The following is a 57,671-nucleotide window of genomic DNA, read 5'->3' on the forward strand; positions in this document are numbered from 1 at the left end:
AAGTGGAGAGGAGAAGTAAGGGACGTTGGCAGGGGAATGTGGACACGACTTAATTTGACAGCAAGGGCCGGAGCGCGCAGGTTCACAGTGTCGCCTATTGTGCCGTCATCGAGATGTCATACATGTAGGAGAGACCCCGATGAATGCCTTGCCCAATACCAGTACCGACCCCCGATATGACGCTGTCGTTCGTCGCGATGCCGCGTTCGATGGGCAGTTCTGGTTTTCCGTCGCCACCACCGGCGTCTATTGCCGGCCTTCGTGTGGCGCCCGTACGCCCAAGCCGCAGAATGTCGGGTTTCATTTGAGTTGTGATGACGCCGAGGACGCGGGTTTCCGGGCGTGCAAGCGTTGCCATCCGCGCGGTGAGTCGCCCAAGGCGAAAATGGCCGCCGTTATTGCTGAGGTGTGCCGGTTTATTGAGACGGCTGAGGTTGAGCCGCGGTTAGAAGAGTTGGCTGAGCGGGCGGGGTTGAGCGCCTATCACTTTCATCGCCAGTTCAAGGCGGCGACCGGCGTGACGCCTAAGGCGTATGCGGCGGCGCATCGGGCTCGGAAGGTGCGCGAGGGTTTAAGCGGCGGCGAGACGGTGACCAACGCGCTGTATGATGCCGGATTCGGCTCGAACGGGCGGTTTTACGAAACGTCAAACGCCATATTGGGCATGACGCCGAAACAGTTCAAGGCCGGCGGCAAGGATGCCGATATCCGCTTCGCCATCGGTCAAAGCCGATTGGGCGCCGTGTTGGTGGCCGAGAGCGGCAAGGGGATTGTCGCCATATCGTTGGGCGATGATCCGGATGCCTTGGTGCGCGAGTTGCAGGACCGGTTTCCGCAGGCGCGGTTGACGGGGGATGATCCGAAGTTTGATGCGCGGGTGGCCCAGGTCATCGGCCTGGTGGAGGCACCGGGGACGGGGCTGGATTTGCCGCTGGATATTCGCGGGACGGCGTTTCAGCAGAGGGTGTGGCAGGCTTTGCGGGCGATTCCGGCCGGAAAAACCTTGAGTTACGCGCAGTTGGCGGAGGCGATTGGGTCGCCGGCGGCGGTGCGGGCTGTGGCGGGGGCTTGCGCGGCCAATACGCTGGCCATCGCGGTGCCGTGTCATCGCATCGTGCGGACGGATGGCAGTCTGTCGGGCTATCGTTGGGGCGTCGAGCGCAAGCGCGATCTATTGCAGAGGGAGCGGGTGGCATGAGCGAGTATCCCGCCTATGGATTGATCGATGAGGCTGTGGAGGCGGGGGATCCACCTCAGCCGGCGCGTGAGCGTAAGGCTCTGATCGACTGGACGTATCTGGCCGGGGAGCTGGACCGGTTCGGCTGTGCCGTGCTGCCGGGATTGGTCAGCCACGAGACGTGTCGGGACCTGGTGGGCTTGTATGAGGGCGGGCGGTTCCGCAGTCATATCCATATGGCGCGGCATGGCTTCGGGCAGGGCGAGTACAAGTATTTCGCCTATCCGCTGCCCGATGTGGTGAGCCGGTTGCGGGAGGCGCTGTATCCGCCTTTGGCGGTGATTGCTAACCGTTGGAACGAGCGTATGGACGTGGCTGCGCGTTATCCGGAAAGGCATGCCGAGTATCTGGCGCAGTGTCATGCGGCGGGTCAGGCGCGGCCGACGCCGTTGTTGTTGAAGTATGAGGTCGGCGATTACAATTGCCTACATCAGGACCTGTATGGTGAGATGGTCTTTCCGCTGCAGGTAGCCGTGTTGCTGTCCCAGCCGGAGGAGGAGTTTACCGGCGGGGAGTTTGTGTTGACCGAGCAGCGGCCGCGGATGCAGTCACGGCCGCAGGTGGTGCCTTTGCAGAAGGGCGATGCGGTGGTGTTCGCCGTGCATAACCGGCCGGTTCAGGGCGCGCGCGGGGATTATCGCGTCAATATGCGCCATGGGGTCAGCCGTTTGCGCAGCGGGCGGCGGTTCGCCATGGGTGTGATCTTCCACGATGCAGGCTGATCTGTTCGGCGTCGCGTATCCGCCGGGATTGGCGGCGTTGCGTGGGTTTGCCTTAGCGGAGGCAGAGGCCTTGTTGGCGGTGATCGGGCAGGTGTCGGCTGTGGCGCCGTTCCGGAATATGGTCACGCCCGGCGGGCACGCCATGTCGGCTGCCATGACCAATGCCGGCTTGGGGTGGGTGACCGATCGCAAGGGATATCGCTATACGGCGGAGGATCCGGAAAGCGGGGCGCGGTGGCCGGATTTGCCGGAGGTGTTGGTGGGGTTGGGAGCGCGGGCAGGGGCTGCGGCCGGGTTTGCCGGGTTCACGCCGGACGGGTGTTTGATCAACCGGTATGATGTCGGGGCGAAGATGGGGCTGCACCAGGATATCAATGAAGGCGATATGTCGGCGCCGATCGTGTCGGTGTCGCTGGGGGCGCCGGCGGTGTTTCTGTTCGGTGGCTTGAAGCGCAGCGATCCGGTGATGAAGATCGTTGTCGAGCACGGCGATGTGGTGGTGTGGGGCGGGCCGGCGCGGTTGGCCTATCATGGCGTCATGCCGGTGAAGGCCGGCGTGAGGTATAATCTGACGCTGAGGAAGGCGCTTTAGGCGAACTGCTTCGGTTCGCTTTCCGGGGGGAGTTGCATCAGCGCGAACCAGTAGTCCTCGATCTTGGCGACGATGTCGTCATAGGTGTCCGTCGTCACCGGCTTGGTGATATAACCATTGGCATAACGGTCATAGGCGCTGGCGATATCGCCTTCGGCAGCCGAGGAGCTCAGCACAATCACCGGTATGCGTTTAAACGCCGGATCGTCCTTGACCTTGCTGAGGAAGTCGTGGCCGTGCATGTGCGGCAGGTTCAGGTCCAGCAGGATCAGGTCCGGCCGCGGCGCGTCGGCATAAGGACCTTCGCGGCGCAGGATCGACAGGCCGGCTTCGCCCGTTTCCGCAACAGTAATCTCGCTGGGCATGCGCGCCCGGCGAAAGGCGCGGCGCGTCAGGACGGCGTCGCCGTGATTGTCTTCGATCAGCAGAACCTGGGCGCTGCGCGCCTGCTCCGAAAGCCTGGTCATTGTATGCCTGTTACCTGTCCCCGAAGCGAAACTGTGACACCAATTTGCGCGGGTTCGCAAGGCTAATTCAGATAACGAATGTTTGCTGAGACCGGATCACATTTTGGGGCGTTTTCCCGCCGGACGCGAAATCACAATCATGCTATAGGGCGGGAATCTGTTGTTCGCGAGGCGCCCCGATGAACCACGACATGGCCACCTTCATGCCGCATGGCTACTGTTTCCTGTGGAAACCGGGCATCCTGTGGCTGCACGTCCTGTCGGACTTAGGGATAGCCGTCGCCTATTTCGGCATCCCCCTGGTGTTGTGGTATTTCGTCCGCAAACGGAAGGATCTGCCGTTCCAGTTGGTGTTCCTGCTGTTCGCGGCGTTCATTCTGCTGTGCGGGACGACCCACCTGTTCAATATCTGGGTGTTGTGGAACCCGGACTACTATGCCGAAGGCGCCATCAAGGCTGCCACCGCGATCGTGTCATTAGCCACGCTGGGGGTTACGATGCGTTTGATCCCACAGGCCCTGGGGCTGCCCAGTCCGGCGCAGCTGAAAGAAGCCAACGCTAAGCTGGAGGAGGCCAATCTGAAGCTGGAAGCCCTGTATCGCCAGGTCGAGGAAGAGGGCCGGGTGGTGCTCGGCTCGGTCGTCAACAATGTCGGTGAGGGCATTATCACGCTGGATGAGACCGGGCGGATCGAAAGCTTCAACGCGGCCTGTGAGGCGATTTTCGGCTATGAGCCCGACGATATTTCGGGCCAGCCCTTGTCAGTATTGGTGCCCGATGCCGAGGACCGCCACCGGGTGTGGCTGGCGGTCGGCGCTTCGGGCCAGGAGGTCCAGGCGCGGCGCAAGGACGGTACGGTCTTCCCGGCCGACCTGTCGATCACGCCGTTCGAGGTCGCCGGCAAGCGCCACCACACCGGCATTATTCGCGATATCACCCGCATCCGCCAGGCCGAGGAAAGCCGCCATCGTCTGCTGACGCGGTTGACGGAGTCCAATACGGAACTGGAGCGGTTCGCCTATGTCGCCTCGCACGACATGCAGGAACCGCTGCGGATGGTGATGAATTTCAGCCAGATCATCGCCAAGGATTATCACGACAAGCTGGACGACGAGGGCCGGGAGTATCTCAAGATCGTCGCCGACAGCGCCCATCGGATGCGCGACATGGTCCAGGACCTGCTCGACTATGCCCGGCTGGGGCGCGAGGGCGTGCGATCGGGCGAGGTCGACCTGATGGTCGAGTTGCAGCATGTTCAGGACAATCTGGCCACCTTGCTGAGCGAAAGCCAGGCCGAGATTTCGTGCGTGTCGCTGCCGAAGATCCGCGGCAATGCCGTCCAGATCATGCGGTTGATGCAGAACCTGATCGCCAACAGCGTCAAATATCAGCCCAAGGGGCAAACGCCACGCATCCACATCTATGCGTCGGATGAGGGCGACAACTGGTTGATTGCGTTTAAAGACAATGGCTTGGGGATCGAGCCGGGCTTTGTTGAACAGGTGTTTGAACCCTTCCGAAGGTTGCACACGTGGGATGCTATTCGCGGTACGGGATTAGGGCTGGCAGTTTGTCGCAAGATCGTCGAAAATCACGGTGGCAGGATCTGGGCCGAATCGGAGCCCGGCAAGGGCAGCACCTTCCTGTTCACCCTGCCCAAGACGAAAGCGTAAGACGATGAGTAACCTGTTGATCCGTGAAGGCCGCGCCGCCGAAATCCTGCTGGTCGAGGATAACCGCGGCGACGTCCTGCTAGCGTCGCGCGCGTTTAAAGAGGCGCAGATCGAGAACAACCTGACCGTCGCCGGGACGGCCGAGGAGGCTTTGGCGATTTTGCGGGCGTCGCTGGAGGAGGGGGTGCGGTTGCCCGACATCATCCTGCTGGATCTCAATCTGCCGCGGATGAGCGGGACCGACCTGCTGGGGATCGTCAAGGGTGACGAGGCGTTGCGGCATATCCCGGTGATCATCATGTCGTCCTCGACTGCCGATGTCGATGTGGCAAAGAGTTATGACCGCCATGCCAATGCCTATATCGCCAAGCCGGTCGACCTGGAAAAGTTCCGCCAGGTGATCAACAGCATCGAGCAGTTCTTTTTCATACTCGCCATCCTGCCGGCCGATCGTTCCTAAGGTCTTGTCAGGGGCGGAAGCTATGTTAGGGTTGCTTTTTCCGGGGTTTGGCCGGGGTTTGGGAGTCGTCGCGTATGGCCATCGTCTTCGAACACAGTATCGACGTGCCGCAGTCGCCGAACCAGGTTTTCAGCCTGATCGACGACTATAAGAAGGTGCCGCTGTGGGCGATACGGTGCGAAGGCGTGGCCAAGCAGGGCACCGGGCCGAACAAGGTCGGAGACAAGCTGCGCTATGCCTATTGCGAAAGCGGCAAGCATGGTTTGATGGACGGCGTCATCGTTACCCAGGACCAGGACAGCCGGCTGAGCTACAAATACTACGACAAGATGATGCAGGTGTTCGTCGATTTTCGGCTGGAGCCGGATGGGGCTGGGACGCGGTTGACGCATCGTATCGAGATTACGCCGCATTCGTTTATGGCCAAGTTGATGAGCCCGATGTACCGGATGAAGCTGCCCAAGCAGACGGTGGCGGCTATGGAGGCTTTGCGGGGGCTGTTGGCGAAGGAATACGCGCCGGCTTAAGGGACCTGTGGCGACGGAAAGATCGGCGGGCCAAATCCCCCACCGTCTCATTTGCTTCCAGCAAATGATCCACCTCCCCGTATAACGGGGAGGGATTTAATTTAATATACCAACGGCATTGGGAAGTGACTGCTAAGAAGACCCCTCCGTCTCGACGCGCTTCGGCCCATAAGGGGCCTCGCTTGCTCGCCACCTCCCCATCTTCGATAGGGAGGAGAAGAAAGTAGGTGTCCCTATACCTTCGGGGCGGGGGCGGAGGTTTGGCGTTCGATGATCTCGAAATCGCGAACCTCGCGGCGGGGTTCGAAGGTGGCGCCTGTGCGCTTGGCGCGAATCTGAAGCAGCAATAAATCCACCGCCTGGGACGCCATCTGGATCGTTGGTTGCCGCACCGTGGTCAGTTCCGGCCACACCGTTGTCGCCGTCGTGGTGTCGTCAAAGCCGACCACCGTCAGTTCGGCCGGGACATGGACGCCGAAGCTGTGGGCATTGGCCAGGACGCCGGCGGCCATATCATCGTTCGATGCGAAAATCGCGGTCGGCCGGTCGGGGCGGCCCAGCAGTACCGCAGCGGCGTCGAAACCGGAATGGTAGTCGAAATATCCCTGCACGACCAGGTCGACATCGACATCGAGCCCGGCCGCGTTCATGGCGGCGTAGAAGCCTTCTGTGCGGAAGTCGCTGGCGCGGTTGTTCGGGTGGCCCTTTATGAAGCCGATCCGGGTGTGGCCCAACTCGACCAAGCGGGTGGTCATGGCAAACGCCGCGGCGTGGTCGTCGACGGCGATGGTGGTGCGGCCGGGGGGCTGTTGGGCGGCGGCAATGCCGACGGAGGGCAGGTTGACGCGGTCGAGCGCCAGGGCGACGCGGTTGGAGTTGGAAATCGGCGCCGGCAGGAGGAAGCCGTCGATGCCGGCGGCGGCCAGGTCTTCGACGGTTTCGACGGCTTCGTCCAGGCCTTCGCATTTGGCGATGGTCAGCCGGCAGCCGTAGTGGCCGGTCTGGGTCAGGGCGCCGATCAGGATCTCGTTCAGGTAGGAGGTCGACGGGTTAGTGTACAGCACGGCGATCTGGGTGTCTTCGCGGGCGGCCAGGGCGCGCGCCGAGGTGCTGGGGGCGTAGTTCAGCGCGGCGACCGAGGCCAGCACCTTCTGGCGCGTTTCTTCGCGGACATTGGTTTCGCCGTTGATGACCCGGGACACCGTCATGGGCGAGACGCCGCTGTGTTTGGCTACGTCATGGATGGTGGCGGCGTTGCGCGATCGGCGGCCGGGTTTTGCGGGCTCATTGTCCATGGCGTAGTCGGGGCACCATCTGTCGGTCTGTGTCCAGTGCTAATCTGTGCGGGCGTCAAAATCAACGCGGATCGAAGGGAGGCAGGGGATAGGGGAGGGATATGGCTGAAATGGTACGTATATCATTTTTCAGGTCGGACAATATCGCACAGAGGTGCGGATTAGCCGCATATGTCCTCCACCGCTTGCGGGGGAGGTGGCAGCGCGCAGCCCGTAGACGAAGTCGAAGGGCAAGTCGCTGACGGAGGGGGAGCCGGGAACTCGGAGCTTGTAACGCCCCCTCCGTCTCGACGCGCTTCGGCCCGTAGGGGGCCTCACTTGCTCGACACCTCCCCCGTAAACGGGGGAGGATAAGATTAGGCGGCGCGGGTATTGGCGGGGATGGGCTCCAGGGTCGAGCGGATAAGGGTTTCCGTCACCCAACGCGCCTGGGCGTCGTCCTCACGCAACACGGCATCCAGGATCATCCGGTGTTCCTCCAGCGAAGCGCGGACGGGGATGTTGCGGCGCGACTTGTAGGAATTCGTCCAGAACACCGCCGCCTCGATGGAAGCCGCCAGGGGCAGGAGAACCGGGTTGTTCGCCGCTTCGATGATCGTGCGGTGGAACTGAATCTCGGCGCGGCGCGCCGTTTCCTCGGTCCGCTTGTCATCGGACATGATGTCAAAGGCCTTTTGCAGCCGGATCAGGTCGCGGTCCGTCCGGCGCCGGGCGGCCAGGCCGGCAGCCTGGGGCTCGATGGTCAGCCGCAGCTCGAAGAGCGAGCGGATAAAACGTTCGTCCGGGTCGGACAGGCGCATCCAGAACAGCACAAGGGGATCGAGCAGGTGCCAGCGGCCGCGCTCGGTGACGATGGTTCCGGCTTTTTTGCGCGGTTCGATCAGGCCCTTGGAGATGAGAATGGCGAGCCCTTCGCGAATGGCCGTGCGGGACACATTCCAGTGCGCGGCCAGGGTCACTTCGGTGGGCAGGGCCTCGCCGACGGCATAAAGTCCGCACACAATGTCCATGCCCAGCTGCTGGGCGATGGAATCGGACAGCCGGGAACTGGGGGCGGCCGTGCCGTTTGTGGGAGCGATACCATGTTGGATCGGAAGAAATCCGCCTTGATTTTCAAGGCGTAAGTCCATTTCCGGAGGGTCGATCGGAAGGAAATTCACCTAAGTCGCCTCCTGAATGGTAAGTTATCATTATATATGCGGGCAAGTTGCCGTTTCGTCAATCAAATTGACGGACAAAAGCCCGCTTCGCCGACGTTCGTCGGCGAAGCGGGTCGCCCGAAGCCTTGGCGAAGGGGGAAGGGGCAGGTGAAACGACACGTTCCATCCGTCTTCCTGCCGGTGGGAAGTTGCGCTATCCTGTCGTTCGCCGGCTCACCGGGGGATACACGGGGGATATTTCAATGAAACGTTGGGTGGTGGCCAGTCTTGCTGGCGTCGGCGTATTCGCGGCTACGTTTGTCGTCTTCGGCGTGCCAACCTGGCTTACCTGGCGGGCCGAAAAGGCACTTGAGCGATCTGCCGTGCAGACAGAGGCAATCATTACCCATTTGCGGCCTCACGACCACGGCACCTGCAGTTACACTTTCGAGGTCGGCGACAAGCGCTTTACTGGCCTGGGGCGCGGTTGCAGCACCGAGCAGGTGGGGCAGAGGATTGGCATCTACTACGCAGGCGACGATCCCGAAAATTCTTCCAATGAAACACCCGGCAGCTGGCGGTTTCCCTATGTCTGGCTGTTCTGGATGCTGGTCGTCATGCCGGGCTTCGCGGCGTTCGGGGTGTTGCAGGCGCGAAAGACGCCGGACCTGGGCGAGTGATGCCATACGTAATAGCGTATTTCGTCGGCAAGACGTCATGTTCAAGTGTCGACATGGGTGCGTTAGGAGGACGATCATTCCATGTCTTTGGGCAGCCTTGCGGCAATGTTCATCCGTTGTGCATACAAGGCTTCAAGCGTTATGGCGGCATCGTCGGCCAGCCGGAAGAATACGGACACAGGAAAGTCTTTTAGCCCCCATTTTCGAAATTCTTTGCCTTCCAGCCAGATATAGACTGGGCAGGCAGTGGGGCGCTTTGCGATGAAATTTACTGCGTCATCAAGTTGACCGACGAACTTCAGAGCGACAGGCGATCCCGCCCGCTGACGATAATCCGCGGTCAGTTCCAAGACCTGCCGTTTGAAGAGCTGGCTTCGGAGAATTCTGACCATTTACGTTATTCGATCGCGGCGCGGCGCGCATCATCCAGGTCTTTCGAGGTCCATTCCTCGTAGCTATTTTCCCGCAAGGACTGGGAGAGCAGTGCCTGTACGTCGGCGCGTTCGCGGTTCTGGTTGCGCTCCATGTGACGGCGCACCAGATCACGAATGAACTCGCCCGGTGACTCGTAAAGTGCGCCCTTGCCGGTAATTTCGCCGACGTAAGCTGCCAGTGGATCAGGTAGGGTGGTGTTGAGGCGTTTTACCATCTTCGTATCGTGGGCTTGTGCCATGAGTGGGAACCTCCAGACATGAGGAATAGTCACACAGATGCGCGCTACGTGTCAATTTTATGCGCGTTGAATGCGCACTCGGTTTGTCCTTGCACAATTTACTCATTCCATAACCTGTCCCCGAAATTATCCATGTCCCCGAAATTATTCTCCAATAGCGCAATTGATGCCTCTCACCGAGATCTGCGACTATCGCATGGGTATCGGAAACTGCGCCTCGTCACTGGACGCAAGGAGATCCTCCATCGACGACAAAGGCTCCATCTCGCTATCGGACATGATATTCAAATCCTCTCTGATCAGGTCCGTTGGCAACTACTCTGGGCGATCGCCAGTTTGAAGACGTGGTCTATTTTCGTTGGCTGTTGATATTCAGATATTTGGCATAGCTGTGAATGAACAAACGGCTCATTATATTTAGATCAGGTACGTAAATTCGAATCCAGACCAATTCGATGGGAGACGTTGTAGCATGGCGCAAAAGCCTGCGAAGACAAGAAAAACAGTCGCTACGTCGCGTTCAACAGGTGGTATTGGTTTCGATTTCGAAGACCAGGTAGCCGCTTGGTTTTTGACGACTATTCTCTCTGGACGACCTGTTTTGGGTATACGCGATCGAACATTTCGTGCAAGCATTCTTTCACACCCCCATCCCTCCTGTCTCAACTTCGAATTTCTTTGCAATATGGCGGGGAATGGTAGAGGAAGTGACGGCCTTGCCTTGGTACAAGGGCAGGAGATGGTTCCGTAGTGAGAGGATTCTTAGGGGGCTGATGGGGTTTGGCTTTGAAAGCACCTTGTCTCGCCTAACTGGATACGAAGCAGAGGTCTTGGCTGCTCGAGATCTGTACCGAAATTGGGCTGATAGCCACCTTCCAAACAACGAGGACAACGTTTCGGCGTTTGCCCATTTTCTTACTTCAGATTTTGGGAAACCGGTTCGCAATGAGGGTACAATCTGGCTTGCTGACCTTATCGACGGCAACCTTCGTCTCACGAATTTGTACCGGGATGGAACTGGGGATAACCTCGTAGCTTTGGTGGAAGCCGTTATAGCCAAAGCCGGGGCAGATTTGGCGCGAAGCAGTGATTTGAAGGGGGCGCTTGTCAAGCTATCGGCAATGCTGGTGTCTGCTAACGTTCCGTCAGCTCTGGCACTCCAAGACAGGGTCGGTCGTATAGGGGTAAATTGAACGGATTCTCAAAATAAACGGCCGGCATCAAAGGGACTGCCCCCCATTAATTCTTCGTCATAACGCGGTTCGGTTCTCGACATCCGTGGTAAAGGGGTTAAAACCGAACGCAACTTCGTAACAGTTGAGACGGTTGCCCATGTTCTTTTCCCGCTCCCTGAAAGCCTTGTGCCTGACGGCATCCGTGTCGGTTGCTGCCCTTGCCGGCGCGGCGAATGCGGCCGAGCCCTTCACCTATAAAGACATGCTGATGCTGGACCGGCTCAGCGCGCTCCAGGTCGACGGTTCGGGGAAATATGCCGCCTTCCAGGTGCGCGCCACCGACATGGACAAGAACAAGGGCGTCACCTCGATCTGGATCAAGGACCTGAGCGCGCCCGCCGCGGCCGAGCGCAAGCTGGCCATCTCCGAAGGCGGGGCCAGCAATCCGCAGTGGTCGGCCGACGGCAAGACGCTCTATTTCATCTCATCGCGGTCGGGATCGGACCAGGTGTGGAAGACCGACGCCACGGGGGCTACCGCGACCCAGGTGACCAGCCTGGCCTTGGATGTCCAGGCCTATCAGCCGACGCCGGACGGCGCCGGGGTGGTGGTCGCTTTGGCCGTGTTCCCGGAATGCCCAGCGGGCGTCGAGATCGAATGCACCACGTCCAAGCAAACCGTACGCAAGCACCAGCCATGGAGCGGCGTGGTCTACACCAAGCTATTCGTGCGGCATTGGGATACGTGGGCCGACGGCACACGCAACCATTTGTTCTATGTGCCGTTCGGCGGGGCGGCGGTGTCTTTGACCGACGGCGTCGATGGTGATGTGCCGTCCAAGCCCTTTGGCGATGAGGCCGAGTTCACCATTTCTCCTGACAGCAAGACCGTCTATTATTCGGTGCGGATCGCCGGCAAGACCGAGCCGTGGAGCACCAATTTCGACCTGTATTCGGTGCCTTTGACAGGCGGCGAGGCGACCAACCTTACCGCTGCCAACCTGGCCTGGGATACGTCGCCGCGGCTGTCGCCCGACGGCAAGACGTTAGCCTACAAGGCGATGAAGCGCCCGGGCTTCGAGGCCGACCGTTTCGACATCTTCCTGCGCGACCTGAAGACCGGCGCGGTGACCGCGGTCGCCGGCGATTGGGACCGCAGCGTCGATGATTTGAAATGGTCGAAGGACGGCAAGTCGTTGTTGGTCACCGCCGGCGATGTCGGGCTGGAGCGGTTGTTCCGCGTCGATGTCAAGACCGGCAAGGTCATGGCTTTGTCGCAGGACGGCCATATCGACGCCTTTGCGGAGACAGGCGGCAGCTTTGTGTATCTGAAGAGCGCGATGAATTCGCCGTCGCAACTGTATGCCGCCAATTCGAAGGCGATGTTCGTCGATATGGGGGCGCGCAACCTGACCGGGCTCAATCCGGTGCTGAAGGAGCGCGCCTTTGGTGACTATGAGCAGTTCAATTTCAAGGGCTGGAACGGCGAGACGGTGCACGGCTATGTCGTCAAGCCGGCCAATTACGAAGAGGGCAAGACCTATCCGGTGGCCTTCCTGATCCATGGCGGGCCGCAGGGTTCGTTCGGCGATTCCTGGTCCTACCGCTGGAACCCGCAGACCTATGCCGGTGAGGGCTTTGCGGTGGTGATGATCGATTTCCACGGCTCGACCGGCTATGGCCAGGCGTTCACGGATGCGATCTCGCAGCATTGGGGCGACCGGCCGCTGGAGGACCTGCAGAAGGGCTGGGGGTTTGCCCTGTCGAACTACAAGTTCCTGGACGGCGACCGTGCCTGTGCCCTGGGGGCGTCCTATGGTGGCTATATGATCAACTGGATCGCCGGCCAGTGGAAGGAACCGTGGAAGTGCCTGGTCGAGCATGACGGTATTTTCGACTCGCGGACCATGGCCGAAGAGACCGAGGAGCTGTGGTTCTCGGAGTGGGAAAACGGCGGCGTGCCCTATGGCAATATGGCCAAGATGGATGAGTTCAATCCGGCTTTGCATGCGCATAAGTGGTCGGTGCCGCAGTTGGTCATCCATTCCGACAAGGATTACCGCGTCGTGCCGGGGCAGGGGATTGCGACCTTTACGGCCTTGCAGCGCCAGGGCATCGAGTCGGCGTTTCTGCGCTTCCCGGATGAGAACCATTGGGTGTTGAAGCCGCAGAATTCGATGAAGTGGCATCAGACGGTGTTCGACTGGCTCAAGGCGCATACGGCGGAAGAGGCCAAGTGATGCTGCGGCGGGCGTTCCTGGCTGGATTGACCGTTTTTCCGTTGGCGGGGTGCGACCCGAAAACGGCGGACAAGGTCGCGGCCGGGGTCGATTTTGCCGCGGCGATGTTGGACATCACCAAGCGGCATGGCGGGCGGATCGGGGTGTCGGCGATCGATGCCGGCAGCGGCGGGCGGTTGTCGGTGTCGTCGCAGGAACGCTTCGGCATGATGTCGGTGTTCAAGTGGATACTGGCGGCGGCGGTTCTGGCGCGGGTCGACAAGGGCGAGCTGAAGCTGGACCAGGTGGTGCGGTTTGGGCGTAAGGACCTGGTCGGATGGTCGCCGGTGACCGAGAAGAAGGTCAAGGACGGCAAGATCACGGTCGGGGAGCTGTGCGCGGCGACCGTGTCGAAGAGCGATAATGCGGCGGCGAATCTGTTGCTGCCGCTGGTTGGCGGGCCGGAGGGCTTGACGAAGTGGATCCGGTCTTTGGGGGACGGGGTGACGCGCGTCGACCGCAAAGAGCCGGAGATGAATAATGTCGCCGAGGGCGATCCGCGTGACACGACGACGCCGGAAGCCATGACGCAACTGCTGCAGATCGTGTTTACCGGCGCGGCTTTGGAAGCGGCGAGTATCAAGCAGTTGCGTGAGTGGATGGTGGCGACCTCGACCGGAGACAAGCGGATACGGGCGGGGGTGCCGTCGGGCTGGACCGTGGCCGACAAGACCGGCACCGCCAATGGCGCGGTCAATGATGTCGCTGTGATCTGGCCCAAGAGCGAGATGACCGAGGGGCCGATCTTCCTGTCCATCTTTACCGTTGGTGGGACATTGGAGCCGGAAGCCAAGGAGCAGGTCGTGGCCGATATCGCGCGGCTGGTCTGCGACGTGTTTGCCTGATGGGGTGGAGTTGGCGGAAGGCGGTGGTATACCCCTCCGCCGGCTTCGCCGGCACCTCCCCACTTCGTGGAGAGGAGGGAGTTTGCGTAGTCCACTTGCGAGAGACCTGATTGCAGGAGATTGATGCCGGCCATGGCAAAGGTCAGATCTGGAAAATTCGGGGCGATTGTGGGGTCGGCCCTGTTCTTTGTGGTGGCGCCCTGTGTCATGGGCGGCGTGATCCCGTGGTGGATCACCGATTGGTGGATGAAGCGCGGCCATGAGGGGCTGCGGTATCTGGGGGCGGCGCTGATCGTGCTGGCCGTGCCGGGGTTGGTGGATTCATTTGTGCGGTTTGCGGTGCAGGGGTTGGGGACGCCGGCGCCGGCGGCGCCGACCCGGAACCTGGTGGTGACCGGGCTGTATCGCTATACCCGCAACCCGATGTATGTCGCGGTGGCGGCGATGATCTTCGGCCAGGCGTTGCTGTATTCCAGTCCGTGGTGCGGGGTGTATGGCGCGGCCTTCTGGCTGGTCACGCATATATTTGTCGTGATGTATGAAGAACCCGCGTTGAGCCGCCAGTTTCCGGAGGATTATCCGGCGTACAAGAAGGCCGTGCCGCGCTGGCTGCCGCGTTTGACGCCGTGGCGAAAGCCTTGACAGACTCAAGGTGGGCGGGTTTGTCGGGGCTATGAAACAGTCCATCTCCCTGGCCGATGTGCTCGGCGAAATCAGCGTCCTGGTCCGGCCGCATTTCGGCAAGGGCCGCACCGCGCAGTATATTCCGCAACTGGCGGCGGTCGATCCGTCGAAGTTCGGGATGGCGGTCGTGACCGTGCGCGGCGAGGAGTATGTCACGGGCGATGCCGATGAGCCGTTTTCGGCCCAGAGCATCACCAAGCTGTTCTCGCTGGGGCTGGCGCTGAACCGGATCGGCGACGAGGTGTGGACCCGCGTGGGCAAGGAACCGTCGGGGACGCCGTTCAACTATCTGTCGCAGCTGGAGCACGAGCAGGGCGTGCCGCGCAATCCGTTCATCAATCCGGGCGCTTTGGCGGTGACGGATATTCTGCTGGATGTGGTGGCGGAGCCGGCCAAGCTGGTGCGCGATTTCATGGGCATGCTGGCGACGGAGCCGTTGGTGATTGATGGGGAGGTCGCCGAGGGCGAGATCGTCACGGCGCACAAGAACCGGGCGATCGCCAATCTGATGCGCGAATTCGGCACGATCCAGCATGATCCCGAGGCGGTAATTGCCGCCTACTGCCGCCAGTGCGCGATTACGCTGACCTGCCGGCAGCTGGCGCGGGCGGCGTTACCTTTGGCGGCCGGAGGGTTCTCGCCGGTGGTCGAGGAGACGGTGTTTCCGCAGCGGCTGGCACGGCGGTTGAACGCGTTGTTGCTGACGTGCGGGATTTATGACTCGGTGGGGTCGTTCGCCTACCGGGTGGGTTTGCCGGCCAAGAGCGGGGTCGGCGGGGGGATTGTCGCCATCGTGCCGGGCCAGGCGGCGGTGGCGGTGTGGTCGCCGGAGCTGGACCGGTTCGGGACGTCGGTGGTGGGCGCCTATGCGCTGGAGCATTTCAGCCAGTTGACGAACTGTTCGGTGTTGTGAGCTACGGCGCTTTCGAAAGAAAGTCGCCCCACCACCATTTCGCTCCACTTCGCTTTGCTCGTTCCCGCTCATGGTCCCCCTCCCCACGCGAAGAGCGCGGGGAGGTATCAGAATTTAGGTTTTGCACCAGGGGCTGTTGCCGGCGTTGGCGCGCAGAAGGCCGGCGTAGTAGTCTGCCATGCCTTCGACCCGGTCATCAGGGGCGCCGTGCAGGTCGGCTGTGGCGACCGTCCAGTCGGTCGCGCATTCAGCCGTGGGGCGGATGGAGGTCGCGCAGGAGATGAAGCCTTCGAAGGCCGTCTTGTAAGTGGCGAATTGCGCGCGGTTCATCGGCGCGCCGTGGCCGGGGACGGCAATGACGAAGTCGGTCGCCCAGATCTCGTCCAGCGCCGTTTGCCAGCCCAGCGAGCAGGCTGTGTCCAGGAACGGCACCGGCAGGGTGACCAGGTCGCCGGCCGCCACCACTTTCGATTTGGCGTCGTAGACCCAGATATCGCCTTCGGTGGCGGCGTTCGGGGCAAGGTGGAGGGCGAGCCCTTCGAGTTGGGTGGCGGCGGTGACCACGACGTCGGGTTTCATGGTGTCGATGCGGTCGAGCGTCGCCATGTCGCCGGCAATCTCTGCCTTGATCTCGGGTGAGGCCTGGCCGCTGTCGATATAGGCCTGGGCCTGTTTGACGCTGTTCGGGATGAAGCCATCCAGGGCGCCGTCCAGGGCGCCGGTGGCGTAGACCTTGGCGCCCCATTTGGCCTTCAGGTCGGCATTGCCGCTGATATGGTCGAGGTGCCAGTGTGAATTGATGATGGCGCTGACCGGTTGGTCGCCGACGAAGTCGAGGATCGCCTGGCGATGCTCGAGGTGGCGGCCGGTGTCCATGACGACCAGGCCGCTGTCACCGCGGAAGATGACGGTGTTGCCGTCGGGCTGGCGGTTGGGCTCGAAGCTACCCGGGATCAGCCAGACTCCGTTGGTGACGGGTTGCGATGCCAGCGCCGCGGCGAAGATCAGGGCTGTTGTCATGAGCGTATCCTCCGCGGGAGGAGACTAAACCGCAAAGCGCGGATCGGCTAATTACAAGGCGTTAATCCCTGTGTGGTAGGGTTTGCGCGATCGAAAATCGGAGAAGCCGACCATGACCACCAGCCTTGCCGCCCTTGCCGCCGACCTGACCCAGCGCGCCGAAATCGGCGCCGAAGATGTGTTGGCCCTGCGCCGGCTGGTCTGGCAGGACGGTGGCGTCAATGTCGAGGAAGCCGATGTCCTGATGGCGCTGAACAGCGCCTGCCCGGCGCGGGCCACGGAATGGGTCGACTATTTCGTCGAAGTCATGTGCGACCATGTCGTTCATCAGCAAAAGCCGGCCGGCTATGTCGACGACGCCAAGGCGCAGTGGCTGATGAAATGGATCGACCGCGACGGCAAGGTCGATACCGTGGCCGAGCTGGAACTGCTGGTGAGGGTGCTGGAAATGGCAAATGCCGTGCCGCAGGCGCTGAAGACCTATGCCTTGAAGCAGATCGAAGCCGCCATCCTGACCGGCGAAGGCGTGACGCGGAAAACCGGATTGCTGGTTGGCAATGGCGTGCTGGACAAGGGCGCCATCAACGATACCGAGGTCGAGTTGCTGCGCCGGGTGATCTATGCCCAGGCCGGCGACGGCAATTACATCGTTTCGCGCGATGAGGCCGAGCTGCTGTTCCGCCTCAAGGACGCCAACCTCAATGCCGGCCATAGCGCGCAATGGCCCGACCTGTTCGTCAAGGCCATCGCCAACCACCTGATGGCCCATGCCGCCTATCAGCCTTTGACGCGCGATGAGCAGTCGAACCTGGATGCCTATACCGCCGATACCAGTGTCAGCGTATTGCGCTTCGTCAGCCGCATCTTCACCGGCAAGGTGGATGCCCGGGTGTCGTACCGCAACAGCTGGGACGATGAGGCCGCGGCGAAGGTCGATGCCGAGGTCACGGCGGGCGAAACCGACTGGCTCACCGGGCGGATCAATGTCGATGGCGCTCAGGATGTGCTGGAAACCCAGCTGCTGAACTTTATCCGGCGCGAACAGCTGCGGGCTTAGAGGTTGAGCGCGCGGCGCCAGGTTTCTATCGCGTCCAGCTTGGCATAAAAGGCCGACCAGTCGTCGCGCTCGGCGATGTCGGCCCAGATGGTTTCGATTTCATCGATCAACAGGGTTTCCGGGTTGGGTTTCTTGAAGCGCGGGTGATCGAGTTTCGCCGGATCGGCGGTCTCGTAGGCTTCGAGCGCTGTGCGGAAGGTTGTGAACGCTTCGCCGGTGTAGTGTTCGGCGCGCGGACTGGCCATGGCGCGGTTGTGGCTGAGCTTGCCACCGAACCAGTCATAGAACAGGCCCTCAAAGCTCCCATCATAGGCCAGGCTGCTGAGCAGCGGAAACAGGCTTGTCAGCAAGGGCTGGTTGTCGGTCAGGGGTAAGATGTTCAGTCGGGCGCAGACAGCCAGGGCGAATTCGGCGTCGTAGCGTTCCGGGCAGGTGTTGAAGGCGGCGACCAGGGGTTCGCTGTCGGTAATGAGCGTCAGGCTGCGGCCAAGCTGGCCCAGGTTCCACAGCACCGTGTCGGGCTGGCGGGCATAGGCATAGAGGCCGGCGTGGTCGAAATAGGCGGCCGTAAAGCCCGGCTGGTACCACGGCAGGAAGCGATAGGGGCCATAGTCGAAGCTTTCGCCGGTCATGCTCATATTGTCGGTATTGAGCACGCCATGGATGAAGCCGGCCGCCATCCAGCGCGCTGCCAGTTTGGCGTTGGCGGAAACGACGGCGTCGAACAGGCCGGGGATGTCCTGGGCCGTCGGGTGGTAGTTGGCGATGATGAAGTCGCACAGGCCGCGCATGGTGTCGGCGTCGTTCAGCCAGGCCAGGCGTTCGAACGTGCCGAAGCGAAGGTGCGAGTGCGACAGGCGGGTGAGCACCGCCGAGCGGGTGGGGGAGGGCTCGTCGCCACGATGCAGGGCTTCGCCGGTTTCGATCAGCGAGAAGGATTTCGAGGTCGGGACGCCCAGGGCTTCGAGCATGGCGGTGGCCAGGACTTCGCGGACGCCGCCTTTCAGGGTCAGGCGGCCGTCACCGCCGCGCGACCATGGGGTTTGACCCGAGCCCTTGGTGCCGAGGTCGAGCAGCCGGCCCTGGTCGTCGCGAAGTTGGGCGAAGAGGAAGCCGCGGCCGTCGCCCAGGTCCGGGTTGTAGTGACGGAACTGATGGCCGTGATAGCGCAGGGCCAGGGGTTCGGGTTGGTTGTCGGGCAGGGGCCGGAAGCGGCCGAAATGGCTGGTCCAGGCTTCGTCGGTGAGTGTGTCGAGGCCGGCGGAGGCGGCCGCGCGGTCGTTGCGGTAGCGCAGTATCGTCTGCGGGAAGTCGGCGGCCTTGACCGGGTCGTAGAGCGGCAGGGTGGACTGCGCCAGGCGCGGATCGGGGAGGTATTCGGACATGGTGGGGAAATAGGGGTTTTAGGCGGTAAATGCCAGAGTCTGTTGAAGGGCCGGTGGGATTACCCCACCACCGCACCTCATTCGCTCCGGTCATCGGCCCGAGGCCTCTGACCTACACTCACTCGAGCGGTCCCCCTCCCCAACAAGTGGGGAGGAGCAAGAAAGAGTGGTCCGACCTTCAACTAAGCTTAGCTTACGGGCAGGTTTTGACCTCTTCCCAGGCCATCAGGGTCAGGTTGCCGTCAAGGTCTTCGAAGACCTCCGCCCGCGCCTTGCGGGTGCGCCAGCCCGACGTCTCGCGGAAAGCCCGGCGGACCTCCAGGCACAGCTCGTAGTTCGTGCCGGCCACCACCTGGGAATTGACATACTCGATGTCCTTCAACAGGTAGCCGATCGGCGCCGCGTCGGCGGCAAAAGCCGCTACCGCCCGGGCCTTGTTCTTGTCGCGCAACGGTTGGAAGCCGCCAACAACAGGCGGTTCGGGGGCGCGTTTCGGCGCGGCTTCCGGGCGGGGAGACAGGGCGACCGGCGGGGCTGCCGCAGGCGTCGGGGCCGGTTTTGCCGCCGGAGGTGCTGCGGAAGGCTGAGGGGCAGGCGCGGGCTGAGGCGCAGGCCTGGCCACAGGTGCCGCCGGCGCTGCCGCGACGGCCGTTACCGGCTTTTCGGGCGCCTTTTCCTTCTTGGCCTTCGGCTTGGCTTGTGGTTCCGGTTGCGCCACGGCGGGCGCGTCATTCTCATGACCGAAGGGCAGTTCGCCCTTGACCATGAAGTCGGGCACCTGCGGATTGGCGCAGGCGGTCAACATGGCAAGCAGGGCCAGGACGGAAACGGTTTGGACGCGCATGGCCACCCTCTAGGTCAATTCGGCTGTGATCCTGCCGGTTTTGCTTGGCCACGGCAAGGGCGGTGTCTACAAATTCCCCATGACACAGTTCGGACGATTCACCCTCGAATTCCTTAAGACCGAAGCCGGTTCGGGATTTATCCTGGCCGCAGCGGCTTTGGTGGCGTTGGTCTGGGCCAATTCGCCGTGGGCATCGGCCTATTTCGGCTTTGTTCATTACCATTTCGCGATCGAGGCCGGCGTCTGGCGTTTCAATGAAAGCGTGCTGGAATGGACCAAGGAAGGCCTGATGGCCGTCTTCTTCTTTCTGGTCGGGCTGGAGATCAAATACGAGATTCTGCGCGGCGAGCTGTCCAGCCCGCAAAAGCTGGCCCTGCCCGTGGTGGCGGCGCTGGGCGGGATGGTCGTGCCGGCGCTGGTCTATGTTGCGGTCAATCTGGGCGGCGACCTGCGCGGCTGGTCCGTACCGGTGGCGACCGATATCGCCTTTGCTTTGGCGGTGCTGGCCATGGTCGGTAAGGGCCTGCCGACCAGCCTGCGGGTGTTTCTGCTGACCTTGGCGATTGTCGACGACCTGGGGGCGGTGCTGATCATCGGTCTCTTTTACAGCGGCCATTTCGATGCCCTGTGGATTGCCCTGCTGGCCGGAGTGATCGCGGTGATGGCGGCGGTGAAGGTTCTGAAGTTGGGCCGCGCGGGATCAGGCCTGACTTATGGGCTGCTAGCGGTCGTGGCCTGGTTCGTCACCATGAAGGCGGGGATCAGCCCGTCCCTGACGGCGGTGGCCTGTGCGTTTTGTGTCACCCTGCACGGAGCGAAGGGTAGCGAGGACGAGGGCGTGTTGAAGACCCTGGCGCACGATCTGCACCCCTATGTGGCGTATCTGATCCTGCCTTTTTTCGCCTTTGTGGCTTCGGGATTTTCGCTGAGCGGCATGGGGTTCGATTCGCTCCGCGATCCGCGCTTTCTGGGGATCGCCGCCGGGCTGTTTATCGGCAAGCCGGTCGGGATTTTCGCCGCCTGTTATCTCGCAGTTGCGACGAAAGTGGCGCAAAAGCCGGATAACGCAACGGAAGGCCAACTGTTCGGGGTGTGTCTTTTATGCGGCATAGGCTTCACAATGAGTCTCTTTATCGGCGCCCTGGCCTTCCCGGGCGGCGACGCGGCGGCTCAAAACGCCGTGAAATCGGGGGTTGTCGTCGGGTCAATCCTGTCGGCCTGCGCGGGTGCAATATGGCTGAGGGCGCGCAAACCTGCCGTAGCGGCATGAAATTTAAGATATTGATTTTCAACGGGAAGAGAATCGTGGGAACAGGTTGTTAAGGGCGATGTCCCATTTTGGGTCAAGAAATCTTGTGCGTCGCAGTATTCAAATTCCGGACATTTGTTTCCGTGCACGTCATGTGTTACACAAAAAAGTAATCATGGCGCCGCTGTTCAAGGCCGCGGCGGGATGCCAAGACAAAGAAAAAAACCTCAAGCAGAGACGAAATTACCTAAGGGAAAGACATGCAAAACGCCCCGCAATTACTTAAAGTTCGCCACATCGCCTTGCTGATGGCCGGAGCCGCCGGCGTGGCCCTGATGGCCGCTCCCGCCCTGGCCCAGGATGCCCCGACCGAGGACGGCACCGTCATCGTTACCGCCCAGAAGCGCGCCCAGCGCCTGCAGGATGTGCCGATCGCCGTGACCACCCTGTCGGCCAAGACGCTGCAGGAAGCCGGCGTCCGCGACATCAAGGACATGCAAATCCTGACGCCGGGCCTGACCGTCACCTCGACGCAGAACGAGACACTGACGACCGCCCGTATCCGGGGCGTCGGCACGGTGGGTGACAACCCCGGCCTGGAATCTTCGGTTGGCGTGGTCATCGACGGCGTCTATCGTCCGCGTAACGGCGTCGGCTTCGAAGACCTGGGCGAAATGGACCGGATCGAAGTCCTGAAGGGCCCGCAAGGCACGCTGTTCGGCAAGAACACCTCGGCCGGCGTCATCAACGTCATTACCAAGAAACCACAGTTCACCTTCGGCGCCGACGGCGAGGCCACGGTCGGCAATTACGGCACGACGGGCTTTGCCGGTTCGGTGACCGGCCCGATTACGGACGAAGTTGCCGGCCGCCTGTACATCGCGTCGCGCAAGCGTGACGGCTTCAACAACGTCAATACCGGCGTCGGTCCGCGCACCATGGACAATGACGGCGACCAGAACTTCCACACGGTTCGTGGCCAGCTGCTGTTCGTGCCGAATGAGAATATCGATATCCGCGTCATCGGCGACTACAGCCACCGCGATGAGCATTGCTGCGTCTCGGTGCAACTGCGCACCGGCCCGACCGGCGCCGCGATCAACGCCCTGAGCGGGGGTAATGGCGTGGCGACCACGCCGAATATCGACGACCGTCTGGCCTATGCCAACCGCGACACCCATCAGGTAGTGCGCGACGGCGGCGTGTCGGTCGAAAGCAACATCAAGCTGCCGGATCTGTTCGATTCGACCCTGACCCTGGTGACCGGCATCCGCGACTGGAAGTCGACCAACGGCCAGGACATCGACTATACTGGCGCCGACATCCTGTACCGCAAGGACAATGGCGACTTCAACGCGCGCTTCAAGACCTTCAGCCAGGAAGTCCGCCTGGCCGGCGCGACGGAGAACCTGAACTGGCTGGTTGGCGGCTTCTACGTCAAGGAAGAGCTGACCCGTAATGACTCGTATGTCTACGGCGCGCAGTATGAGCCCTATGTGGCTCTGTTGCTGGCCGGGGCACTGCTGCCGGCGGCGACGCCGACGGCCACCAAGCTGCAGACGGTAAGCTTGCTGACGGGACGTCCGTACGGCACCAGCTATGCCGCCGGTGCGCAGGCACGCGACCAGTATACCCAGGATGTCGAGAGCTGGGCCTTGTTCACCAACAATTCCTGGCAGGTGACCGAGCAACTGGAACTGACCCTGGGCCTGCGCTACACCAGCGAATCCAAGAAGATGACGGCGCTGTACACCAATTCCGGCAACCAGCTTGGCTGCCAGGCGGGGCTGGGGCAGTACCAGAACGCTGCGGCCAAGTACGCGGCGGCGGCGGCCGCCAATCCGGGCAATCCGTCGGCGGCGCGTCTGGCGGCAATCGGCGCCGGTGCCAATCCGTACTGGGTCGGCGCCATCCAGGCCGGTGCGGCCCCGACGGTTGTCGGCGCCCTTTGTCCGTTCTGGGCCAACCCAGCGTTCAGCAACCGCCGTGTCGAGGACGACAACAGCGAGGGCAATCTGTCGGGCACGCTTAAGGCGGCGTGGCGCTTCAACGACGACGTCATGCTGTATGCTTCGTATGCCCGCGGCTACAAGGCCGGCGGCTTCAACCTGGATCGCGCCCAGACGGGCATTACACCGGACGCCGACCTGTGGTTCCCGGCGGAAACGGTCGACTCTTACGAACTGGGGATCAAGACGACCCTGCTCGACAACAAGCTGAGCGTGAATGTCACGGCGTTCGACCAGAAGTATGAGAACTTCCAGCTCAACACCTTCCTGGGCACCGCTTTCGTGGTCGAGTCGATCCCGGAAGTGTCGTCGAAGGGCTTCGACGCCGACTTCTCGTGGCGGACGCCTCTGACGGGCCTGACCCTGGCCGGTGGCGTCACCTATACCGATACGGTGTATGGCGACTTTACGGCGGCCGACCTGGTCAATCCGTCGCACTTCCCGGGCCTGTCGCTGCTGCCGGGTTCGCAGATGTCGTTCGCGCCGAAGTGGAGCAGCTCGGGCGTGATCAGCTGGAGCGGCAATGTCGGCGACCTGCGGGCGTTTGCCAACCTGACGGCCAAGTACCAATCGGAATACAATACCGGTTCGGATCTGATCCCGTTCAAGGAACAGCCGGCCTATACGCTGTACAATGGTCGCCTGGGCATCGGTTCTGCCGACCGCCGCTGGACGGTGGAAGTGTGGGGCCAGAACCTGACGAACGAGACCTACCGCCAGGTGGTGATCAATGCGCCGCTGCAGGGCACGGGCTTCCAGTCGACGGTTCAGTCGGGTGGTTCAAATCCGGGCACCTATTATGACGCGGCGAAGGATACCAATACGTATGATGCGTTCCTGGGTGCGCCGAAGACGTATGGTGTGACGTTGCGGGTGCGTTACTAAAAGTTATGGGGTGTGGGGCCTGCGGCCCCACGTCTTCCTTCCCTTCAAGAAAAAACCCTGCCCTTTTGGGGGCAGGGTTTTTTCTTGAAATGAGGAGGCGAGGGTTGTGGGCTTCACGACCCCATTCGCTATTATTTATCCAAGCTAGAAGGGGCTGAGTTTGTAACGCCCCCTCCGTCTCGACGCGCGTCGCCAATGGCCTTCGGCCTGGCTTGCTTGCTCGACACCTCCCCCGCGAGCGGGGGAGGATAGGTCGAACCTTACTCCGGGAAGCCGCTGACGCCCAGGGTGCTGGCGCCCTTGGCTTCGTAATTTGCCTTGAAGCCGGCGGTCTTCTTGTTGGCCGCGCTCTCGCTGGCTTCCCAGTTGCAGATGCCTTCGACCGGGGAGGGCTCTGATGAATACATGCTGGTCGTGTAGCTGTTGTCGGCCAGGAACTTGACGAACTTGTCGTACAGCGCGTCGGCGTCGGCTTTGTCCGCCGCGAAGGCCTGGGTGTACAGGACCTTGTTTTTGTCCGGGCTGTAGGCCTGGCAGGTGACGTAGCCGTCGGCGGCCTGAGCCAGGGCGGGGAGGGCGAGAAGGGCGGCTGTGGTGAGGGCCGTGATGATGAGTTTCATGGTTGGTGCCTTCTGAAAAATTGGAATTGTGTTGAGGGTTCGAGCTTCCGGCGCCCCCTCCGTCTCGACGCGCTACAGCCTTCGGCTTTCGCTTGCTCGACACCTCCCCCGCGCAGGCGGGGGAGGATAAGAAATCAGAGCTGCTTGGCGGCCTCGATCATTTCGGGTTCTTTCATAATTTCGATCGACTGGGTGTGGCCGTGGTTCGCAGCTCGCTGGTACCAGCGGGCGGATTCGACCACGTTCTTCTCCGTGCCCAGGCCGAAATAGAGACAGTCGCCGTACAGGTACTCGGCTTCGACATTGCCGCCTTCCGCCGCCATCTTCATGTAGCGCTGGCCGGTCGCCTCGTCCTTGGCGACCAGTTGGCCCTGCAGCAGCATCAGGCCGTAGAGATATTGCGCCCGGTGGTTGCCCCCGTCGGCCGAGGCCTTGATCAGGCGCAGGCCTTCGGTCGTGTCCTTTTCCACGCCGCCCAGGCCGGCCATGTAGTATTCGCCGAGGTCGCCCATGGCGCTGGTATCGCCTTGATCGACCGCCAGGCGCAGGTACTTCGCCGCCTTGACCTGGTCTACGGTTGCGCCGACGCCGAGATAATAGATGATCCGCCCCAGGGTCAGTTGCGCGATCAGTTCGCCCTGGTCCGCCGCCGTTTCCAGCATGGCGATGGCGTCGTCGATCTGCGGATTTTCGTCGGCTTTGTGGTCGTCGAACTCGAAGAAACCCCACAGGGCCTGGGCATAGCTGTCGCCCTTGTCGGCGGCCTGTTTCAGGTAGGTCATACCGCCGGCGCGGTCAGCCGGGCCGCCCTGGGCGTTGACCAGCATCATGCCGTACTGCGCCATGGAGGGAATGTGGCCCTGTTTGGCGGCGGCGCCGAACCATTTGCGCGCCTGAGCGTCGTCGCGCGTGACGCCGTAGCCGGTGTAGTAGATGCGGCCAAGATTGAACTGCGACAGCATTTCGCCGGCCTCGGCCTCCTTGCGGATGCGGGCGATGGTCTGGGCTTCGGTTTCCTGTTTGTAGATGACGAAGGTCCGGGTCGCAACCACACTTTGGGGGCCGTTGTCGACTGGTACGGAGGTGCCTGGTGCACTGCCAGTGTAGGGAGAGGCAGACGAACCGGAAGAACTGGAAGTCGAAGAAGACGTGGAACTGCCGGTGTAACGGTTCGCCTGCATCGAGCGCTCGAAGCTGGCGCGGTCGTTGTAGGCGTCCTGCTGACGCATGGAGCTCATGATGCGCTGGCGGTTGGCCTCGTCATTGGCCGCCGACCATTCGGCATGGGCCGGTACGGCCACAAGCATGGCCAGCAGGCTAGCCGCCAGGAACAGTTTCTTCATAACCTCGTTCTCCCTTGGAACGAGGCTTAGCCGGAGGCGGGTGCGCGGACAATTTACAAATCCTGTAAGCCGATACCTAACGCGCTTCGAGCAGCAGCTCGTTCAGCTGACCCGACGGCGCCAGGGCCTTGAGGATGATGACATTGGTGCCGGCGTTCAGCTTGATCCGGTTGAGGTTCTGCGTCTCAGGGTCGCCGTTTACCTGGATGCTGAAGCCGGTTTGAGCCGGGAAGAAGGTGAGGCTGTAGACGCCGGCCCGTTCGACCTCGATGGTGTAGCGCAGCCACTCGCCCGGCTCGATGTCGGAGACATAGGGGAAGATGTCCATCGACAGGCCGATATCGACGCCGTCGTTGCGGTAGCGCCCGCCCGTATTGCCGGCCGTCCGTTCGCCGCCGGTGGAAACATAGTAGTTGCCCGTCACCGTGTCGGAATAGGCGACGCCGTTTCGGCCCATGTCGTAGTTGACCGCGAAGATGCGGCCGCCCTTGAGGCCGATCCTGTCCTGGCCGGGATAGGGGGTAGCTTCCTCGCTGTGGGCGGCGCGGAAGAGGGCGTCGACGAAATCCGGGTTCTTGATCGTGTTCTCAAACCGGACGGCCTTTGTCGCCAGGGCCATCAAGGTCTCCTCCGCCATGGCGCGGACGGCGTCGTTGGGTTCGCGCTCCGGGGGCTTGAAATAGGTTTCGACGCCGTGGGTTTCCAGCGACCAGATGTGCACCGGATTGTTCTCGCGGAACTTCTTCCATGGCCACCACGCCCAACCTATGCCCTCGGCCTCGACGGTTTCAATGGTGCGCGCCATCCAGTCATTCGAGTTCTCACCGGACTCCCCCAGCCACAACGGCAGGCCAAATTCATCGCGCAGTTTCAGGTAGGGTTCGATGGTCTCGCGGCCGGTATAGTTCCAGTATTTGTGAAAGCTCAGGCCCAGGTTCGCATCGGCGATCGGCAGCAAACCCTGGTAATTGTTGCCCCAGCAATTGCCTTCGATGAAGATCAGGTGGTTGGTGTCGATGTCGCGGACGGCTTTGATGGTGCGTTCGTACAGCGCCTTGAGCAGGGCATTTCCGGGTTCCTTGCAGCCGTTCTTGTCGGCCGGGTCAGCAAAGCCCCAGTTGGGTTCGTTGAGCAGGTCATAGGCGCCGACGGTGGGTTCGTCCTTGTAGCGCCGGGCCAGTTCGGCCCACAGAGCGACCATCCGGTCCTGATTGGCGGGATCTTCCCATAGCGAGGGATTGGTGACGTCGCGGTCGGAAATGGGGACGTCGTTGCCCTGGCCGCCGGGCGCGGCGTGCAGGTCGAGGATGACGTACATGCCGCGTGCCTTCGCCCAGCCGATCAGCCGGTCGGTCATGGCGAAACCTTCCTCGCGCCAGACCGTTCCGGGCTGGGTTTCGTCGATGTACAGGTTCCAGTGCATCGGCAGGCGGACGGAATTGAAGCCGTAGGACGCCATGGCATCGATATCGGCCTGGGTGATGAAGTTGTCGCGCCAGGCTTGGTAAAACGCTTCCGTCTTTTCCGGACCGATGTGGGCGGAGATGTTGGCCCTGACCTGGTGCTGGGGCAGGCCGCCGGCGTTCAGCATGTAGCCTTCCTGCAGCATCCAGCCGCCCAGGCCCATGCCCCGCAGCAGAACCGGTTTGCCGGTGGCGTCGACGATCTGTTTGTTGTCGGCGCGCAGGAAGCCTTCGGCATGGGCCGGGGTCGTGGCGAGCAGGCACAGGGCCGCAAGCGCAGCAGCCAAAGATGCTTTCATGGTTTCTCTCCCTCTTAACCGCTTCCCCGGCAGCTTTACCTCACCATCCCGCCAAACGGCCGCCTCCGCAACTGACAAAAGCTGTCTTGCCGTCGTTAACTAACCCTGCGATATTTCCGGAATTGTTTTGCCGGCGAAGGCCGGATGCGTTGCCTTCAGAAATTTTTGTCCCGCGCCTGAGCCGAAATCCGCCCGGGCCACGCTTTTGTTCATGAGATTACAGGAGAGACGACCATGGTAGATACCTACACGCCCGGCGCCGAGGTGATCGTCAACACCACCACGACGAACGACCAGTACAGTTCCTACAAGGGCGAGAATATCGCCGCCACCGAAGACGGCGGCTATGTCATCGTCTGGTTCAGTGACGACGACAACAATGCCAACGATTTCGACGGCGGCAAGATCTACCTGCAGCGCTTCGACGCCAACGGTGCCAAGGTCGGGACCGAACAGCTGGTCAGCACCCAGGCCGGCCACAATACGCTTCCCGGCGTGACGGCGCTTTCCGGTGGCGGGTTTGCCGTCACCTGGACATTGATCGATCCCGTCGGCGGCAATGACGTCTTCGTCCAGCGTTACAACGCCACCGGCGTCAAGTTGGGCGCCGAGATTAACGTCAATGCCGGTCAGCCCGCAGCCAGCGACAATGACGCTTCATCGATCGTCGGTCTGCCGGGCGGGGGCTTCATCGTCGGCTGGGATCAGAGCGCTGGCGGTGATACCGATCCGTACGACGTCTATTTTCAGCGCTACGATGCCAACGGGAGTCCGGTCGGCGCCGCCACACGTGTCAACACCACGATAGCCGGCCAACAGGACACCACCCAGATCGCGCTGTTGAGCGGGGGCGGCTTCGTCGTCACTTGGAGTGGTGTCGGCACGGATGGTGCGGGCTTCGGCATCTGCATGCAGCGCTATGACGCCAACGGTGTGGCCCAGGGTGTGGAAACCGTGGTCAATACGACGACGGTCCTCGACCAGGCCAACGCCAATGTCGCCACCCTGACCGGCGGTGATTTCATCGTGTCCTGGACGACCTGGCGCGCCGATAACACCGTCGATACGCTGATGCAGCGGTTCACCTCTGCCGGCGTCAAGGTGGGCGCGGAGACCCTGGTCAATACCTACACCACACTGGGTCAGCGCAATCCCGACATCCTGGCCATGAACGACGGTGGCTATATCATTGCCTGGCACAGCAACGGCCAGGACGGCAACCGGTGGGGCAGCTACTTCCAGCGCTATGACGCCAACGGCGCCAAGATCGGCGGCGAGACGCGCATCAACCTCACCACGGCCGGCGATCAGATCGAGCCGGTCCTGGTGGTGCTGGAAGACGGCGATATCGCCGTCACCTGGCAGAGCTATGGCCAGGACGGCAGCGGCAACAGCGTGGTCAGCCGTGTCTACTACCTGGATACGCTGGTCAACGATGTGGCCGGGGCCAATGGCAATCTGACAGGGGGCATGGGCAGCGATACGATCAACGGGCTGGACGGCAACGACATGATCTTCGGCGGCGAAGGTCCGGGCCATGATGATATGTTTGGCGGGGCCGGCAATGACACACTTACGCTGTGGGGCGGTGATGGCGCCGATGGCGGCGCCGGTGACGACATTATCCAGGTTACGCATCTGACGGGGGAAAATGTCATCGGCCTGACCGGCGGTACGGGTTACGACATCATGGACGCCTCGCTGGCCGATGGCGGACCCGGGTGGATTTTCGTTAATTTCACGAGCATTGAGGAATACCGCGGTAGCGCCTTCAACGACTATCTCGACGCGTCCACCATCACCAGCACGGGACTGGTGTTTGCAGGCAATGCCGGAAACGACACGTTGAAGGCCGGGACCTTGAATGACAGCCTGACCGGTGGCGCCGGCAATGACTCGCTGGAGGGCGGCGGTGGGGCTGACACCCTGACCGGAGGCGACGGCGGTGACGCCCTGATCGGCGGGGCCGGGGCCGACAGCATGGTCGGCGGGCTGGGCGACGACCAGTACGGCGTCGACAATGCCGGAGATGTGGTGACGGAAGCCGCCGACGGCGGCATCGACAATGTCATCGCGCAGATCAGCTACGTCCTGGGGGCCAACCTGGAGAAGCTGGTGCTTGGGGGAGTCGGCAATAACGGCACCGGCAACGGGTTGAACAACCAGATCACCGGCAATACCGGCGCCAACCTTATCGACGGCATGGCCGGAGCCGACACCATGGTCGGCGGGCTGGGCAACGACACCTATGGTGTCGACGATGCTGGTGACGTCGTCACCGAGGTCGGCGGCGTCGACCAGGTCAATAGTTCGATCAGCTATGCGGCGGGCGCCGAGATCGAGAATGTCGTCCTGACCGGCAGTGCCCACATCAATGCCACCGGCAATGGCTTGGTCAATGTGCTGACCGGTAATGGCGGCAACAATGCGCTGGACGGCGGTGGCAGCACAGACACGATGACCGGCGGGCTAGGCGACGACACCTACTATGTCGACAACGCCGGCGACACGGTGGTCGAGGCCGACGGCGAGGGCAACGACCTGATCATTTCCTCGGTCGTCTACAGCCTGGCCGGCCTGGCGATCGAGCGGCTGACCCTCACCGGCGCGATCGATGGCAATGTGACCGGCAACGGGCTGAACAACGTCCTGACCGGCAGCGCCGGCGCCAACCTGATCGACGGCGGCGCGGGGCTGGATACCCTGAACGGCGGTGCCGGCAACGACACCTATATCGTCGATTCCGGCGCGGATACCGTCACTGAAGGCGCGGCCGCGGGGGAAGACGTCGTCCAGTCCTCCGTCAGCTTCACCCTGAGCGCCAATGTCGAGCATCTGGTGCTGACCGGCGCGGGCGTGGCCAACGGCACAGGCAACGCGCTCAACAACCGGATGACCGGCAATGCCGCCGGCAACATCCTGACCGGCAAGGGCGGGGACGATACCTATGTCCTGCAGAATACCTCGGACGGCGCGGTCGAGGCGGCGGGCGAGGGCACCGACACCATCGAGACCAACCTGACGCGGACCCTGTCGGCCAATATCGAAAACCTGATCCTGACCGGGGGCGCCGCGATCAACGGCACCGGCAACGACCTCAACAACGTCCTGACCGGGAATGCGGCGGCGAATGTGCTGACCGGCGGGCTGGGGGACGATACCTACTACGTCCAGAACACCAGCGACAATGTTGTCGAACAGCACCTGCAGGGCACCGACCTGGTGGTTTCGTCGGTGACCTACAGCCTGTTCGGCCGGGCGGCCGAGAACCTGACCCTGACCGGCGCGGCCAATCTCAATGCCACCGGCAACGGGCTGAACAACGCCCTGACCGGCAATGCCGGCGGCAACGTGCTGGACGGCGGGGCCGGGGTTGACGTTCTGACCGGCGGTCTGGGTAACGATACCTATTATGTCGACAGCGTTTCGGACAATGTGGTGGAGGCGCACCTGGAGGGCACCGACACGGTCATTTCTTCGGTGACCTACACCCTGTTCGGGCGGGCGGCCGAGAACCTGACCCTGACGGGTACGGCCAACCTCAATGCCACCGGCAACGGGCTGAACAACGTCTTGATCGGCAATAGCGGCAACAATCTGCTGGACGGCGGCGCCGGAAATGACAGCATGACTGGCGGTGTCGGCAACGACACCTACACAGTCGATACGGCCGGTGACGTGGTGACCGAGCTGGCCGGCGAGGGCATTGACGAGGTCCAGTCGAGCCGCACCTATGTGCTGGGCGCCGACCTGGAAAACCTGGTCCTGACCGGGGGCGCCATCGCCAACGGCACAGGCAATGCGCTCAACAACCGGCTTACCGGCAATGTGACCGGCAATGTGCTGACCGGTGGCGCCGGCAACGACACCTACTATGTCCAGAATACCAGCGACACGACGGTGGAGCTGGCCGGTGAAGGTACCGACTTCGTGGTGGCGAGCGTCAGCTGGACCCTGGCGGCCAATGTCGAGAACCTGACCCTGACGGGGACGGCCAATCTCAGCGGTACGGGCAACGATCTGGCCAATGTGCTGACGGGCAATGCCGGCAACAACATCCTGAAAGGCGGGCTGGGCGACGACATCTACTACATCCAGAATGCCGGCGACAGCGTGGTCGAAAACCACCTGGAGGGGACCGATACGGTGGTCTCGACAGTGACCTATTCGCTGTTCGGGCGGGCGATCGAGCTGCTGACCCTGGTCGGGACGGCGGACATCAACGCCACCGGAAATGGCCTGAGCAACAGCCTGATCGGCAATTCCGGCGTCAACATTCTGGAGGCCGGGACCGGCAACGATAATCTGCGCGGCAATGGCGGGGCGGACACCTTCCTGTTCCTCGCCGCCAGCGGGCTGGACCGGATCAAGGACTTTACGGCGACCGACAACGACAGCATCAATGTTAATGGCCATACGGCGGGTGTGGTTAATGAGGCCGTGGTCACCCAGAGCGGCGCCAATGTGCTGATCTCCTTGAGCGCCGGCAATGTCATCACGGTCGAGAATGCCGTACGGGCCGACGTCCTGGCCCATATGGTGTGGTAGAGTTCAGGGGGCGGATGGCCGGATTTTCCGCGCCATCCGCGTCCCCTTGCAACAATCGATTGCTGTCCGGGCGTCACGAAAAGGTGCCCCGAGCACCGCCGCTTTACGCTTCCCAAAAATGGTAAATGGTGTAGCCATACCCGTAATTGCTTCCGGCTTGCTGGAATGAACAAAAAATACAGGGAAGGTTTGGGTCATGCGTAGCGGATTTCAGCAGAAAAGCAGCGCGGCTGCCCTGGCACCCATCAGTGGCGCCGGTGATGACAGCTATATCGTCGACAGTGTCGATGACGTTGTCGTCGAAAACCCCAATGAAGGCACCGACACGGTCTTTGCCTATATTTCCTACGACCTGACAGCCAATGTCGAGAACCTTTGGCTGTCGGGCAGTGACGTCCTGACGGGCCGCGGCAACGCGCTCAACAACATCCTCAGCGGCAACAGCAATGTCAACTACCTGTTCGGCGGGCTGGGCGACGACACCTACTACATCCAGAACGCCGGCGATATGGTCGAGGAATCCCACCATGAGGGCACCGACACCATCTATTCCACAGTCAGCTATTCTTTGTTTGGACGTGCGGTCGAGAACTTCATCATGGTCGGCAGCGGCGACCTGGTCGTGTTTGGCAATTCGCTCAACAACCGGCTGGTCGGCAATTCCGGCCACAACCTGTTCCAGGGGGAAGCCGGCGCCGACACCATGGAAGGCGGCGGAGGTGACGACACCTATATCATCACCTCGGCCAGCGATGTGGTGATCGAACTGGACGGCGAAGGTTACGACCTGGTTCAGTCGACCGCCAGCAAAACGACCTTAAGCGCCTATATCGAGAACCTGACCCTGATGGGCGATCCGCTGTACCACCAGGAAGGCACCGGCAATGCCCAGGACAATATCCTTATGAGCTTCCACGCCGGAACGTCGCTGCTGCGCGGCGGCGCGGGCAACGATACCTATTACCTGAACGGCAATTTCGACTTTGTCGAGGAAGCGGCGGGCGAAGGCTATGACGTCATCTATTCGACGGCCTCGGTGACCATTGCCGGCCAGTATGTCGAGAAGGTCATGCTGACCGGCACGGCCAATGCCGGTATCGTCGGCAATTCGATCCGCAACATCCTGATCGGCAATGAAGGCAATAACCAGATCCAGGGCTGGGGCGGCGGCGACCACCTGGAAGGCGGCATGGGCAACGACACCTACTATGTCTCCGATGTCCGCGATAAGGTGATCGAAGCGGCCGGCGGCGGCAGCGACCGGATCATTTCCTCGGTGGGCTACAGCCTGGAAGGCACTCAGGTCGAGAGCCTGTGGCTGACGCCCTATACCGACGGCGTCAATGGCACCGGCAACAGCCTGGATAACGACCTGCGCGGCGGCGACGGCGCCAATATTCTGACCGGTCTGGCGGGGCATGACCGATTGGACGGTTCCGGCGGGGCCGACGCCCTGATCGGCGGCACCGGCAACGACACCTATGTTGTCGATTTCAACCAAGACGTCGTCACTGAACTGCAGGGGGAAGGGCGCGATCTGGTCCAGGCTTCGGTCAGTTACGCGCTGGGCGACTGGGTCGAAGACCTGACCCTGGACTTCGCCGACGCCATCAATGGTACGGGCAACAGCCTCAACAATGTCCTGACTGGCAACAGCGGCAACAATGTTCTGACCGGCGGGTTGGGCAACGACACCTACTACGTGCAGAATACCGGCGATAATGTCGTCGAGGCCAATGGGCAGGGCACCGATCTGATCTACAGCTCGGTCACCTATGCCCTGACAGGGCGTTATGTCGAGATCCTGACCTTGACGGGGGGCGGCAATATCAACGCCACCGGCAATTCCTTCGCCAACACCCTTGTCGGCAATGACGGCAACAACCGACTGAATGGCAAGGCCGGCGGCGACGCGCTGGAAGGTGGGCTGGGCAGTGACACCTTCTTCTTCGAGACGGGCAGCGGCGTCGACGTCATCAACGACTTTGACGCAGCCGAAAACGACGCCATCAACCTCAACGCCTATACCGGCGGAGTCATCAGCGAAAGCATCGTGGCGCAGTCGGGTGCGGATGTGGTCATCACCCTGGCGGGCAGTGGCAACGTCATTACCGTTCAGACCGCTCTGCGGGCCGATGTGTTGAGCCACATCATCTGGTAACAATCCGCGGCTTGCTTTCCGGGGAGAGGAAGCCGGCAACATAAGGAAATGCACATGCGCAAGCCGACAGACGCCTTATTTCTTGCCGTTCCCCTGGCCGCCCTCAACAGCAGCGCCGGTGATGACACCTACTATGTCAACAGTCCCGACGACGTCGTTACCGAAAACCCGGATGAGGGCATCGACACGGTGGTGTCGACCATCACCTATGCCCTGGGCGACAATGTCGAGAACCTGACCCTGGCCGGCAACAACCATATCAACGCCACAGGCAATGCGCTCAACAACATCCTGACCGGCAATGTCGGCAACAATATCCTGAGCGGCGGGCTGGGCGACGACACCTACTACATCCAGAACGCCGGCGACATGGTCGAGGAAGCCCATTTCGAGGGCACGGACACCATCTATTCGACGGTCAGCTATTCGCTGTTCGGGCGGGCGGTCGAAAACTTCATCATGCAGGGTAACGGCAACCTCACCGCCGACGGCAATTCGCTCAACAATATCCTGACGGGCAATGGCGGCGCGAACTGGCTGGACGGCATGGCCGGCGCCGACACCCTGACGGGCGGTCTGGGCGACGACACCTATGTCGTCAACGCGTCCAGCGACGTCGTGATCGAGGCGGCGAATGCCGGTTATGACCTGACCGAGACTTCGGTGAACTGGACCCTGGGCGCCAATGTCGAGTGGCTGCGCCTGGCCGGAACGGCGAACATCGATGGCACCGGCAATAGCGGCGCCAATGTCCTCCAGGGCAATGCCGGCGACAACCGGCTGGATGGCGGCGCCGGCGCGGACAACCTGTATGGCGGGGTGGGTGACGACACCTATATCGTCGACAACGCCGGCGATAAGGTGTTCGAGACCGCCGGCCAGGGCAAGGATACGGTCTACAGCTCGGTCACCTTCCGGCTGCAGGGTACCTCGGTCGAAAACCTGACCCTGACCGGCACCGACGACATCACGGCCTACGGCAACAATTCCAGCAATCTGATGACCGGCAATAGCGGCAACAATACCTTCTTTGCCTCGGTCGGCGCCGACACTGTGATCGGCGGGCTGGGCAATGACACCTACTACGTCCTGGGGGCGACCCATACGGTTGTCGAAAAGGCCGGCGAGGGCGACGCCGACACCATCTATGCCTCGGTGGATTACAACCTGTACGGCCAGCACGTCGAGATCCTGATCCTGGATGGCTACAACGCCTACACGGCCATCGGTAATTCGTTGGCCAACACCCTCATCGGCAACAACCGCAACAATACCTTAAGCGGCCTGGCCGGCCATGACAGCCTGGACGGCGGCGACGGCTGGGACACGCTGATGGGCGGCACCGGCAACGATACCCTGATGGGCGGCGCGGGCTATGACAGGCTGGATGGCGGCGACGGTGTCGATATGCTGACCGGTGGTGACGGGAATGATACCTATATCATCGACGATCTCAGTGACCTGAACGATGTGATCGTCGAACTGGCCGACGGCGGATTCGACACGATCGAAGCCATCGTGGACTGGACGCTGGGCGCCAATATGGAAGGCGTCTATGTCATCGGTTCGGCCGACCTCAAGGTCACGGGAAATTCCCTCGACAACATTTTGGGCGGCAATATCGGCAACAATGTCCTGGACGGAAAGGGCGGCTCCGACAGCATGGGCGGCGGCCGCGGCAACGACACCTATATCGTCAACACCTATAGTGACAAGGTGATCGAGGCCGCCGGGGAAGGCACCGACCTGGTGCTGTCGTCGGATACCTTCTCGCTGTACCAGACCCAGGTCGAGAACCTGACCCTGACGGGGACGGGCAATACTAATGGCACGGGCAATGGCCTGGCGAATATCCTGATCGGCAACAGCGGCGCCAACACGCTGAACGGGATGGGCAGCAAGGATACGATTACCGGCGGCGGCGGCGCGGATGTGTTCCTGTTCCTGGCGGCCAGCGGGAAGGACATCATCACCGACTTCAGCGCCGGTGACAACGACAGCATCAACGTCAATGCCTATACCGGCGGCACGGCCAATGCCGGCCTGGTGACGCAAGCCGGAGCCGATGTGCTGATCACGCTGGATGCGAACAATGTCATCACCGTGCAGGCCGCGCTGAAGGCTGATGTTTTGGCCCACATCGTCTGGTAGAGGTATCCAAAAACCGTGTTATAATTGGCGAATATCCGCTTTGCGCAGTGAATTTTTTATAAAAATCAATGCCTAAGAGAGTATATTGGACTTGTCACATCTGAAATGATTGCGGTATCCCTGTAGCTAAGGGCGAGCTGAGCCTCGCCCATTCAGATCGACAGGGATGGTATTTATGCGCACGCGTTTTGGTCTTGATTTCGAGGGAGCCGGCACGGCTTCCGGGCTTGTTCTTCACTCGGACGTTCAGGCGGCCATGGCGGCGCCGGTGGTGACGAGCGCGAAGGTGCCCGTCGTGTCGGTGACGACCGCCGGCTTCGCCCATGCCGGCGTGGCCCGGTCGGCCGGCGTCAATGACGCCTCCGGTGAAGGGATGAGCGCGCCGCTGGACCATTATTTCGACGTTGAGGACGGCCGCTGGGAATATACGGGCAACCAGGACGTTGACGCCATCCTGATCGGTTCGAAGTGGACGGTGACCGAGATCACCTTCAGCTTCCCGACCAGCGGCGAGGTCTATGGCGAGGATTACGCCTACGGCAATCTGGCCGCGGAACAGGTGACCTTCAATACGGCGCAACAGAACGCGGCACGTTATGCCTTCGGCCTGATGGGCAGCTACACCAACCTGGTGTTCACGGAAATCACGGAAACTGCCGAGACCCATGCCATTATTCGCCTGTCGCAAACCGCGTCCGAAGCGGTCCCCTCGGCCCAGGGCAACTTTCCCGGTTCCGACGCGGAGGACGGCGACATCTGGTTCGGCATGTCGGGCCAGCCCTTCTATCTGACGCCGGCTATCGGCAACTGGGGCCAGGCCACCATGATGCACGAGATCGGCCACACCATGGGGCTGAAGCATGGCCACGACAACTATACCGCCTTCGACCTGAGCAGCGGCGGCTATGTCAACAGCCCGGTGCCCTATTTCGGTTCGGCCGCCCTGCCGGGCGAGCATGACGGCCAGGCCTGGTCGCTGATGACTTACCGCTCCAACCCCGGCGCGCCGGTCAGCTTCCAGGGTGAGCAGTACAACCAGCCGCAGACCTATATGCAGAACGACATCGCCGCCTTGCAGTATCTCTACGGCGCCAACTTTACAACGAACGCGACCAGCTCGGTCTATAACTTCGACGGTGTCACGGGCGAGATGTTCATCAACGGCGTCTCCCAGGGCGTGCCTGAGCGTCCGGAAGACGGCGTCGCCAAGGTATTGCGCACGGTGTGGGACGGCGGCGGCCACGACACCTACAACCTGGCCAATTTCAACGGCAACCAGTCGGTCGACCTGCGGCCGGGCGGCTGGGTCACGTTCAACACGGCGCAGTTGGCCAACCACCAGGCCTATTCCGGCGGTGTGGCCATCGCGCCGGGCAATGTCGCCAATGCTCTGCTGTTTGAAGGCAATGAGCGGTCGCTGATCGAAGACGCCATCACAGGCAATGGCGACGACGTCCTGATCGGCAACCAGATCGGCAACTGGCTGATCGCCAATGGTGGCAACGATTACCTGGATGGCGGCATCGGCGGCGACAGCATGGAGGGCGGCCTTGGTGACGACACCTATGTCGTCGACACCCTGGCCGACACGGTCGTCGAACTGGCGGGGCAGGGCAATGACACCATTGTCACCGGCCTGAACTTCAGCCTGGCCGGCAAGCAGGTCGAAAACCTGGTCCTGACCGGTGCGGCCAACATCAACGGCACCGGCAATGGTTCGAAGAACATCCTGGTCGGCAATCTGGGGAGCAATGTCCTCAGCGCCGGCGCCGGCCACGACCTGCTGTACAACGGCTATATCAATGTCAGTTACGACGCTGCGGCGATCACCGATATCGCCTTGCCGCTGCACAACACGCCGCAGACGGCCCTGGCCATCGCGCCAGGCGCCTTCGACCTGCAGGCGGACGCCAATATCGACCAGTCGACCTCGGTGCTGCACGCCACGATCAACGGCCTGGGCGACGGCAATGTCCGCGTCTACAGCTTTACAGTCGATGCCGCCGGCGTCACCGGCTATTTCGATATCGATGGGACCGTGCCCGAAGCCTACGATTCGCTGATCGCCGTGCTCGACAGCAACGGCAACCTGCTCAGCTACAGCGACGACGGCGCGGTGAATGAAAGCGGCGGCAGCGTCAGCCCGCTCGATTCCTACCTGATCTATCAGTTCGCCGCGGCCGGCACCTACTACATCGCCGTGGGCGGCTATGCCGATGGCGACATCGGCCCCATTCCGGCCGGCGCGGCCTATACGCTGAACATCAGCCTGGAGGGCAACAGCTTCCTGAGCCTGCCCGACGATGGCGGCAGCCACGACACCCTGATCGGCGGCACCGGCAATGACAGCTATTATGCCGGCACCCATGACACCATCGTCGAAGCGGCCAGTGAAGGCACCGACACGGTCTTCGCCGGTTCGTCGGTGACCTTAGGCGCCAATGTCGAGAACCTGACCCTGACCGGCAGTCGCAACATCAACGGCACCGGCAATGCGCTCGACAATGTGCTGACCGGCAATGCCGGCGTCAATGTGCTGAGCGGCGGCGCCGGAAACGATACCTACTATGTCCAGAACAGCGACGACCGGATCTCCGAAGCTTCGGGCGCGGGGACGGATGCCGTGTTCGCGTCGGTGTCCTACAGCATCGCCGGCCGGCAGGTCGAAAACCTGACGCTTACGGGGACGGGGGATATCAACGCCACCGGCAACACCCTGGGCAATGTCATGACGGGCAATGCCGGGGTCAATACGCTGGACGGCGGCGCTGGGCACGACCGGCTGGACGGTGGCGCGGGCGCCGACAGCCTGATCGGCGGCTCGGGGCACGACACCTATGTCGTTGACCATGCCGGTGACGCCATTTCGGAACTGGCCGGCGGCGGCCGCGACCTGGTGCTGGCCTCGGTGAGTTACACGCTGGGCGCCAATGTCGAACAACTGACCCTGACGGGGGCCCGGGCGATCGACGGTACCGGCAATGCGCTGAACAATGTCCTGACCGGCAACGGCAACAAGAACATCCTGACGGGCGGGTTGGGCAACGACACCTACTATGTTCAGAATGCCGTCGACAACGTGGTGGAACTGGCCGGGGAGGGGAATGACGTCATCTACTCGACCGTGACCTATTCGCTGAGCGGCCGCTATGCCGAGGTGCTGAACCTGACGGGTACGGCCCATATCAACGCCACCGGCAACGAACTGGCCAATACGCTGGCCGGCAATGAAGGGAACAATACGCTGAACGGCGTGGGCGGCAAGGATGTTCTGACCGGCGGCCTGGGCGCGGACATCTTCCTGTTCCAGACCGGCAGCGGACTGGACACCGTCACTGATTTCAGCGCCGCGCAGAACGACAGCCTCAATATCCACGCCTATACCAACGGCGTCGAGACGGCGGGCCTGGTCACCCAGTCGGGCCTGGATGTGCGGATTTCCCTGAGCGCTGGAAATGTGATTACTGTGAGCAACGCTGTTCAGGCGGATGTCCTGGCGCATATCGTGTGGTAGGCAGCACGTAGAGCGGACAAGGAAACGCCGGCCTGGTGACAGGCCGGCGTTTTTGTTGGTTCACGCCAGGCGTTTACAGCCGCATGCGGCCGGCTTCGATCTCGCTCATGATCGCCGGGTTCATCGGCAGGTATTCGTCCACCACCAGCACATACAGGGGATCGGTGATCTTGGCCGGGTCGTAGCCGCCCTTGATCAGGTCCATCTTCTTGTATTTGAAGGTGCCCGTGGTCTCGACCTCCTGCAGCAGGCGGACGAAACGCGGCCGGGCATAGGAGGGCAGGTGGGCGTCGACATGCTCCTTGAAAGCCTTGATGTCGAAGCCGTCGCGCGTGATCAGCGACGCCATGCCGGCCTTACCGTCGTGGTGGGGTACCGGCACGCCGTAGATGATGGCTTCTTCCACGCCCGGGGCCGAGGCGCAGTGTTCGGCGACCTCCGAAGTCGAGACGTTCTCGCCCTTCCAGCGGAAGGTGTCGCCGATGCGGTCGACGAAATAGAGATAGCCAGCCTTGTCCTGGCGCATCAGGTCGCCGGTGCGGAACCAGGCGTCGCCCTTTTTGAACACGTCGGTCAGGATCTTCTTCTGCGTCGCCGACTTATCGGCATAGCCGGAATAGGCGTGCTTGGCGTCGTTGGCGATCTGGCCGATGGCCTCGCCGATTTCGCCCGGCTTGCACTCGTAGCACAGGCCGTCGGGGCGGCGGTCGGGCATCTCGGACTCAAGGTCGAAACGCACCAGACGGACATTGAAGCGGTTGCGCAGGATGCGCGGGACGCGGCCGATGGCGCCGGGCTGGCCGTCCAGGTTGAACAGCGAGACATTGCCTTCGGTCGAGCCGTAGAACTCGACGATGTTCGGAATCTTGAAGCGCTTCTGGAAGTTGGTCCACACCTCGGGCCGCATGCCGTTGCCGAACGCCATGCGCACCTTGTGGCGGCGTTCGTCATCCGGGTTTGGGGCGGGGGGCGAATTGACCAGGTAACGGCACAGCTCGCCGATATAGACGATGTGCGTGACCGCCTGGTTGCGGACGTCGCTCCAGAACTTCGAGGCCGAGAACTTGCGCGCCAGCACCACGCAGGCGCCGCTCATCAGCGCCGCGCCGACGCCGCACAGGCCGCCGGTGGCGTGGTACAGCGGCAGGACGCAGTAGACGCGGTCGTCCTCACGCATGTGGCTTAAGCCGGCAAAGGCCTTCATGTACATCTGGGCGCGGGCATTGGAGATCTTGGCTGCCTTGGGCAGGCCTGTGGTCCCCGACGTATAGATATAGAGGGCGACGGCATTGGCGGTCATGCCCATGCGCAGGGCGGGGTCGGGCCGCACGCTGGATACGCCCTTGAGCGCCGAATCCAGGCTGCGGCAGTTGTCGCTTTCCTCGTCGCGGTCCAGGTCCAGCACCCACAGGGCCTGGTGGCGCTCGATCGATTTCTCGACCTCCTTGAAGCACGGCATGGTGGTGCGGTCGACCAGGGTCAGGGACGCCATCGAGATGTTGATGCAGTGGGCCAGGCCCGAACCGGTCAGGGAGTTGTTGATCAGGGCGGTGATGACGCCGATCTTGTTCAGGCCGACCCAGATGGCGATGTATTCCAGCCGGTTGGGCATAAACAGCGCCACGGTATCGCCGGGCTTCAGGCCGCGCGCCCGGCCCCAGTGGGCGTAGCGGTTCGCCATGGTGTCGAGCTGCTGGTAGGTGAGGGTCTTGCCTTCGAACAGAACAGCCAGGTTGTCCTTATAGCGGTCGGCCACGCGTTCGAAGTCGTCACACACCAGGTTGGGCGAGTCGGGGCTGACGCCGCTGATCGACCGCAGGATGCGGATCATGCGTTTGACGAAGGTGGCGTCGCGCTTGATGGAAGCGAAGAAACCCATACTGTTTGCCGTCCTTTTGGCCTGCCCGGATTAACCCTGCTTAGGTATATCCGAATCAATACAGGTAAAGCGTGAAATCTGCGTGAATCACTGTTTTTTTAAGGCATTGGATTAACCTTGCGGTAACGGAAAGGCGGCGTTGACCGGCCCCGCCAAACCGGTTAATCAGCGCATAGACAGAACTGGAGTAGTCATCGTGACCACGGTCGCCGAAGCCCTCGAAGGCATTTACGAGTCCCTCGCCAACGACAATGCCGAGATCGACGAACGCATCAAGGTGCTGAAAGCCGCCCTGGCCGCCGAAGGCCTCAAGGAAGCGGTGTTCGAACCGGCGCGCCTGGCCCAGAACAATCGCCAGGGCCGCAAGATCATGGAGTCCTACTTCAAGAAGCGCGGCGTGACGGTCAAGTTCGCCAAGGACTGAGACACCCGGCCGAGGTCAATCTCCACTGAGGGTTTGACTTTTTTCCGTTAAATGAGGTCATGTCTCCAAAATCGCAGTCGCCGAAGGCGGCTTCAATCGATAGGGGAGATTGACGCGTGACAAAGCTGCCAACGGATCAGGATATAACGCGTCGTTCGGCCATCGTGCTGTCGGCCGCCGCTGTAATAGCCGCGCAGCTTCCCGCGGAGACGGCGCAGGCGCAACCGGTCACCGGACAGGTGGCGATTGCCGAATATATCGCCATCCGCCTGCGCCAGTCCGGCTGCCAGACCCTGTTCGGCGTGCCGGGCGCAACCTGCGATTCCATGTTTGACGCGGCATCCAAACGCGGCATGAAGCTGGTTATCACCGCCAGCGACCTCGAGGCCGGCTATGCCGCCGATGGTTATGCCCGCATGCGTGGTCTGGGCGCCGTCTGCGTCACCTACGGCGTCGGCACCTTGAGCCTGATCAATGCCATCGCCGGCGCCTATGTCGAGCGTAGCCCGGTCGTCGTCATCAATGGCGGCCCCACCGGTGAAGACCTGACGCGTTACCGCGAGGACGGCACGCTGTTCTCGCATTCGATCGGTGCGGTGCCGCCGCGCAAAGCCGGGGCGGTGACCATTCCCGAGGCCGATATCCTCGGCGATCTTTCGGTGTTCCGCCGCGTGACCGTGGAAGCCCAGCGCGTTACCCGGTCGGCCGACGCCGCCGCGCAGATCGACGCCGTCGTGATCGCTGCCCTGCAGGCGCAGCGCCCCGTCTATCTCGAGATCAGCAAGGGCCTGTGGGACCTGAAGATTGCCGCGCCGTCCGCACCGCTGCAGGTACCGCCGGCCCCCGCCGCCGGCGAAAACGCCCTGGCGCAACAGATCATGGCCCGCCTGAAAGCTGCGCAAAAGCCGGTGCTGCTCCTGGGCGAGCAGATTGGCCGCTATGGCCTGGCCGACGCCGTCACCGCCCTGGTTGATAAGCTGCAGATTCCCTATGTGACCACCTATCTCGGCAAGACGGTAATTTCCGAACAGACGGGCCCGTTCGCCGGCGTTTACGACGGCAAGTCGGCGTCGCCGCTGGTTACCGGGCTGCTGAACGGAGCCGATGCCGTCCTGGCCATCGGTTGCACCTTCGGTCGCCAGTATCGCGATCTGTTCCAGAGCAAGCTGGGTGTATTCATGCAGGCCGGCGACGGGCAGTATCGCGACCGCCGGCAGCCGTCCGTCCCAGCCGATCTGAGCCGGCTGGTGACCGCGCTCAACGGCTTGCCATGGTCGCCCGTGCCGGCCCATGTGGCCGGACGCCGGCTTGACGGGCGCAGCTTCGAGGCACGGCGCGCCGATATCGCGACCCGGGCCGGAATTGCCGGGCCGGGGCTGGGCTACGACCATGTCATGGGGGCGGTCAGCCGCTTCCTGGATCCCGGCTTCGTGGTCCTGACCGACTCGTGCCTGGCGCAGTATCCCGCCGCCGATCTCGACATGCCGGGGCGCCAGAGCTTTGTCAGCAACGCCATCTGGAGTTCGATCGGATATACGCCGGCGGCCGCGATTGGGGTCGGTGTGGCCGAGAAGGATTCGGCCTCGGGGTCGGCCACGGCGCGCCGTCCGCTGGTCATCTGCGGCGACGGCGGCTTCCAGATGACGGCCCAGGCGCTGTCGGGGCTGGAGCGGCATAAGGTTCGCGCCATCGTCATCGTCCTCGACAACGCGCTGTACGCGATCGAAGAATATACCGTCAACGGGAGCGGGGGCTATTTCACCCATCCGGCAACGCCACCGGTCGCGCACCTGAATCTGCCGCGCTGGGACTATGTCATGCTGGCCCGGGCCATGGGGCTGACCTCGGCCCACAGGGTTGAAAACGAAGCCGACCTGGCCCAGGCGCTTCAGTCCGCCAAAGCGGCTCAGGGGACCACGCTGATTTCGGTGGCCATGAACCCGCGCAGCCTGCCGTCCGAGCTCTATGGATGACAGGCCCCGTTGGAAGGCGTGCTGTTGCAGGCGCTGACATTGCCGCTGAAAATGTCTTTCACGCGGTCGCGCATCGTCAGATAGCTTTTGTCGGTTAGGCCGCTGAGGTTGGCGGTGTAGTCGAACGTACCGCCGATGACGATGTCGTCCTGACGGCAGAACATGTAGGCGCTCTTGTTGCCGCAGCCGCCGCTGAACAGATAGTCCAGTTTGTCGGTGTTCTGCAGCACGACGAGCTGGCCGCGTATGGGTGTCAGCCCCGTGCCGGGCAGGATCTTCGCGGCTCCCAGGCCGGTGCAGTTGATAATGATATCGGCGTCGATCGCGATCAGTTCCGCCCGCGTGCGCAGTTTGCGCTTTTCGAACCGCACGCTGGCTGCGCGAAGGTCGGAGACAAGCCTCGGCAGCAGGATCGTCGGGTTGATCAGCCAGGTGGCATAGGCCTTGCCGGCGACCGTCGCCAGCTTGGCGAAGGGCAGCAAGCCGGTCTGCGCCGCCGGCACGACATCGCGTGGCATGCCCAGCGCAAAGCCTTCGTCATCCTCGTTGGCGAGAATGTAGTTGGTGCGGTCGGCGATGCCGTAGTCGCCCTGAATCCCGAGGGCTTTGATCTGTTGAATCCGCCGGTGCGAACGTCGGACCAGATCGTGCAGGATGTCCATCTTACAGGGATGGTCGCAGTCCTGATATTCCCGCCACAGGGCCGAGGGCTCGAACTGCCCGCCGGCGATCCACGAAGTCGTGCTTTGCGGCATGGGATTGCCGGCTGCGTCAACGTTTTCGGCCATGACGGTTACGGTCAGGTCCGGTGCCCACCGCTTCAGCTCCGCCGCCGTCGCCAGGCCGATGACACCGGCACCGACGACGGCCACACGGGTCTGTTTGGGCGGCTTCTGGAGGCGCGTGCGCAGGGCGGTGTCGACGAAGTCCTTGACCTGGTCGGCGCAGCCCCAGGCCAGGGTAATGCCCGCGCCGCCATGGCCGTAGTTGTAGATCAGGACCTTGCGCGCCTGGACGGTATCCGCGCCCGGGTCGATGTCGAGCTTGACGCCGCCCTTGCGGTACGGGCGCAGGCCGACCCTGCGCCATTCGGGGGCAAGGCGGTCAAAGTCCGGCGTGTTCAGCAGCGGCCCCAACGGTTGCGGGTCTGCCATGGCGCGCGACGACGCCAGCGCGGCGAATGACATGGCGCCGCCAAAGACAAGGCTTCTGCGACTGATCATAATATGTGCCCCCGTCCCAAGGTTTCCTGCCGTTATACACAACCGGAGCGCAGGGTTATAGCGGCGATTTTGGCCCAGGGTAGGGCCGACGCGCCGGCTCTTGAGATTTGGTGAAATCCGTTGCAAGCGAGTCTCGCAACTTTACACTATAAATATTCCGTCGCCTGTCACATCTGATGCGGCTCTGTCATCGTACCGTCACATAGCGCCTCTAGAGCCCTTGCTAAAGGTTGGGGCTTGCGCGACATTTGCCGCAATCCGGCCGGTGATTCCCCGCTATGAAGGCGAAACGCGTATGAAAAAGCTGATATCCCAGGTTCTCTTGGCCACCACGGCCTTTGCCGTGACGGCTGGTCATGCCGCCGCCCAGGCCGCAGGCCCCGCCGGTTCGTCGCCCATCACCGGCGCCGTCGGCTGGATCCGTGATACCCTGCTGGGCCAGCTGGCCACCATGGTCGCCGTCATCGCCGTCGCCGTGGTCGGCTTCATGATGCTGACCGGCCGCATGAACTGGCGCTACGGCGCCACCGTGATCATCGGCGTCTTCATCCTGTTCGGCGCAGCGACCATCGTCGCCGGCATTCAGGGTACGGTCGGCTAAGGTGGCCGAACTCATCAAATCCACGGTGTTCAAGGCGCTGACCCAGCCGCAGATGTTCGCCGGGGTGACATACTCGTATTTCATCATCAATGGCGTCGTCACCACCGAGGCCTTCCTGATCACCCGCTCGTTCTGGGCTCTGGCCGTCGCTCTGGTGGTTCACGCCGTCGGTTACCTGGCATGCCTGCGCGAACCGCGCGTCTTCGACCTGTGGCTGACCAAGGTGTCGCGCTGCCCGCGCGTGCGCAACTTCCGCCACTGGCGCTGCAACTCCTACCGACCGTAATTATACCCATGGCCGACGCGCCCAAACCTTTCAGTGGCTTTGCCGGCTGGTTCAAAAACGAACAGCGCGTCGGCGAACGTCTGCCCTATGACCGGCTGCTCGACGACCGCACCATCGTGCTGCGCGATGGCTCGCTGATGCAGTCCATCTATCTCGAGGGCTTCGCCTTCGAGACGGCCGACACCGAGGAAGTCAACCACCGCCAGATCGTCCGCGCCGCCGCGCTGCGCGCCGTCGGATCGTCGCGCTTCGTGCTGTACCACCACATTATCCGCAGGCGCGTCAGCGTCACCATGCCGGCGTCCTATGACGATCCGGTGTGCGGCCATATCCAGCAGCAGTGGCAGGACAAGCTGAAGTCGCGCCAGTTGTTCGTCAACGACCTGTTCATCACCATCGTTCGCCGCAATCCCAAGGGCAAGGTCGGCTTTGCCGACAGCCTGGCGGGTCTTTTAGGCAAGGGCGTCGGCGAGAATGCGCGCCAGGCGGCCCTGGCCAGCACCCACAAGGAGCTGCAGGCGGCGACCGAAGCCCTGATGGCGGCGCTGCAGGCCTATGGCCCGCGGCCCCTGGGTGGCTACGACACCGCCAATGGCCGCTGTTCCGAACCGTTGGAACTGCTGTCGTGCCTGTACAATGGCGAGATGCGGCCGGTGCTGAAGCCGGTGTCGGACGTCGGCCACTATATCCCCTATCGTCGGGTGTCGTTCGGCCTGGAGGCCATGGAGCAGTCCAGCCTGGGCGACGGCAAGGACTTTTCGGCGATTATGAGCCTGAAGGACTATCCGCCGCATGCCACGCCGGGCATGTGCGACTCGATCCTGCGCCTGCCGTTCGAAATGACCCTGACGGAGAGCTTCGCCTTCGTCGACCGCCAGATCGGCATGGAGCGCATCAACCTGGCCCTGCGCCGGATGCGCGCCGCCGACGAAGAGGCCATGTCGCTGCGCCAGGGCCTGATGTCGGCCAAGGACGACCTGGCGACCGGCAATTTCGCCCTGGGTGAGCACCACTTGAGCCTGCTGGTCCGCGCCAAGTCGCTGGCCGAGCTGGATCCGGCGTCGGCGCAATGCCTGGCGGCCCTGGCTGATCTCGGTGCCGTGGCGGTGCGCGAGGACGTCAACCTGGAACCGGCCTTCTGGGCCCAGTTCCCCGGGAACGAAGCCTATATCGCCCGCAAGGCGCTGATCTCGACCGGCGCCTATGCCTCCTTCGCCTCGCTGCACGGTTTTCCGATCGGCCAGCCCGAGGGCAACCACTGGGGCCAGGCGGTCAGCGTCTTTGAGACCTCATCGGGCACGCCCTACTATTTCAACTTCCATAAGGCGGACCTCGGCAATTTCACCGTCATCGGGCCGTCGGGCTCGGGCAAGACGGTGGTGCTGAACTTCCTGGCCGCCCAGGCCCAGAAGTTCAAACCGCGCACCTTCCTGTTCGACAAGGACCGCGGCGCCGAAATCTTCATCCGTGCGGTCGGCGGCCACTACGCTACCCTGCGTCCGGGCGAGCCGACCGGCTTCAATCCGCTGCAACTGGCCGATAACCCGGGCAACCGGGCCTTCCTGCGCGCCCTGATCGCGCAACTGCTGGCGCGGCCGGAACTGCCGCTGAACTCGGAAGAAGAGGCCATCATCACCGAGGCGGTCGACGCCAATTTCGAGCAGGACCCGAAGTACCGCCGACTGCGTTATTTCCGCGAACTGCTGGGTGGTGTGCGCCGGCCGACGCATGGTGACCTGGCCGCACGGCTGAACCCGTGGGTCGGGGAGGGCGAACACGCCTGGCTGTTCGACAACGAAAACGACCTGCTGGACATGGAGGCCCGGACCCTGGGCTTCGACATGACCCTGCTGCTGAACGAACCGGTCCTTCGCACGCCGTGCATGATGTACCTGTTCCAGCGCGTCGAGGAACGCCTCGACGGCCAGCCGACCATGATCGTCATCGACGAGGGCTGGAAGGCGCTGGACGACGAGATCTTCGCCGCCGCCATCCGCAACTGGATGAAGACCCTGCGTAAGCGCAACGCCATACTGGGTTTCGGCACCCAGTCGGCGCGCGACGCCCTGGACAGCCGGATTTCGACCGCCATCATCGAACAGGCGGCGACCCAGATCTTCATGCCCAATCCGCGCGCCCAGGCCGAGGACTATTGTGACGGCTTCGGCCTGACCCTGCACGAACTGGACCTGATCCGGGCCATCCCGGCCCATTCGCGCGCCTTCCTGGTCAAGCACGGCAATCACAGTGTCGTCGCGCGGCTGGACCTGTCGTCCATGCCCGATGTGTTGACCGTGCTGTCGGGCCGCGAAAGCACGGTGCGCCAGCTCGACGAACTGCGGGCGCAGTATGGCGACGACCCGCACGACTGGTGGCAACCCCTGATCGGTACGCCGTATCCGGAGAGCGCGACACCGAGAAAGCGGGGCCGGGCATGATGCTGCAAGCGGGCGCCTGCCGCCAGATCACCCTGGTCGGTGAAACCTCGGTCTCCGGTTCGCTGGCGGCCATGGACTGCCACATCAATGCGGCGGTGAAGGTCGGCTACGACCGCCTGTTCGGCGCCGGCGGCGCCTTCGGCTATGCCCTGACCACGATGCTGGTCATCTATGTCGCCATCATCGCCTATGGTTTCCTGACCGGGCGGACGCAGCTGACGGTCACCATGATGTCGCCGCGCATCATAACCATGGTCCTGGTCCTGACCTTCGTCACCATGTGGCCGGCCTATCACGCCGTCTTTTACGGCCTGTTCATGGGCGGTCCCGATGAGGTCGCCGCCGCGCTTTTGGGGCACAAGGGCAGTGCAGTGATGAACTTCGCCCAGAACCTGGACGGCCTGTTCGTGCGCTTTGCCCATATCGCGCGAACGCTCGACGGTCCGTCGACCGTGGCGACCACGACGGCGCAGCAGCCGGAACTGGTAGCCGCCCTGATCCAGTCCAAGTCCATGCCGGTGACCCTGTTCTGGCTGAGCGGCCTGTTCTTGCTATGCTCGACGCTCGGCGTGCTGATCCTGACGCGGTTGACGCTTTACCTGCTGCTGATCCTGGGGCCGATCTTCATCGTCCTGGCCCTGTTCCCGCAGACGCGCGGCCTGTTCAACGGCTGGATCCGCACTACGCTGATCTTTGCCTTGGCGCCGCTTTTGACCGTTCTGGGTGGCACGGCCGCGCTGATGCTGTTCGTGCCGCTGATCGACGCGATCGCCGAGGATCCGCAACGGGCCGTGCAGGCTGTCCAGCCCATGGTTATCCTGTTCATGGGCTCGCTGATCTATTCTGCCTTCCTGTTCACCCTGATGTGGGTGGCGGGTTCACTGGTCCGCGACTGGCAGGCGGCGCTGCGCGATACGCCGAACGTCCGTGGCAACCCGCAACCGGCCCCGGCGGCGCCGTCGCAACAGGTCGCCATGTTCGCCGATGCCTCCGGCCGCAGCGTCAACGACGCCTATCTCCGCACCGAACCCCTGATCACCGCCGTCACCCGCGACGGCGCCGGTGGCGGCGGGCAGGGCGGCGCGGCGTCCGCCAATACCCGCTCCGAAGGACTGGGCCTGTACGATCCGCAGGCCCGTTCGACCTCGGGCGACCGTTTCACCCGCGTCCAGGGCCTGGGCCAGCGGTTTCGCGACCGCACCTCGCCCACCGGCACGCCGCCTGCCGCCAGCCGTGCGGCGCCGTCCCCTTCTCCTGGCCGCCAGGAGCCGTAAACATGATCAAACGTCTCTCTTTATCTTTGCTGATGCTCTTCGCGGCCTGCGGTGCTTATGCCCAGGACGCGGATGAAGACGACATCCGCCTGACCACCATCCCCTATGACGCCGGCGCGATCATCGCCCTGGAAGGCTGCCTCAACTTCCAGACCATGATCTCGTTCGAGAACGGCGAACTGGTCGAGAACGTCGGTCTGGGCGACGCCGGCCAATGGCAGGTCACGCCGAACAAGAAGGGCAACCTGCTGTTCGTCAAACCGATCGTCGGCAATGCCTTTTCCAACATGTCGATCGTCACCAATCGTCGCAGCTATAATTTCGAGTTGAGCATGGCGCCGTCCGGCGATTGTTCGCGCGGCCGCGTCGTCTACGACCTGCGCTTCCTGTATCCGCCGACGGCAGCACCCGTCGCCGGCCAGCCCGCCAAGCCGGTCGATCCCAATGCCTTCCTGCCGATTCCGGAAAAGCGCAACACCGCCTATACCTATTCCGGTTCGGTCGGGCTGGTGCCGATCCGCATCTTCGACGACGGTGTTTCGACCTATCTGCGCTGGCCCGCAGGCGCCGAGACCCCGGCCGTCTACGCGCTCAATGCCGACAATAGCGAGAGCCTGATCAACTACGCCACGCGTGGCGATTACATGGTCGTCGAACAGGTGGCGCGCGGCTTCGTCCTGCGCCAGGCTGACCAGAAGACGATTCTGTATAACGACGCCTACCGTGTCGAAGGCCTGGACGCCCTGTCGCCCCAGCCGCGCCCCAAGGGAGGCAACTGATGGCCCGCAATCCCCTGCCTGCCGGCAACGACCCGCGCCTGAACCTGCCCGAGAGCGAGCTGGAAGCTGCCTCCAACAACGCCCTGCCACAGGTCGCCAAGAAGGGCACCATGGGCGATCAGATCGGTCTGGCCGCCGGCATTATCGGCGCCGTCGGCCTGGGCGTGGTCGCCATGTTGAGCATCCGCAACCAGCCGGCGCCGCAGCAGCCACCACCCCCGGTCCAAGCGCAGCAGCCGGCTTCGACCCTGCCGCCGATAGATCCCAGCGCCAATCCGCCGATCGACGAGCCTCAGCCGCAACCCTCCTTCGTCCAGCCCATGCCACCCGGCAACCAGCAGCCACCCGCGACCGTGGCGTCGGTGGATCCGTCCGCCGCCCGCGCGCCCGCGATGATCGTCGACAATTCCCAGCCGCCCACGGCCGCCCAGGCCGCCGCGGCACCGGCAACCGGGGGGGCGGCGCCAGCGGCTTTGAACGCGAACCAGCAGTTCCTGGCCTCGGTCAATGGCGAGGTCAGCCAGCGCGCCTGGCGTATCGGCGATCCGTCCAAGGTCGTGCCCCAGGGCGCGGTCATTCCGGCCGTGCTGGAGACGGCGATCAATTCCGACCTGCCGGGCTATACCCGCGCCGTCGTGTCGCGCGATATTCGCAGCTTTGACGGCACCACCATCCTGATCCCCAAGGGCTCGCGCCTGATCGGCCAGTACAAGAGCGGCCTGACCAGCGGCGAGACTCGCGCCTTCATCATCTGGAACCGGCTGATCCGGCCGGACGGCCTGTCGATCCAGCTGGCCTCGCCGGCGACCGACGACCTGGGCCAGGCCGGCATGTCGGGCCGTGTCGACAGCCATTTCGCCAAGCGCTTCGGCTCGGCCATGCTGCTTTCGGTGGTCAACGGCCTGTCCAACGTGATGTCGGGCAAGAACAGTTCGACCATCGTCATCGGTTCGTCGTCGGGGGCTACTGGCATGATCGGCGAAGCCCTGTCGAACGACATGAAGATCCCGCCGACCATCAAGGTGCCGCAGGGCGCCACGATTCAGGTCTTCGCCGCGCGCGATCTCGACTTCAACCTGGGTCAGTAGGATGGCCAACGCCGATACCGTGATCCCGCTGGACGGTGTGTATCTGCGCACCTACCTCAAGCCGTTCGCGGAGTTCCTCGAACGCGACGAGGTCACGGAAATCCTGGTCAACAAGCCGGGCGAGGTGTGGATCGAAGCGTCGGGCCAGCCCGCCATGCAGCGCATCGAGTTGCCCGAGGTCGACGACATCCTGTTGTCGCGCCTGGCCGCCCAGATCGCCCGTATGGCGCACCAGGGCATCAACCGCGAGAACCCGCTTCTGGCCGCCAGCCTGCCCAGCGGCGAGCGCGTGCAACTGGTTGGCCCGCCAGCGGCGAAGCACTGGGCCCTGGCCATCCGCCGCCACCGCATGGTCGATATGAGCCTGGACGACTATGATCGCGGCCCCATTCCCGACCTGTCGGGCAAGACGAAACGCGACGACCTGGCCTTTGCCCGCAAGGAACCGGTGAAGTTCCTGAAAGAGGCTGTGGCGGCGCGCAAGACCATCCTGATTTCGGGGGGCACCTCGTCCGGCAAGACCACCTTTTTGAATGCCATGCTGAAGGCCATTCCGGCGCATGAACGCATCATCCTGGTCGAGGATACGCCGGAAATCGTCGATAACCACGCCAATTCGCTCCGCCTGGTCGCGGTCAAGGGCGATATGGGCGAGGCCCGGCTGACCATCAATGACCTGCTGCAGGCGTCCCTGCGCCTGCGCCCGGACCGGATCATCGTCGGCGAAATCCGTGGCGAAGAAGCCAATACCTTCCTGCGCGCGATCAATACCGGTCACCCGGGATCGTTCACCACCTGCCACGCCAATACCCCTAAGGGGGCTCTGGAGCAGGTGGCACTGATGGTCTTGCAGTCGGGGACGCAACTGACGCGCAGCGAGACCCTGGCCTATGCCAGATCGCTGATCGATGTGGTGGTGCAATTGACCCGGCACGGCGGCGAGCGGCTGGTCAGCGATATCTACCTGCCGACGGCGGAGTAGGCCCTGGGGCGGCCACAAATACAATAGATATTCCAAATGTCACAATTCGGGAAAACTATGTCCCGTGTGACATGTTCGGCCGAAAGTTCCGCCGCAATGGCTTGATATCCCGGAGACTTCTGTCAATCCGGGGATTTTCGACCATGCCTCACCATGACCATAACGACGAGTCCAGCCTCGACGATTTCATCAAATCCGCCATGCCGCGGCGCCGGGCGCTGTGGCTGATCGGCGGCGCCGCCCTTTCGACTTCGGCCCTGGCAGCCTGCGGCGGCGGGGGCAGTGGCGGCTCGTCGACCAGTGTCAGCGTATCGACCTCGTCGAGTTCGACGTCCAGTTCGTCGTCATCGTCGTCTTCGAGTTCGTCTTCCTCCAGTTCGTCATCGTCTTCGGCGGGGACCTGCATCGAACTGCCCGAAGAAACCAACGGGCCCTATCCGGGCGACGGCTCGAACTCGGTGTCGGGTTCGGTGGTCAATATTCTGAACCAGAGCGGCGTGGTGCGCAGCGACATCCGCACCAGCATCGGCGCCTATTCCGGCACGGCGACGGGCGTGAAGCTGGACCTGACCATCACCGTGGTCGACAAGAGCCTGGGATGCCAGCCGGTGTCGGGCTATGCCGTCTATATCTGGCACTGCACGGCCAACGGCAACTATTCGCTCTATTCCAGCGGCTACACCACCCAGAACTACCTGCGCGGCGTCCAGGTCACCGACGCCAACGGCAAGGTCACCTTCACCACCATCTTCCCGGGCTGTTATAACGGGCGGATGCCGCACATCCACGTCGAGGTCTTCGCCGGCCTGTCGACCGCGACGACGCACGCCAATGCCGTCAAGACGACCCAGTTCGCCTTCGACCGGTCGGTGTGCCAGACCCTGTACACCACCAGCAGCCTGTACGGCTCCAGTTCGACAGCCCTGGCCGGCATCACCTTTGCCTCGGACAATGTCTTCAACGACGACACGGCGGCGGAGCTGGCGGCCTCGACCGTGGCGATCAGCGGTGACGCGTCGTCGGGCTATACCGGCACGGTTACGCTGACGATCGCCTGACGCTGGTGGCGTATTTGGGATACAGGCGGCGGCTTACCTGACAAAGTCAGGGGAAACGGTTTGGCGGCCGCAGATAGCGGGGTTATGGAATACCATGGCCTCGCGTATCGACCAGCTGACCTATGCCATCGGGGACATCCATGGCTACGACGCCCTCTTCGAGCGGTTGATCGACCGCATTCGCAGCGATGCCGAGATGACCGGCGACCGGCCGCGTATCGTGCTTCTGGGGGACTATGTCGACCGCGGGCCGCAATCACGCCAGGTCCTTGAGCGGGTGATGGCCCTGCAGCAGGCGCGGTGGTGCGATGTCGTGGCGCTGAAAGGCAATCACGAGGCGGCGCTTCTGCACTTCCTGGTCAAACCGGAAAGCGGCGAAACCTGGCGGGACTGGGGTGCCGGCGCCACCCTGGCCTCCTATGGCGTTACCATGCCCTATTTCAGCCACGGCGCCGAGTTCTGGCGTGCCGTGCGCGACGGCTTCCTGGCGGTGCTGAAGCTCAGCCATCTCAACATGCTACACGCCATGCCGGTCAGTTTCCAGGCGGGTGACTACCTCTTTGTCCATGCCGGGGTCGATCCGGACCGGCCGTTGGAAGAGCAGGGGGCGGAAACCTTCATGTATATCCGCGGCCGCTTCCAGGAGGCGGAGCGGGCGTGTCAGTACGTGGTGGTGCACGGCCACACCCCTGAGACTCCGGTCACACACCGCCGGTGGCGGATCGGCGTTGACAGCGGCGTCTATAGTGACGAGGTTCTGACAGCGGTGCGGCTGCATGGCGAGACCCGGGACCTGATTCAAGTGCGGACGGGTTGAGCCGCGCGATTGCGGTTTGAAATTCGCCGTGCCTTGTCCTACATCATGAGCATGACATCCCGCATTGCACAATTGACCTACGCCATCGGCGATATTCATGGCTATGACGCCCTGTTTGAACGTCTACTGGAGCGCATCCGCATCGATGCCGAGCTGATCGGGGAAAAGCCGCGGGTGATCCTGCTGGGCGACTATATCGATCGTGGACCGGCCTCACGTCAGGTGCTGGATCGCGTCCAGCGCCTGCGAACGGCGGCGTGGTGCGACGCGGTGGTCATCAAGGGTAACCACGAGGAACAGTTGCTGAAGTTCCTGGCCGACCCGATGACCGGCGAAACCTGGCGTATCTGGGGCGGGGCGGCGACAATGGCGTCCTACGGCGTGACCATGCCCTATATGGCCAATGATCCGGTTGTCTGGGCCAATGTCCGCGACCGTTTCGCCGAGGCGTTCGATCCGGGGCACCTGGAGATGCTGCGGGAATTGCCGGTGTCGTTCCTGGATGGCGACTATTTGTTCGTCCATGCGGGAGTCGATCCGGACCGGCCTTTGGAAGAGCAGGGCGCGGAAACCTTCATGTACATCCGTGGCCGCTTCCAGGCGGCGGAGAAGGCCTGTGACTATGTCGTGGTTCATGGTCACACGCCCGAGGAACCGGTGACGGATTTGCGATGGCGCATCGGCGTCGACAGCGGCGTCTACAAAGTCGGCATCCTGACGGCGGTGCGATTGCGCGGTGAAGAACGCAAGCTGTTTCAGGTGCGGGCGGACGGTTAAAGCGACGCCGCTGCTTCGGATGGACGTTTCTTCATCGGCTGGCAGACCACCATCTTGACCGGCCAGTTGCGCAGTTCGCAGGCGTCGCGCGACAGCATCTGGTGGTAGGTCAGCGGGGCGTAGAACAGGTAGCTGGCCGCGATCAGCACGCTGATGCCGCACAGGATCGCAAAGCGGTGTTTGTCCAGAAAACCGACCTTGCGCGCCAGGATGCGGAACACCACCGGCAACAGCATGAAGCTCAGGGCCAGGCCGATGAAGTAGTGGTAGACGTACATGACGCGCTGGGTGCCCAGGTAGATGTGGAACAGCCAGAAGATCATGAACATGGCGAAGAGGCCTTCCAGGCGATTGAAGTCCTCGGTATGGCCGTCATCGCTCAGCCGGCGGGCGCGCCGGGCGATGATAAGCCCCGCCGCGCCGACGATGCCGATGATGCCCAGTCCCCAGTTGACTGGATTGCCGACCATCTGGGTATAGGCCGTGCGCTTGCCATCGAAGTCCCAGCGGTAGTTGATGATCTTGTGCATGAACGGCCATAAAATCGGCTGCGAGCCGTTGGGCTCGGTCAGGATCGAGCCGGTGAAATCGCCCTTCATGTACTTGTAATAGTCGTAGCTGCCCGCCCAGATAACGGCCAGGTCCAGTGGCCGCTTATGGTTCAACCAGTCCTTGTAGGTCTGGCTCATGGCGCGCAGGTCGCGGTCGCCTGCCGGGGTGCCGGTCTGGGGCGGTTTGGGGTTGAGCACCACATGCAGGCTGAAGACGAGGGCGATCATGGCCAGGAAGCCGCCGGCGGCGACCGAACCGCGCGCCAAGGAACGGAGCAGGTTTTCGCGCGTGCGCAGGGTCCACAGGGCGCGGACCAGCGTAATGCCGCACAGCAGGACCATGACCAGCGAATTGACCTTGGTCATGAAGCTGAGACCGCACAGGATGCCGAAGGCGGCGAAGGTCAGCAATGGCCGTTTCGGCTCTCGGCCGAAGGTGGTCAGCCAGACCAGTATCGATCCCAGGGTAAAGGTGAGCTGGTAGGAATCGAGGTGGGCGGCGCGGAAATGGACGATGTAACTGTTCTCGAACACGAACAGCAGCGAGAAGACGAAGGCCTCGAATGCCTCGTTCGTTAGTCGCAGCACGATCAGGTAGAAGAGCAGGGCGCCGGCCACCGCGAACAGGGCGGACGGCATGCGGATGGCGTTGAAGTCGTAGCCCTTGGGAATGATGCGCGTATCGAGCTTCTTGACCTCACCCAGGAAGTGGGTGTCGACCTTGTCATTGGCGTGGTCAAGGGTCTGGCCCAGGTCCATGAACATGAAACCCAGCGGCGGGTGCGAGGCGAACTGGGCCTTGTCTTCCTTATAACGCTCAGCGGCGGTGACGTAGTAGGACTCGTCCCAGAAAGCATTGGGCGGGTTGTTGACGTCGCGCAGGAAGTTGAAACAGGCCAGGACCAGGATCAGGGCACCCAATACCCAGCGCAGGGTCTGGTCGTCGGCGTTCCACAGCTTGTCGGCTAAGGCTTTGCTACGGCTGACGACGGACGCGAGAAAAGGGGACATGAACGGCTCTGGGCTGGCTTTTGGCTCTGAGGAGTCGCCAACGCTTATGCCCGAAAGATTTTGAGCTGCCTAGCCTCTTACGCGCTTTCGGCCAGGGGGTAGGCGGCGTCGATCATGGTGCTCGACAGCAGGCCATAGGCCTCGGTCCAGGCCTGGCGGGTGGCCAGGTCGAAGCGCTCGCCCAGGGCTTGGGCCAGGGTGGCGATCAGGGCGGCGCCGACCGTCACATAGTGTTCGGGTTGAACGCCGTAGGCGACATGGCGAAGGCCCAGCTCACGGACCGCTGGCAGGATGCGTTCAGGTTGGTGAAGCTGCGTCGCCACGAAATTCAGCGCCTGAAGCAGTTTCTTGCCCTGGGCGGCGAGGTCGCTCCTGAACATCGGTTTCAACGACGGATCGAGCACGAACAGATGCGTGTAGAAGACTTCGGCGGCCGTGGCGCCCAGGGTGACGACTTCGGCGTGGCTGGCCTGGACCAGGCGGATCTGAGCGGGAGTCATTTTGGCCTCGTGATGCGGTGCGGATGTCGCCATCCTGACCGCATCACGTCGCAGCCTAATGTCTCGTGCCCAAGTTTATTGTGTCAATTGTGTCAGTAGCCG

Annotated in this window: 45 protein-coding genes and 1 pseudogene (1 of these 46 running past the window's edge); 30 read left to right on the plus strand and 16 right to left on the minus strand. The window is 62.6% G+C overall.

Annotated elements, in window-relative coordinates; translation table 11 throughout:
* Positions 1 to 139 precede the first annotated feature (139 nt).
* The 3 genes from ada to alkB are packed head-to-tail and all read left to right on the plus strand — an operon-like array spanning position 140 to position 2,551.
* Positions 140 to 1,198 (plus strand): bifunctional DNA-binding transcriptional regulator/O6-methylguanine-DNA methyltransferase Ada, encoded by a 1,059-nt coding sequence (ada, locus tag ABAC460_RS0125195; protein ID WP_031237414.1) that lies wholly within the window; start codon positions 140 to 142, stop codon positions 1,196 to 1,198.
* Entirely contained in the window at positions 1,195 to 1,959 is a 765-nt protein-coding gene (locus ABAC460_RS44670) for a 2OG-Fe(II) oxygenase (RefSeq protein WP_023455372.1), read from the plus strand. The genes ada and ABAC460_RS44670 overlap by 4 nt, the downstream gene beginning before the upstream one ends.
* Complete coding sequence (gene alkB / locus ABAC460_RS44675) at positions 1,949 to 2,551, plus strand: DNA oxidative demethylase AlkB (protein ID WP_023455373.1); 603 nt, start codon at positions 1,949 to 1,951, stop codon at positions 2,549 to 2,551. Before ABAC460_RS44670 ends, alkB begins: the two co-directional genes overlap by 11 nt.
* Here the strand turns inward: alkB and ABAC460_RS44680 are convergent.
* The gene (locus ABAC460_RS44680) at positions 2,548 to 3,018 is read right to left on the minus strand and encodes a response regulator (protein WP_023455374.1); all 471 of its coding nucleotides are present in this window, start codon (positions 3,016 to 3,018) and stop codon (positions 2,548 to 2,550) included. The two genes, alkB and ABAC460_RS44680, sit on opposite strands and share 4 nt — an antisense overlap.
* 179 nt (positions 3,019 to 3,197) lie before the next feature.
* Here ABAC460_RS44680 and ABAC460_RS44685 point away from each other — a divergent pair, with 179 nt between their 5' ends.
* The 3 genes from ABAC460_RS44685 (at position 3,198) to ABAC460_RS44695 (ending at position 5,678) form a co-directional block, all read left to right on the plus strand.
* Positions 3,198 to 4,691 (plus strand): sensor histidine kinase, encoded by a 1,494-nt coding sequence (locus tag ABAC460_RS44685; RefSeq protein WP_023455375.1) that lies wholly within the window; start codon positions 3,198 to 3,200, stop codon positions 4,689 to 4,691.
* A gap of 4 nt (positions 4,692 to 4,695) precedes the next feature.
* Positions 4,696 to 5,151, plus strand: coding sequence for a response regulator (locus ABAC460_RS44690; protein ID WP_023455376.1), 456 nt, complete (start codon positions 4,696 to 4,698; stop codon positions 5,149 to 5,151).
* A 74-nt stretch (positions 5,152 to 5,225) separates the two neighbouring features.
* The gene (locus ABAC460_RS44695; protein WP_023455377.1) at positions 5,226 to 5,678 is read left to right on the plus strand and encodes an SRPBCC family protein; all 453 of its coding nucleotides are present in this window, start codon (positions 5,226 to 5,228) and stop codon (positions 5,676 to 5,678) included.
* A 233-nt stretch (positions 5,679 to 5,911) separates the two neighbouring features.
* On the opposite strand, the gene ABAC460_RS44700 is transcribed toward ABAC460_RS44695, so the two are convergent.
* Positions 5,912 to 6,973 (minus strand): LacI family DNA-binding transcriptional regulator, encoded by a 1,062-nt coding sequence (locus ABAC460_RS44700; protein ID WP_023455378.1) that lies wholly within the window; start codon positions 6,971 to 6,973, stop codon positions 5,912 to 5,914.
* A 356-nt stretch (positions 6,974 to 7,329) separates the two neighbouring features.
* Positions 7,330 to 8,103, minus strand: coding sequence for a FadR/GntR family transcriptional regulator (locus ABAC460_RS44705; protein ID WP_255346549.1), 774 nt, complete (start codon positions 8,101 to 8,103; stop codon positions 7,330 to 7,332).
* Positions 8,104 to 8,375: 272 nt separating this feature from the next.
* Here ABAC460_RS44705 and ABAC460_RS44710 point away from each other — a divergent pair, with 272 nt between their 5' ends.
* Positions 8,376 to 8,792 carry a DUF3592 domain-containing protein gene (locus tag ABAC460_RS44710; RefSeq protein WP_023455380.1) on the plus strand — a complete coding sequence of 139 codons (417 nt, stop codon included), beginning with the start codon at positions 8,376 to 8,378 and terminating at the stop codon, positions 8,790 to 8,792.
* A gap of 74 nt (positions 8,793 to 8,866) precedes the next feature.
* Here the strand turns inward: ABAC460_RS44710 and ABAC460_RS44715 are convergent, their stop codons facing one another.
* Together ABAC460_RS44715 and ABAC460_RS48630 are read right to left on the minus strand one after the other, a co-directional pair.
* On the minus strand, positions 8,867 to 9,184 hold the full coding sequence (locus ABAC460_RS44715) for a hypothetical protein (protein ID WP_023455381.1): 318 nt from the start codon (positions 9,182 to 9,184) through the stop codon (positions 8,867 to 8,869).
* A 5-nt stretch (positions 9,185 to 9,189) separates the two neighbouring features.
* The gene (locus tag ABAC460_RS48630) at positions 9,190 to 9,465 is read right to left on the minus strand and encodes a hypothetical protein (RefSeq protein WP_023455382.1); all 276 of its coding nucleotides are present in this window, start codon (positions 9,463 to 9,465) and stop codon (positions 9,190 to 9,192) included.
* 1,332 nt (positions 9,466 to 10,797) lie between these two features.
* On the opposite strand from ABAC460_RS48630, the gene ABAC460_RS44725 reads away from it, so the two are divergent.
* The 4 genes from ABAC460_RS44725 to ABAC460_RS44740 all read left to right on the plus strand — a co-directional run bounded on the left by ABAC460_RS44725 (position 10,798) and on the right by ABAC460_RS44740 (position 15,360).
* The gene (locus ABAC460_RS44725; protein WP_023455385.1) at positions 10,798 to 12,879 is read left to right on the plus strand and encodes an alpha/beta hydrolase family protein; all 2,082 of its coding nucleotides are present in this window, start codon (positions 10,798 to 10,800) and stop codon (positions 12,877 to 12,879) included.
* A complete protein-coding gene (gene bla, locus ABAC460_RS44730) occupies positions 12,879 to 13,763 on the plus strand; it encodes a class A beta-lactamase (protein WP_023455386.1) in 885 nt (294 codons plus the stop codon). Before ABAC460_RS44725 ends, bla begins: the two co-directional genes overlap by 1 nt.
* Before the next feature lie 132 nt (positions 13,764 to 13,895).
* The gene (locus ABAC460_RS44735) at positions 13,896 to 14,405 is read left to right on the plus strand and encodes a methyltransferase family protein (RefSeq protein WP_031237418.1); all 510 of its coding nucleotides are present in this window, start codon (positions 13,896 to 13,898) and stop codon (positions 14,403 to 14,405) included.
* Positions 14,406 to 14,436: 31 nt separating this feature from the next.
* Positions 14,437 to 15,360, plus strand: a complete 924-nt coding sequence (locus tag ABAC460_RS44740; RefSeq protein WP_023455388.1) for a glutaminase — start codon at positions 14,437 to 14,439, stop codon at positions 15,358 to 15,360.
* A gap of 114 nt (positions 15,361 to 15,474) precedes the next feature.
* Here ABAC460_RS44740 and ABAC460_RS44745 read toward each other — a convergent pair whose 3' ends face one another.
* Positions 15,475 to 16,380 (minus strand): MBL fold metallo-hydrolase, encoded by a 906-nt coding sequence (locus ABAC460_RS44745; protein ID WP_023455389.1) that lies wholly within the window; start codon positions 16,378 to 16,380, stop codon positions 15,475 to 15,477.
* 112 nt (positions 16,381 to 16,492) lie between these two features.
* Between ABAC460_RS44745 and ABAC460_RS44750 the strand changes: the two genes are divergently transcribed.
* Positions 16,493 to 17,437, plus strand: coding sequence for a hypothetical protein (locus ABAC460_RS44750; RefSeq protein ID WP_023455390.1), 945 nt, complete (start codon positions 16,493 to 16,495; stop codon positions 17,435 to 17,437).
* Here the strand turns inward: ABAC460_RS44750 and ABAC460_RS44755 are convergent.
* Positions 17,434 to 18,822, minus strand: a complete 1,389-nt coding sequence (locus ABAC460_RS44755) for a protein adenylyltransferase SelO family protein (protein ID WP_023455391.1) — start codon at positions 18,820 to 18,822, stop codon at positions 17,434 to 17,436. The genes ABAC460_RS44750 and ABAC460_RS44755 overlap by 4 nt on opposite strands.
* A 193-nt stretch (positions 18,823 to 19,015) precedes the next feature.
* Positions 19,016 to 19,666 (minus strand): hypothetical protein, encoded by a 651-nt coding sequence (locus tag ABAC460_RS44760; RefSeq protein ID WP_023455392.1) that lies wholly within the window; start codon positions 19,664 to 19,666, stop codon positions 19,016 to 19,018.
* A 25-nt stretch (positions 19,667 to 19,691) separates the two neighbouring features.
* Between ABAC460_RS44760 and nhaA the strand changes: the two genes are divergently transcribed.
* The gene (gene nhaA / locus ABAC460_RS44765) at positions 19,692 to 20,936 is read left to right on the plus strand and encodes a Na+/H+ antiporter NhaA (RefSeq protein WP_023455393.1); all 1,245 of its coding nucleotides are present in this window, start codon (positions 19,692 to 19,694) and stop codon (positions 20,934 to 20,936) included.
* Between the two features lie 239 nt (positions 20,937 to 21,175).
* Positions 21,176 to 23,809 carry a TonB-dependent receptor gene (locus ABAC460_RS44770; protein ID WP_023455394.1) on the plus strand — a complete coding sequence of 878 codons (2,634 nt, stop codon included), beginning with the start codon at positions 21,176 to 21,178 and terminating at the stop codon, positions 23,807 to 23,809.
* A gap of 260 nt (positions 23,810 to 24,069) precedes the next feature.
* Here ABAC460_RS44770 and ABAC460_RS44775 read toward each other — a convergent pair whose 3' ends face one another.
* From ABAC460_RS44775 to ABAC460_RS44785, 3 genes are all read right to left on the minus strand, one after another.
* Complete coding sequence (locus ABAC460_RS44775; RefSeq protein WP_023455395.1) at positions 24,070 to 24,429, minus strand: hypothetical protein; 360 nt, start codon at positions 24,427 to 24,429, stop codon at positions 24,070 to 24,072.
* Positions 24,430 to 24,563: 134 nt separating this feature from the next.
* Positions 24,564 to 25,772 (minus strand): tetratricopeptide repeat protein, encoded by a 1,209-nt coding sequence (locus ABAC460_RS44780; protein ID WP_023455396.1) that lies wholly within the window; start codon positions 25,770 to 25,772, stop codon positions 24,564 to 24,566.
* Between the two features lie 76 nt (positions 25,773 to 25,848).
* Complete coding sequence (locus tag ABAC460_RS44785) at positions 25,849 to 27,534, minus strand: cellulase family glycosylhydrolase (protein WP_023455397.1); 1,686 nt, start codon at positions 27,532 to 27,534, stop codon at positions 25,849 to 25,851.
* A gap of 234 nt (positions 27,535 to 27,768) precedes the next feature.
* On the opposite strand from ABAC460_RS44785, the gene ABAC460_RS48635 reads away from it, so the two are divergent.
* The 4 genes from ABAC460_RS48635 to ABAC460_RS44805 all read left to right on the plus strand — a co-directional run bounded on the left by ABAC460_RS48635 (position 27,769) and on the right by ABAC460_RS44805 (position 39,908).
* Positions 27,769 to 32,082, plus strand: a complete 4,314-nt coding sequence (locus ABAC460_RS48635) for a beta strand repeat-containing protein (RefSeq protein WP_023455398.1) — start codon at positions 27,769 to 27,771, stop codon at positions 32,080 to 32,082.
* 196 nt (positions 32,083 to 32,278) lie between these two features.
* Positions 32,279 to 34,243, plus strand: a complete 1,965-nt coding sequence (locus tag ABAC460_RS44795; protein ID WP_023455399.1) for a calcium-binding protein — start codon at positions 32,279 to 32,281, stop codon at positions 34,241 to 34,243.
* A gap of 54 nt (positions 34,244 to 34,297) precedes the next feature.
* Positions 34,298 to 36,394, plus strand: coding sequence for a calcium-binding protein (locus tag ABAC460_RS44800; RefSeq protein ID WP_023455400.1), 2,097 nt, complete (start codon positions 34,298 to 34,300; stop codon positions 36,392 to 36,394).
* Between the two features lie 175 nt (positions 36,395 to 36,569).
* Positions 36,570 to 39,908, plus strand: a complete 3,339-nt coding sequence (locus ABAC460_RS44805) for a M10 family metallopeptidase C-terminal domain-containing protein (protein ID WP_023455401.1) — start codon at positions 36,570 to 36,572, stop codon at positions 39,906 to 39,908.
* Between the two features lie 73 nt (positions 39,909 to 39,981).
* Here the strand turns inward: ABAC460_RS44805 and ABAC460_RS44810 are convergent.
* Positions 39,982 to 41,793: pseudogene (locus ABAC460_RS44810) on the minus strand (long-chain-acyl-CoA synthetase); the annotation flags it as partial.
* A 190-nt stretch (positions 41,794 to 41,983) separates the two neighbouring features.
* Here ABAC460_RS44810 and ABAC460_RS44815 point away from each other — a divergent pair.
* Both ABAC460_RS44815 and ABAC460_RS44820 read left to right on the plus strand, forming a co-directional pair.
* A complete protein-coding gene (locus tag ABAC460_RS44815; protein WP_023455403.1) occupies positions 41,984 to 42,211 on the plus strand; it encodes a hypothetical protein in 228 nt (75 codons plus the stop codon).
* Positions 42,212 to 42,327: 116 nt separating this feature from the next.
* Complete coding sequence (locus tag ABAC460_RS44820; RefSeq protein ID WP_023455404.1) at positions 42,328 to 44,184, plus strand: thiamine pyrophosphate-binding protein; 1,857 nt, start codon at positions 42,328 to 42,330, stop codon at positions 44,182 to 44,184.
* Here the strand turns inward: ABAC460_RS44820 and ABAC460_RS44825 are convergent.
* A complete protein-coding gene (locus tag ABAC460_RS44825) occupies positions 44,175 to 45,407 on the minus strand; it encodes an FAD-dependent oxidoreductase (RefSeq protein WP_023455405.1) in 1,233 nt (410 codons plus the stop codon). The genes ABAC460_RS44820 and ABAC460_RS44825 overlap by 10 nt on opposite strands.
* Before the next feature lie 295 nt (positions 45,408 to 45,702).
* On the opposite strand from ABAC460_RS44825, the gene ABAC460_RS44830 reads away from it, so the two are divergent.
* The 10 genes from ABAC460_RS44830 (at position 45,703) to ABAC460_RS44875 (ending at position 55,507) form a co-directional block, all read left to right on the plus strand.
* The gene (locus tag ABAC460_RS44830; RefSeq protein ID WP_023455406.1) at positions 45,703 to 46,008 is read left to right on the plus strand and encodes a TrbC/VirB2 family protein; all 306 of its coding nucleotides are present in this window, start codon (positions 45,703 to 45,705) and stop codon (positions 46,006 to 46,008) included.
* Position 46,009: 1 nt separating this feature from the next.
* The gene (locus ABAC460_RS44835; protein ID WP_023455407.1) at positions 46,010 to 46,294 is read left to right on the plus strand and encodes a type IV secretion system protein VirB3; all 285 of its coding nucleotides are present in this window, start codon (positions 46,010 to 46,012) and stop codon (positions 46,292 to 46,294) included.
* A gap of 8 nt (positions 46,295 to 46,302) precedes the next feature.
* Complete coding sequence (locus ABAC460_RS44840) at positions 46,303 to 48,732, plus strand: VirB4 family type IV secretion/conjugal transfer ATPase (RefSeq protein ID WP_023455408.1); 2,430 nt, start codon at positions 46,303 to 46,305, stop codon at positions 48,730 to 48,732.
* Positions 48,729 to 50,006, plus strand: coding sequence for a type IV secretion system protein (locus ABAC460_RS44845; RefSeq protein WP_031237424.1), 1,278 nt, complete (start codon positions 48,729 to 48,731; stop codon positions 50,004 to 50,006). The genes ABAC460_RS44840 and ABAC460_RS44845 overlap by 4 nt, the downstream gene beginning before the upstream one ends.
* Before the next feature lie 2 nt (positions 50,007 to 50,008).
* Positions 50,009 to 50,785: a TrbG/VirB9 family P-type conjugative transfer protein gene (locus ABAC460_RS44850; protein ID WP_031237425.1), complete on the plus strand. Its 777-nt coding sequence runs from the start codon at positions 50,009 to 50,011 to the stop codon at positions 50,783 to 50,785.
* On the plus strand, positions 50,785 to 51,873 hold the full coding sequence (virB10, locus tag ABAC460_RS44855) for a type IV secretion system protein VirB10 (RefSeq protein WP_023455411.1): 1,089 nt from the start codon (positions 50,785 to 50,787) through the stop codon (positions 51,871 to 51,873). Before ABAC460_RS44850 ends, virB10 begins: the two co-directional genes overlap by 1 nt.
* A 1-nt stretch (position 51,874) precedes the next feature.
* A complete protein-coding gene (virB11, locus tag ABAC460_RS44860; RefSeq protein WP_023455412.1) occupies positions 51,875 to 52,855 on the plus strand; it encodes a P-type DNA transfer ATPase VirB11 in 981 nt (326 codons plus the stop codon).
* A 143-nt stretch (positions 52,856 to 52,998) separates the two neighbouring features.
* Entirely contained in the window at positions 52,999 to 53,913 is a 915-nt protein-coding gene (locus ABAC460_RS44865; RefSeq protein WP_081716672.1) for a dioxygenase family protein, read from the plus strand.
* Positions 53,914 to 54,007: 94 nt separating this feature from the next.
* Complete coding sequence (locus tag ABAC460_RS44870) at positions 54,008 to 54,730, plus strand: metallophosphoesterase family protein (protein WP_023455415.1); 723 nt, start codon at positions 54,008 to 54,010, stop codon at positions 54,728 to 54,730.
* A gap of 45 nt (positions 54,731 to 54,775) precedes the next feature.
* Positions 54,776 to 55,507 carry a metallophosphoesterase gene (locus ABAC460_RS44875; protein WP_235075854.1) on the plus strand — a complete coding sequence of 244 codons (732 nt, stop codon included), beginning with the start codon at positions 54,776 to 54,778 and terminating at the stop codon, positions 55,505 to 55,507.
* Here ABAC460_RS44875 and ABAC460_RS44880 read toward each other — a convergent pair.
* The 3 genes from ABAC460_RS44880 to ABAC460_RS48640 all read right to left on the minus strand — a co-directional run.
* Positions 55,504 to 57,069 carry a phospholipid carrier-dependent glycosyltransferase gene (locus tag ABAC460_RS44880; protein ID WP_023455417.1) on the minus strand — a complete coding sequence of 522 codons (1,566 nt, stop codon included), beginning with the start codon at positions 57,067 to 57,069 and terminating at the stop codon, positions 55,504 to 55,506. The two genes, ABAC460_RS44875 and ABAC460_RS44880, sit on opposite strands and share 4 nt — an antisense overlap.
* Positions 57,070 to 57,146: 77 nt before the next feature.
* On the minus strand, positions 57,147 to 57,569 hold the full coding sequence (locus tag ABAC460_RS44885) for a globin family protein (protein ID WP_023455418.1): 423 nt from the start codon (positions 57,567 to 57,569) through the stop codon (positions 57,147 to 57,149).
* A gap of 92 nt (positions 57,570 to 57,661) precedes the next feature.
* A protein-coding gene (locus ABAC460_RS48640; RefSeq protein ID WP_023455419.1) for a glycine zipper 2TM domain-containing protein crosses the window boundary here: on the minus strand, positions 57,662 to 57,671 show its 3' end. Its footprint extends 938 nt past the window's final position; 10 of the gene's 948 nt are visible here — the last part of the coding sequence; the start codon falls outside the window, past its right edge — the gene reads right to left on this strand; the stop codon is at positions 57,662 to 57,664.

The sequence above is a fragment of the Asticcacaulis sp. AC460 genome (assembly GCF_000495795.1).
Lineage (GTDB): Bacteria > Pseudomonadota > Alphaproteobacteria > Caulobacterales > Caulobacteraceae > Asticcacaulis.

Coding starts and splice junctions, on each gene's coding strand:
- ada (WP_031237414.1), top strand. CDS start 140: ATGAATGCCTTGCCCAATACCAGTACCGACCCCCGATATGACGCTGTC.
- ABAC460_RS44670 (WP_023455372.1), top strand. CDS start 1,195: ATGAGCGAGTATCCCGCCTATGGATTGATCGATGAGGCTGTGGAGGCG.
- alkB (WP_023455373.1), top strand. CDS start 1,949: ATGCAGGCTGATCTGTTCGGCGTCGCGTATCCGCCGGGATTGGCGGCG.
- ABAC460_RS44680 (WP_023455374.1), bottom strand. CDS start 3,018: ATGACCAGGCTTTCGGAGCAGGCGCGCAGCGCCCAGGTTCTGCTGATC.
- ABAC460_RS44685 (WP_023455375.1), top strand. CDS start 3,198: ATGAACCACGACATGGCCACCTTCATGCCGCATGGCTACTGTTTCCTG.
- ABAC460_RS44690 (WP_023455376.1), top strand. CDS start 4,696: ATGAGTAACCTGTTGATCCGTGAAGGCCGCGCCGCCGAAATCCTGCTG.
- ABAC460_RS44695 (WP_023455377.1), top strand. CDS start 5,226: ATGGCCATCGTCTTCGAACACAGTATCGACGTGCCGCAGTCGCCGAAC.
- ABAC460_RS44700 (WP_023455378.1), bottom strand. CDS start 6,973: ATGGACAATGAGCCCGCAAAACCCGGCCGCCGATCGCGCAACGCCGCC.
- ABAC460_RS44705 (WP_255346549.1), bottom strand. CDS start 8,103: ATGGACTTACGCCTTGAAAATCAAGGCGGATTTCTTCCGATCCAACAT.
- ABAC460_RS44710 (WP_023455380.1), top strand. CDS start 8,376: ATGAAACGTTGGGTGGTGGCCAGTCTTGCTGGCGTCGGCGTATTCGCG.
- ABAC460_RS44715 (WP_023455381.1), bottom strand. CDS start 9,184: ATGGTCAGAATTCTCCGAAGCCAGCTCTTCAAACGGCAGGTCTTGGAA.
- ABAC460_RS48630 (WP_023455382.1), bottom strand. CDS start 9,465: ATGGCACAAGCCCACGATACGAAGATGGTAAAACGCCTCAACACCACC.
- ABAC460_RS44725 (WP_023455385.1), top strand. CDS start 10,798: ATGTTCTTTTCCCGCTCCCTGAAAGCCTTGTGCCTGACGGCATCCGTG.
- bla (WP_023455386.1), top strand. CDS start 12,879: ATGCTGCGGCGGGCGTTCCTGGCTGGATTGACCGTTTTTCCGTTGGCG.
- ABAC460_RS44735 (WP_031237418.1), top strand. CDS start 13,896: ATGGCAAAGGTCAGATCTGGAAAATTCGGGGCGATTGTGGGGTCGGCC.
- ABAC460_RS44740 (WP_023455388.1), top strand. CDS start 14,437: ATGAAACAGTCCATCTCCCTGGCCGATGTGCTCGGCGAAATCAGCGTC.
- ABAC460_RS44745 (WP_023455389.1), bottom strand. CDS start 16,380: ATGACAACAGCCCTGATCTTCGCCGCGGCGCTGGCATCGCAACCCGTC.
- ABAC460_RS44750 (WP_023455390.1), top strand. CDS start 16,493: ATGACCACCAGCCTTGCCGCCCTTGCCGCCGACCTGACCCAGCGCGCC.
- ABAC460_RS44755 (WP_023455391.1), bottom strand. CDS start 18,822: ATGTCCGAATACCTCCCCGATCCGCGCCTGGCGCAGTCCACCCTGCCG.
- ABAC460_RS44760 (WP_023455392.1), bottom strand. CDS start 19,666: ATGCGCGTCCAAACCGTTTCCGTCCTGGCCCTGCTTGCCATGTTGACC.
- ABAC460_RS44770 (WP_023455394.1), top strand. CDS start 21,176: ATGCAAAACGCCCCGCAATTACTTAAAGTTCGCCACATCGCCTTGCTG.
- ABAC460_RS44775 (WP_023455395.1), bottom strand. CDS start 24,429: ATGAAACTCATCATCACGGCCCTCACCACAGCCGCCCTTCTCGCCCTC.
- ABAC460_RS44780 (WP_023455396.1), bottom strand. CDS start 25,772: ATGAAGAAACTGTTCCTGGCGGCTAGCCTGCTGGCCATGCTTGTGGCC.
- ABAC460_RS44785 (WP_023455397.1), bottom strand. CDS start 27,534: ATGAAAGCATCTTTGGCTGCTGCGCTTGCGGCCCTGTGCCTGCTCGCC.
- ABAC460_RS48635 (WP_023455398.1), top strand. CDS start 27,769: ATGGTAGATACCTACACGCCCGGCGCCGAGGTGATCGTCAACACCACC.
- ABAC460_RS44795 (WP_023455399.1), top strand. CDS start 32,279: ATGCGTAGCGGATTTCAGCAGAAAAGCAGCGCGGCTGCCCTGGCACCC.
- ABAC460_RS44800 (WP_023455400.1), top strand. CDS start 34,298: ATGCGCAAGCCGACAGACGCCTTATTTCTTGCCGTTCCCCTGGCCGCC.
- ABAC460_RS44805 (WP_023455401.1), top strand. CDS start 36,570: ATGCGCACGCGTTTTGGTCTTGATTTCGAGGGAGCCGGCACGGCTTCC.
- ABAC460_RS44825 (WP_023455405.1), bottom strand. CDS start 45,407: ATGATCAGTCGCAGAAGCCTTGTCTTTGGCGGCGCCATGTCATTCGCC.
- ABAC460_RS44830 (WP_023455406.1), top strand. CDS start 45,703: ATGAAAAAGCTGATATCCCAGGTTCTCTTGGCCACCACGGCCTTTGCC.
- ABAC460_RS44840 (WP_023455408.1), top strand. CDS start 46,303: ATGGCCGACGCGCCCAAACCTTTCAGTGGCTTTGCCGGCTGGTTCAAA.
- ABAC460_RS44845 (WP_031237424.1), top strand. CDS start 48,729: ATGATGCTGCAAGCGGGCGCCTGCCGCCAGATCACCCTGGTCGGTGAA.
- ABAC460_RS44850 (WP_031237425.1), top strand. CDS start 50,009: ATGATCAAACGTCTCTCTTTATCTTTGCTGATGCTCTTCGCGGCCTGC.
- virB10 (WP_023455411.1), top strand. CDS start 50,785: ATGGCCCGCAATCCCCTGCCTGCCGGCAACGACCCGCGCCTGAACCTG.
- virB11 (WP_023455412.1), top strand. CDS start 51,875: ATGGCCAACGCCGATACCGTGATCCCGCTGGACGGTGTGTATCTGCGC.
- ABAC460_RS44865 (WP_081716672.1), top strand. CDS start 52,999: ATGCCTCACCATGACCATAACGACGAGTCCAGCCTCGACGATTTCATC.
- ABAC460_RS44870 (WP_023455415.1), top strand. CDS start 54,008: ATGGCCTCGCGTATCGACCAGCTGACCTATGCCATCGGGGACATCCAT.
- ABAC460_RS44875 (WP_235075854.1), top strand. CDS start 54,776: ATGAGCATGACATCCCGCATTGCACAATTGACCTACGCCATCGGCGAT.
- ABAC460_RS44880 (WP_023455417.1), bottom strand. CDS start 57,069: ATGTCCCCTTTTCTCGCGTCCGTCGTCAGCCGTAGCAAAGCCTTAGCC.
- ABAC460_RS44885 (WP_023455418.1), bottom strand. CDS start 57,569: ATGACTCCCGCTCAGATCCGCCTGGTCCAGGCCAGCCACGCCGAAGTC.